The organism is Spirillospora sp. NPDC048911 (genome assembly GCF_043198015.1).
Classification (GTDB): domain Bacteria; phylum Actinomycetota; class Actinomycetes; order Streptosporangiales; family Streptosporangiaceae; genus Spirillospora.
Genome location: NZ_JBICUD010000016.1, coordinates 57,672 through 115,342 on the forward strand (window position 1 = coordinate 57,672; position 57,671 = coordinate 115,342).

Genomic DNA, 57,671 nt, shown 5'->3' on the forward strand with positions numbered 1-57,671 from the left:
CAGAGCCCCGAGCAGAAGGTGAACGTCGTACGCACCGAGACGGCACGGGCGGCGACCGTGATGGTCGGCGATGGGGTCAACGACGCACCCGCCCTGGCCGCCGCCGGAGTCGGCGTCGCGCTCGGCGCCCGGGGGGCGACCGCCTCGTCCGAGACCGCCGACGTGGTCATCACCGTCGACCGGCTGGAGCGCCTCGCCGAGACCCTGACGATCTCCCGGCGGACCCGTTCCATCGCCCGCCAGAGCGTCCTGGCCGGCATGGGGCTGTCGATCGCCGCAATGATCATCGCTGCATTCGGATATCTCACCCCCGCCGCGGGCGCCGCCCTCCAGGAGGGCATCGACGTTCTGGCGATCCTCAGCGCCCTGCGCGCGCTGGGGCCAGGGCGGGAACGCTGGCCCCGATTGCGCGGTGACGACGCCGAACTCGTGCGCGACCTCGACGAAGAACACCGGCGGCTCCGGCCGCGCATCCAGCGGCTCCCGCAGCTCGCCGACGTCATGGCCGGTGCCCCCGGTGACGGGCGCCGCCGAGCCATCGGCGAGCTCACCTCCTTCCTCGACGACCTCGCCGCCCACGAACGCAAGGACGAGGCGCTGCTCTACCCCGCCGTCGCCCGCGCCCTCGGCGGCTCGGACCCCACCGGAGCCATGAGCCGGGGACACGCCGAGATCACCGAACTCTCCCGCCGCATCCGCCTGCTCACCGGCGAGCTCGACGAAGGCGACCGCGACACCGCACACGAACTCCGCCGGGCGATCGAGGAACTCCACGCCGTCCTGCGCCTGCATTTCGCGCAAGAAGAGGAGAACTACTTCGTCCTGGCCGACCTGCCCCAGGAACCCGCACGACGTCCCGGAGACTGAACCGGTCTCAGCGCTCGAAGAAAGAACCAACGTCCCGGCCACCAAGGCACACCGGCCTGTCCAGAAATGACCGGCCGCCGCACAGCGACGCATCACCAGGGCACCGGACCACACCGAGGGTCCGGTGCCCTCCATCGTCGAACATGCGTTCAGTCGGTGATGCGCAGGGCGACGGCCGGGCGGATGCGGGCGGCGCGGCGGGCGGGGCCGACGGTGGCGAGCAGGGACGCGATGAGCGTTCCGGCGATGATGATCGCGAGCTGGGTCCAGGCGATGGGGTACGGGGCGTCGAGCGAGCCGAAGCTGGGGCTGTTCTGGTAGAGCAGCCAGGTGGTCAGCACGCCGAGGACGGTGCCCATGGCGACGCCTTCGACGGCCACGAACGTGCTCTCGGCGTAGAAGGATCTGCGGACGGTAGCGGACTGGAATCCCAGTGCCCGGAGCACGGCGATCGTGCGGCGCCGTTCCCGTACGGCGCGGACCATGATGACGCCCAGGCCGGTGACGCCGACCAGCAGGCCGAGCGCGAGATAGCCGCGCATCAGCGTGAAGAACTGCCGGCTGGCAGTGAAGTTGTCGCGAACGCGCTGCGGGAGGTCAGTGGCGACAAGGCCCTGCGCCAGGAACTGTCCCTGCAACCGTGCCGCGACCTGGCCGGCATCGGTTCCCGGTGCCAGCCGCAGCAGCATGCTGGACTCGCGCACCTGCGTACCCAGCAGGCCTTTGGCCGCCGGTGTGCTCATCAGCACCGGATAGCGGCGAGGTTCGGCGCCGCCGGTTCCGTAGAAGACGATGCCGTCGGTGAGCACTCCGGCGACCTTGCGCGGGGTGCGCCGGCCGGTCTGCGGGTCGGTGATGGTCAGCGTGGCGCCGGCCTTGGGCGGCTTGCCCTGCGGGCCGCCGGTGGCGCCGTAGAACGCGTCGATCAGTACATAGGACGGGTCGCGGATGACCAGTTGCCAGGCGGTGGCGTCGTCGGGCAGGCCGGGCAGCCGGTCGTCCAGCGCGGGTGGCGCGGTCGCGATCTGCGGGGGCAGGCCGACCGCGACGACCGGCAGGTTCTTGGTGGTGCGTGCGAGCGGGTCGTCGGCGAGGGCGGACGCGGTGGTCAGTGGTACGGCCTGGGTCACCCGACCGGCGAACGACCCGCTGGTCACATCCTGGAGGGCACGTGGCCACGGTGTCGTGGGGTTGTGGTCGGCGCGCAGGCTCCACCCGGCGGCCGCCTTGGCGACCTCCGTCTCCACACCGGCGCTCATGATGGCGGAGATCTGGGTGAGCAGCACGACCACGAAGATCACGATGCAGTACATCGCCAGGGTCGCGCCGGTCTGGAACCGTTTGGCGGTCGGATAGGCGACGGCCAGACGGGTCGCCAGGCCGGTCTGCGAGGGCCGTCGCATCAGGCCGCGCAGCGGGAACAGCAGGGCGTTCTGGTGCTGGCTGATCAGCAGCACCGAGGCGAACGTGAGCATGCAGCCCTGGACGATGAACGTTCCGGTGGACGCGTCATCGAACAGGTGCGGCCGGACCAGGTGCGCGGTCAGGCCCCAGCCGAAGAGGGCCAGCCCGATGCCGGTATAGACCGCGCGCGGCTTCCAGACCCGGCGCATCAGCGGGATGGCGGTGACGACGGCGAGCGCGGGCAGCAGATACACCTGCATCCCGACGCCCCTCACCACAATGGGGACGGACAGCAGGGTCAGGATCACTGTTCCGGCGGCGGACACCACGGTGACGCGCCGGCGGGCACCTCGTCTAGGCGCGGACTCCAGGTCGCGGATCGCCGCGATGATGTTGGTACGGGCGATCCGCACACTGGTGAGCGTGACCGCCAGCAGCGCGATGAGGAAGCCGGCCGTCATGCCGTTCACCATGCTCGTGGGAGTGACGGCGAAGACCACTGACAGCCGGTTGCCGCCATCGCCGTAGCCGTTGAAGATGTTGACCGCGAACGTGACCACGATCCGCCCGATGGCCACGCCGGCCAATCCTCCGAGCAGGACGGCGACCACGGTGTAGACGGCACCCTCGATCATCAGCTCGTGCGACACCCGGCGGCGGCGCATGCCGATGGCACGTAGGACGCCCAGCTGGCCTTTGCGCTCCTCGATCAGCATCACGAAGATGTTCACGATCAGCAGGATCCCGGCGATGATGCTGAAGCTCGCCACGAACAGGAACAGCGATCCGAGCACGTCGCCGGTCACCCGTGCCTGGTCGAGGACCTCCTGCTTGGGCGTCTGCAGATCGGCCGCGCGCGCCGCGGCGAGGGGCCCGAGAAGGTCGCGGATCTGGTCGCTGACGGTGCCGGTCAGCCGGGCGCCGTCCTCGACACCGCCACGGTTGGACACGAACGTGATGGTCCCGACGTCCTGACCGGTCCCGGCGGCCAATTCGCGCAGGGTGCCCGGGGAGAAGAAGGCGTCCTTGTTGACCGTGGCGCCCGTGCCGACGCCGCCGAGTCCCTTCGCTGGGACGACGGTCGCGATCGTGCCGTTCAACCGGCGCCCGTAGGCGTAGAACGTCACGCGGTCGCCGGCCTCGGCGCTCAGGGCTTTGGCGAGGTGCTCGTTCACGACGACCCGTCCCGGGCCTGGGTCTGCCACGGCCAGCCCGGAGGGGTGCGGCGCTCCAAAGCGGGCGGCCGCGGCGAAGTCGAGCTCCCACACCAGCACGCGCGGCTCGGCCGTCTGCCGCCCGCCGTCGGTGAACGAGGCGGCGGCGCCGTTCCCCCGCACGGTCAGCACGCCGTCGACGTCGGCGTGCTGTTTGAGAGGTGCGAGCCGGAAGGCCGTCTCGTCGCCGAGCGCCGCCGTCGGCGACGAGACGTACTCGTCGACCGGACCGAGGGAGTCGTACGCGATCTGGTGCACCGAGCGGTTGAGCGAGTCACCGACGGCCAGGCTCGCCACGATGAGCGCGGTGCCGAGCAGCGATCCCGCGATGACGAGGATCAGCTCGGCGGGACGGCGGGACACCTGCCGCAGCGCCAGCCGTCGCAGCACCGGCCGGAACACCACAAGGAAGGTCACGAATCCGGCAAGGAGGGTGGTGGCGGCGATGAGAGGCAGGGTCAGTTCGGGATACATCGCGGGCTCCTAGGGCCGGTTCGCCGCGGCGGCGGTGTCCCGGGACACTGCGGTCTCGTCTCCGACCAGGCGGCCGTCGCGCATCCGGATCAGCCGTCCCGCCGCGGCGCCGATGGCCGGGTCGTGCGTGACGAGCACGATGGTCTGTCGCTCCTCGGCGTTCAGCTCGCGCAGCAGGTCCATGATCTGAGCCGCCATCGCACTGTCCAGGTTGCCCGTGGGCTCGTCGGCCCAGACGATGGCGGGACGCGCGACGAGCGCCCGCGCGACGGTGACCCGCTGCTGCTCACCGCCCGACATCTCGCTCGGCCGGTGCCGCTCGCGCTCGGCCAGGCCGACCCGCCGCAACATGTCCACCGACCGTTCGCGCGCCTCGTCCGCTGGCACGCCGACCAGGAGCAGCGGCAGCTCCACGTTCTCGACCGCCGTGAACACCGGAATCAGGTTGTAGGACTGGAAGACGAACCCCATCGACCGTGCGCGGTGCTCGGTACGGTCGTGATCGCTCATCTCGAAGAGGTCCCGGCCGTTCACCAGCACCCGCCCGCCGTCGATCTCATCGAGCCCGGACAGGCAGTTGAGCAGCGTCGTCTTTCCCGACCCCGACGGCCCCATCACCGCGACGAGTTCCCCGGCCCGCACGGTCAGATCGAGATCGTCCAGCGCGAGGACACTGAGATCACCGGTCCGGTAGACCTTGCGCACCCCGTCGGCGACCAGCAGCGCGTCCTCCTGAGAGGCCAATGCGTGATCCTCCATCACTGCTCCCCTGTTCAGTCCTTCTCGGTGAAGACCTCTTCCACGGGTCGGCGCACGCTGGTGAACGCGGTCCCGCCAGTTCCCAGGCGCATGAGCATCTGCGGATGGTCTCCAGCGCAGAAGTGCACGCGGACCAGCTCCCGCAACTCCGGGACCTCGAGTGCCTGGGTGTGGAAGGCGGCCGCCACATCGCCTTCTGAAGTCGCACGAAGCAACAGCCGCTGCAGAGCCTGGCCGGTCCGCAGCCAGTCCGCGGGATTGTCGTCCTTGGTGGCCAGGACGCAGGCCACGCCGACCGCGGGCTCCTCCAGCCATTCCAAGATCGAGGCATCGATGCCCCAGCCACGTCCCCGCCCGAAATCGCGGCCCGCGAAGTCCGGCTCCGTGCGCGCCGTCTCTCGCGGGTAGGCGGTCTCGTGCACGCCTTCCCTGCGGCGGCTGCCGGGAGCCGGTGCCCAACGTCCCAGCTCGCCCCGGTACGCGGGGATCAACCGGTGCATGTGCTCAGCGGCCACCGTGAGAGCGGCGAGCGCGGCTTGAGCATTCGAATCCTCGACCAGGTACAGGCTCGCGCCCTCCCGCTGCGCCTCCCGGCGCAACGCCCCCAGCAGCGACTCGGGCACCTCACCGGGCTTGAACCCGCCGCGGTGAGTACGCCGGCGCCGGATCTGGTCGTACACGCGCTCGTTCTCCGGCCAGGCCGGCAGCCCACCGCTCCGCAGGCGGACGTCGGCCAGCAGGTTCGGCCGGTCCGGATCGGGCAGCAGCACGACCTCGGGCTCATATCCCTGCCGGCGGACGGCGACGCGCAACGTGAACAGGGCGGCACCGCAGCTGATCAGCATCTCCCGGCCCGCCGGATCGGCGACCTCGAGCCGCCGGTCGGCATCGGCACGCAGCGTGATCCGGTCTCCCCGCCTGCTGAACAGCCACGGCTGAGTGTTGTGGACCGAAGGCGCCCACGTCGCGTCCTCCACCGCCGAACGGGCGGCGACCGCGAGCCGGGACATGTCCCTTCCCTGCGAAGATCCCTGGTTCGGCTTCATGGCAGAACTCCTTCACGCTGTGTCCCCCCAAGTCCAGCAGCGGGCCGATGTGTCCGGCAGGGTCGAACGTCCGGTAATGCGCAGGACCTACGGCCGCAGAAATCGGCTCTGTCCCCCACCGAAGCCGAGGCACCGGGATGGTCTTCTCGCCGCTATGAGAAGAGGCTGAAACCAGCGGAGACAGCGCCGCATGACGTGTCGCCGCGAAGATGGAGGGTGCTGATGGGCAAGGTCAACGGCTGCCCCCGAGAGGTGTACGAGAAGGAGCTGTTCCAGCTGCAGGCGAAACTCGTCGACCTGCAGGAATGGGGACGCGCCGAGGGAGTGCGGGTCGTGGTGGTGTTCGAAGGCCGTGACGCCGCGGGCAAGGGCAGCACGATCAGACGGGTCACCGAACACCTGAACCCGCGCATCGCCCGGATCGTCGCGTTGCCGGCCCGACCGAGCGCGAACGGACCGAATGGTACTTCCAGCGCTACATCGGGCACCTACCAGCAGCCGGCGAGATCGTCCTGTTCGACCGGTCCTGGTACAACCGCGCGGGCGTGGAACGTGTGATGGGGTTCTGCACCAAGCAGGAGTACATGCGCTTCCTCCACCAGTGCCCGATCTTCGAACGGCTGCTGGTCGGGGACGGCATCCTGCTGCGCGAGTACTGGTTCTCCGTCAGCGACGCCGAGCAGGAACGCCGCTTCCGCAACAGGCTCGACGACCCCATGCGCCGATGGAAGCTCTCACAGATCGACCTGGAGTCGATCACCCGCTGGGAGGACTACTCCCGCGCCAAGGACGAGATGATGCTCCACACCGACATCCCCGAGGCACCCTGGCACGTCGTCGAGAGCGAGGACAAACGCCGGGCACGGATCAACATGATCGCCCAGCTCGTGTCCACCATCCCCTACAAGCCCGTCGAACGCGAACCGATCAGCCTCTCCGACAGGCCCCTACCTCGAGGCTATGAACGCTCACCACGGGCCATGCAGACCTACGTCCCCGACCACTTCGCCACCCTGACCAGCTGACACCGCAACCGCGACGGCCCGCATCGGGCGGCGGACATGTCGCTGAGATCTTCTCTTTGCGGGTCAGGTCTGCTTACGGCCGCGGATCACGGCGACGGGGCAGTGGGCGTGGTGGAGGACGCCGTGGCTCACCGAGCCGAGCAGAGGCACCTCGAACCGCTTACGGTCATGCGCCCCGACCACGACCAGGGCGGCGCGGCGGGATGCCTCGCAAAGAGCCGTCACTGGATGCTCTTCCACGATGTCCTCGGCCACCTGGACGTCGGGGTAGCGCTCACGCCAAGACGCCTGGACGAGTCCCGACCTTTCCCGGACCTCGTTGGCCACCTTGTCGAAGGCGATCGAGTAGCCGGTGGCCACGAGGACGGGAGGCTGCTGCCAAGCGTGCACGATCCGCAGGGGCGTTCCGCGCAGGGACGCGGCCTCGAACGCATAACCGAGCACCTCCGCTGGATCCTCATCGAAACCGAGACCGACCACGACCTCGCCGGCATCTGGGACGGCGTCCTCCCGGACGACCACGATGGGTCCGTCCGCGTGACCGGCCATCCACAACCCCACCGAGCCGAGCAGCAGGCTCGTGAAGCCTCCCAGACCACGATGGCCGAGCACGACCTCGAACGCCCGCGCGGACTGGTCGACCAGTGCGGGACCCGTGGTGTTCATGACCAGCTCGGTGGTCATCTTGATGCCCGGCTGCCGAGCCGTGGCCGCCTTCACCGCGGCGCTGAGGATCTCCTGCCCGGCGTTGGCCAGGGATCGACCCATCTCGGGAGCGACGAGCAGCGGGTAGATGGAGGGCGCGGGCTCGACGGCGTGCACGATGTGCAGGGGCCTGTCGCGGAGCGCGGCCTCGTCGCAGGCCCATTCGACGGCACGGTCGGCGCAGGTCGAGCCGTCGGTGCCGACGACGATCGGGGCGTTCATGTGTTCTGCTTCCTCTCGGTTCAGTGATCGGTTGAACTGGGGGCGCGGGCGACCACGACGGGACAGTGGCTGTGATGCACGATGCCGTGGCTCACCGAACCGAGCCGGGGCAGATGAAAGCCGCCACCGTGATTGCCGACGACGAGCAGGCCCACCTGACGGGAGATCTCCGTCAGAGCCGCCACCGGATGGTCCCGGATGACATCCTCGACCACCTCAACGTCGGGAAAGCGCCTGCGCCACGGAGCGTGGGCCTCGATGACCTGCCACCGCACGCTCTCCTCCAGCCCTCGCAGATCGGTGACCTCACCGCCCGGTTGCGGCCGGTCGGGAACCTGGTAGGCACGGATGACCCGCAGCCGAGTGCCCCGAAGGGCGGCCGCTTCGAACGCGTACTCCAAGGCCGCTGAGTCGTCGGCGGAGCCGATGCCGACCGCAACGTCGGGACGGCCGGTCCCGCCGCGGACGATCACCACCGGCCCGGTCGCCTGCTCGGCCATCCGCAGCCCGACCGACCCCAGCAACAGGCTCGCGAAACCACCCAGGCCGCGATGCCCGACCACCGTCTCGAACGCCCGCGCGGACCGATCACACAGCACCGGCACGATCCCGGCGGAGATCACTTCGCTGGTCACCAGCACGCCGGGCTGCCTGGCGTCGGCAAGCTTCTCCGCGGCGACAATGACCTGCTGGCCCGCCCGAGCCTCAGCCTCCAGCTCACCCTGCGGCGGGTACAGCGGGATGTCGTACGGCCGACGCGCCACGGTGTGCACGATGTGCAAAGGGCGGCTACGGCGGGCGGCCTCGTCCGCCGCCCACTCGACCGCGCGATCGGCGTACCGCGAACCGTCGGCGCCGACAATGATCGGTTCAGTCACGTTCCATCCCTGCCTCGTCCGGCGCCCTGCGGCTCACCGGGGCTGTCATCTCCAGCCTCCATGCCGTCCGCTCATTGATCACCAGCCGAACGGCCCCGAAACGTAGGACCTTGGACCCTCACAACGCCCGGTCGCCCATCGCGCTACGCAGGCCGGTCTCACTGCCAATCCGGATGGCTGACCTGAACAAGAGGCCGAAACATGGCGGAACACCACGAGCCGCCGCCGAAGTGAGTCGCGCCGTGGCCGGCGTGCCCATCGAACGACGCGCCGATCCAAGACAGTGATCTTCTTCCCATCCGAGGAGGATCACGCCATCGCGGCGAGAGCCGACCGCTCTGACCTGCATCGCCGATCTTCACCCCTCCGCCGCCGTCACCGAAGGCAGTAGTTCAGCTGTGGGCAGTTCGAGCGCCCGGACTCGGAAGCAACCCGCTGACGGTTTGTTGACACCTGTCAACCGGCCTTTCCACTGCCTGATGGCCGGACCGCGCCGAGCAAGTGACCTCGCGGTCGGCCGGGCGGGCTCGGCCAGTTCCCGTCGAGGCACGTGCATGCTCTTCACCGGTCGGTGAGCCTTTCCTTGCCTTTTGACCACTTTCCACCCTAATGGTGGAAATGGATCTTTCTTCCGTGGATTCTGAAACGTTGGCCTGGCGGAGGAGAGGACTACGGAACATGGCGGCTCTGGATCAAATCGATGCAGGTCATCCTCACGTTGTGCGCGCCACTGCGGGGTTGATCTCTTATCTGCGGGATCTCGTACAGAAGAGCAGGACTCCCGTACGTGACTGCACCCAATATCTCGACATGTGGTGGCTCGCCAGGATGCCGAACGGCACCAAGGTCACAACATCCCCGCGCGACGGAACGATCCTGGCCCTCGACCACGAGCCGCAGCATCCCGCCCCTCGGCCACCCGAACTGCTGACGGGATGGGTGGATCTCGATCAGGTCGACGATATCGACGCCGAACCCGAGCTCGGGGCGCCAAGCCTTCTTCCGAGCCCGGACATGCAGGGTGAGCGCGAGCTTGCGTCGCCCGTCGGCACGCACACGACACATCACCCGGCAAGTTCGGAGGTGCTTCGCACCTATGGTGACTGGATCACTGCATGGAGGGCATGGGCGGAAGCCGAACGTGCGGCCCGCCCCCGCCGCGAGCTCTATAAGAGGCTGTCCCAGACAGCCCGCAAGCTCAGCCAGAACGACGACACCCTCGAAGCAGTCCTCGGACTGGGCCTCCTCACATTCGAGAGTCCGGAGGGTGAGCTGACGCGTCGCCATCTCGTCACCACGACGGTGCAGATCAGCATCGACCGCGCCACCGCACGGGTCTCCATCACACTTGCCGATGAGCCCGATCTCAGGGTTGAGGACCGCCTCTTCCTTGACGCGGCGGACCGCTTCGAGCTGGACCGGGTCCAAGAGATCCGAAGGATGATCGCTGACAGCGGCCCCCAGCCTCCGGATGAACAGACCATGGAGCTCCTGCAGGCGTGGCTGCATCGAGCTTTTGATCGTCCCGTCCGGTTCTCTGAGTCATGGGATCCGCCTGAGACGTTCGGGGAGCCGGCCGTCATGACCACCGCACCGGCGATCATCGTCCGGCGACGGGACCGAACCGGTTTGGTGGAGTACTACGAGAGCATCCTGGAATCACTCGAGACACCGGGCGCCATGAGTCCGCTCGGGCTGTCCCAGTTGCTCTTCGAACTGGAGCCTGAGCAGCGGATGGCCTGGCGCGCACAGGCCGGCACTTCGGCGGATCGTCTCCTGGGGGATGACCCGCTGTTCCCTCTCCCGACCAACGAGGCCCAACGAGCGGTCTTCGAACGTCTGGCTCGCGACACCGCGGTCGTGGTACAGGGCCCGCCAGGCACCGGCAAGACCCATACCATCGCCAATCTGATGGCGGCGTTGCTCGCCGAAGGCAAGCGCATACTCGTGACCAGCGCCAAAGATCAAGCGTTGCGCGTCCTGCGAGACGCGCTCCCGGCCCAGTTGCAAGATCTGTGTGTACGCCAAACCCATGGCTACGCCGATGGTTCGGACGAGCTGGAACGAACGCTGACGACGCTGTCCGACCAGGCGGTCACCCGAGATCCGGATGGCATTCGCCAGAGAATCACGCATCTGGAGGCCGAACGACGAAATGCCCGCCGCCGCCAGGCCAAGCTGCGAGAAGACGCCTACGCGCTTCGTGAGTCCGAAACCGTCACCCACAGGATCGCACCCGGTTACGTGGGAACTCGGGCCGACCTGATCGAGTCCGTCCGGGCAGGTGAACCACGGTACGGCTGGATGCCCGCACTGCCACCGGAGTTTCCGCTGCGACCTCCGCTCAGTCCAGCCGAAGCCCTCGAGCTACGTACATGGCTGGCCGACGACCAGCTCCGGGCGAACGTGGACGGCGAGTATCTGCCCGACCTCACGAGGCTCCCGACACCCGAGACCTTTGCGGGAATTGCTAAGGCCGCCGGTCCCCCGGCAGATGACAGGTGTCGCCCCAGCCCACTCGAAGCCGCACTTGCTCGCCTGGGCGAGCTCCGGCTGAACGAAGTGGCCTCGCTCCTGGACGCCGCCGCAGACGTGATCCACCGGCTTGGCCTACCCCAGGACGCGGGTTCCTGGGATCCAGCAGACTGGAGAACGAGGGCGATTCTCGATCAACTCTCCGGCACCGACGTGTCGTTGTGGCGGCATGCCGCTGCCGGCTCGGCCATGGCAGCGGAGTTTCTGCAGGAGATCCTCGACCACCGCATGCTCGCCGTCGACACCTCCGACCTCAGTGATGCCGATGCAGCTCGGATGATCACAGCAGGCGAGGAGCTCGTCTCCTTCCTCCGGAGCGGTGGCGAGCTTCGCAGCCGCTTCGCCAAGCCTGTGCAGCGCGACGCGGCCCCTTTGCTCGACAGATGCAAGGTGGACGGGCACAATCCGCGCAGTGCCTCGGATCTTGAGTACGTCATCCGTCAGCTCCGAGCGAGAACAGCAGCCGCGAAAGCTGTTCACTCATGGCGCGGGCTCGGCATTCCCATCCCAGCCGGCGACCTCCACGCGACACTGTCGCGCCTGCAGGACAAGGCCGAGAAGTGGAAAGAGATCGGTAGTCTCAAGCAGATCTTCGAAAGGATCGACGCCCTTCTCCTCCGCAGCAAGATCAGGTATCCCATACGCACGCCCACAGAATTGGGCACGCTCGTTGACTGCGTCTGCGCCGCGGATGCCGGAGCCCGCGCGCGCCATGCAACTCAACGGCTGAATGCACTCACATCGGTTCTCACCCACCCGGTCGCGCGCCCGGCACCTGAGACCCAGGCCTTGTGCAGCGCCGTCGAACAGCGTCGCGCCGACTTGTACGCCCAAGCGCTCGGCTCTGTGCAACATGCCTATCAAAGGCGCGCCCAGCACCAGCAGTGCAGGAGGCTCCTCGCTCGGCTTCATTCCGTCCATGGTGCTCTAGCGGAACAGCTCGTCGGTTCGGCAAGAGATCAGGCATGGGAGGAGCGGCTCGCTGATCTCGACGGCGCTTGGGGCTGGGCCGTCGCCCAGGCGTTCTGCGAGCGCCTCGATCATGCTGACGCAGATCAGTCGCTGCAGGTTCAGCTCGCCGAGGCCGAGCAGCAGGTCATGAAGACCACCGCGGAGTTGTGCGCGGAACGCGCGTGGCTCCACTGCCTCACTCGGATGTCAGAGCCGCAGCGCCAGGCACTCCAGACCTACAAGCACCGAATGAGCGACTTGGGTAAAGGAACAAGTCGCCGGTACGGAGCCACCTACAGATCAGCGGTCCGTCAGGCCATGTCCAGGGCGCGGAACGCGGTACCAGCCTGGATCATGCCTCTCTCCCTGGTCGTGGAGACGCTGCCGCCTGAGCCGGACAGCTTCGATGTGGTGATCGTCGATGAGGCGAGCCAGGTAAGTGTCGATGCCGCCTTCCTGCTCTGGCTCGCACCGCATGTGATCGTCGTCGGCGACGACCAGCAGTGTTCGCCTCCCGACATCTCCCACGGCGCATTGCAGCCCATCTTCGACCGGCTCGAGACCTACCTTCCAGACGTCCCACTCGACAAGAGGCTCGAACTGTCCCCCAAATCGAACCTCTACAAGCTGCTCTCAGCGCGATTCCCCCAAGTCGTCCGCCTCGTCGACCACTTCCGCTGTATGCCGGAAATCATCGGCTGGTCATCCCGGCAGTTCTACGACAACCGCCTGGTTCCGCTTCGCCAATACGGCGATGACCGGCTCTCTCCGCTGAAAGTCGTCCACGTTGAGGGCGCCTACACCGAGGGCGCCCAAGAGCGGATCCGCAACGAGATCGAAGCCAAGGCCATCATCGAAAGGCTCAAAGAACTGCTGGCCGCACCCGAATATGTGGACAAAACATTCGGAATCATCGTGCTCCACGGCGGATTCGGGCAACTTCGCCTGCTCGAGCAGATGCTCGATGATGAGATCAACGATCCCGGGACCATCGAAGCCCGTGACATACGTGTCGGCACGCCGGCCGACTTCCAAGGCGACGCCAGAGACGTGATCTTCCTGTCGATGGTGGTCTGCGACACCCCCAGGCGGGTCGGCGGATCACGGTCAGAACGTCAGAGGTTCAACGTGGCCGCGAGCCGTGCCCGCGATCAGATGTGGCTCTTCACCTCCGTTCCCTCCCAGCGGCTCCATCCCGAGGACCTGAGGTACTCGCTGCTCACCTACATGTCCTCGCCGCCGGCGCTGGTCCCCGTCCCCGCCGAGCTCGGGAACGTCCGGCCAGATGTTCCCCATCAGGCGTTCCAGTCGCTGTTCGAACAACGCGTGTTCCTTCACATCAGAAACCGCGGCTATCACGTCATCCCGCAGATGCCCGCCGGCAACGGCAAGGTCATTGATCTCGTCGTCGTCGGCACCCGCGGCCGTCTCGGCGTCGAGTGCGACGGACGCCGATGGCACCGCGCACCTGACCAGGTACGCCAGGACATCGCGCGCGAACTCGAGCTCCGCCGCGCCGGGTGGGAGCTCTGGCGGATCCGGGAGGGCGACTTCGTGCTCGACGCAGAACGAGCCTTGGAGCCGCTCTGGACCGAGCTGCACACCAGAGGGATCCATCCCGGCAGCCCCGACCCCGAAACCAGCCGGCCGCCCAGCACCTGGCTGCCCATCGACCTCCCCGAAACTCAAAGCGACACGCAGGACGAGGAATAGCCATGCAGCGTCTCGACGACAACACGCTCCACCAGATCGCCCAGCTGATCTGCGGCAACGACACCGACTACTATCGCCGCGGCCACGACATCGAGAAGTTCTTCGCCGATGCCGGGTGGAATGCCCCTCCCCAGTGGGACGGCGAAACGCGTTTTACATGGACACTGAACCAGCTGCGGGAACGAAGCAGTGACTCCGAGGCCATCGAGTCAGTGATTCGACGCCTCTGCGATCCCCGCGAATACCTCGGCGAGCCGCACACGACGGCGGCCGGGATAACCCAAGCGCTCAACGCCGTCCTTGTACATGAAGGCTACAAGGTAGAACGACCAGGCGGCCGTCCTCGGATCGTCGAATGCGACCCCACCCTGGGAGCGCCAGGCTCGCTGGCCCCCGTCACGCTCAAGGTCACCATGGACCAGGTCGTCTCCAACCCCGGACTGGCTCGCGTTCTCCAAGGAAGACTGAACGAGGCCCAGACGTGCAGCGACAATGGTTGCTCGATCGCCGCCATCATCATGCTCGGAAGCATCCTCGAAGGCGTCCTGCTCGAAGCCGCGATGACAAGACCCACTCAGCGCAGGCAGCCCCTCAAGCAATTGTCACTGCATCAACTGATCGAACTTGCCCACAGACACGGCTGGGTGGGAGTCGACGTGGTGAAGTATTGCCATACCCTCCGCGAGTATCGCAACCTCGTCCATCCACACGCCCAGATCAGAATGGGAGACGCCCCTGACCGAGACACCCTGAACATCAGCTGGCCCGTCGTTTACGCAACCCTCAACGATCTCGCCGCCAGCAAACCCGCCCAAGGCGGCCTGGCGCGCACGAGTCGCCAGGATTGATCACGCTTCGACAATGAACCCTGGATTCGAGGTGGCCTTGGGACGGTAGGCAGCCGGCCACGGGTGGTTGAGTTGACTGCAGCAGTACCTGCATCTCGGATCGTGGTATTCCCTGCAGGTTCGCCTGAGGAGGGCGGCCGAACCCGGTGGCTGTCCCGGGCGCTGCTTCCACCTCCACGCCAGCGGCCTCTGAACCTCGCTGAGAACGCTGGCGGCCATGCCGCTGCGGATCGAGGTTCCGTCGTCCGGCTGCAAAGGTTCAGCGTGTGTCGCTGTCCCCGGTCGGGCCGGCGGCGTCGTGGAGGGCGGCCCGGCCCGCCTCCAGCCGGGCGATCGGCACGCGGAACGGTGAGCAGGAGACGTAGTCCAGGCCCGCCTGGTGGAAGTACCGCACCGACGCCGGGTCGCCGGCGTGCTCGCCGCAGACGCCGAGGCCCAGGTCGGGCCGCTGGGCACGGCCCGCCGCCACGGCTATCTCGATCAGCCGGCCGACGCCGTCGCGGTCGATGGTCTCGAACGGCGACACGGCGAAGACGCCCTTGTCCAGGTAGGGGGCGAAGAACGCGCCCTCCACGTCGTCGCGGGAGAAGCCCCAGGTCGTCTGCGTCAGGTCGTTGGTGCCGAAGGAGAAGAACTGCGCCGCCTCGGCGATCCGGCCGGCGGTCAGGGCCGCTCGCGGCAGCTCGATCATGGTGCCGATCGGCATGTCGAGCGCGACGCCGGTCTCCGCGGCCACCTCGGCGAGCACCCGCTCGGCGTCCGCGCGAACGATCTCCAGCTCCTGGACCGCGCCGACCAGCGGAACCATGATCTCCCCGCGTGGGTCGAGGCCCGCCGCGGCGCACGCGGCGGCGGCCTCGGCGAACGCCCGCACCTGCAGGGCGAACAGCCCGGGGATGACCAGGCCCAGCCGCACGCCGCGCAGGCCCAGCATCGGGTTCTGCTCGTGCAGGCGGCGCACGGCGGCCAGCAGCCGCCGGTCATGCTCGGCGGGCTCGCCCCTGACCTCGGCCAGCGCCACCCGCACCGACAGCTCGGTGAAATCGGGCAGGAACTCGTGCAACGGCGGGTCGAGCAGCCGCACCGTGACCGGCAGACCGTCCATCGCCTCCAGAATCGCGGTGAAGTCCGCGCGCTGGAGCGGCAGCAGCGCCGCCAGCGCCTCCTCCCGCTCGGCGTCGGTGCCGGCCAGGACCAGCCGCTCGATGTGCGTGCGCCGCTCGCCCAGGAACATGTGCTCGGTACGGCACAGCCCGATGCCCCCGGCCCCGAAGCGGCGCGCCCGTGCCGCGTCCTGCGGTGTGTCGGCGTTGGCGCGGACGTCCAGCCGCCGGGCCGCGTCGGCGTGGGCCATGATCCGGTGCACGGCCGTCACCAGCTCTCCCGCCTCCGGGCTCCGCGGGTCGAGCTCGCCCTCGAAGTACCAGACGACGGGGGACGGCACGACCGGGAGCTCCCCGATGTACACGCTGCCGCTGGACCCGTCCACGGAGATCACGTCGCCCTCGGCCACGACTACTCCCCCGGGCCCGGTGAACCGGCCGTGCGCCGTGTCGACGGAGATCTCCTCCGCCCCGCACACGCAGGGGGTGCCCATGCCGCGGGCGACGACGGCCGCGTGCGAGGTCTTGCCGCCGCGGCCGGTCAGGATGCCGGCGGCGGCGATCATGCCACCGAGGTCGTCGGGGTTGGTCTCGCGGCGGACCAGGATGACCCGCTCGCCGTTCCGCGCCCAGCGCATGGCCGTCCACGGGTCGAAGACCGCCCTGCCGACGGCGGCGCCCGGCGAGGCCGCGATCCCGGCGGCGATCGGCCGTGCTCCCGGACCTGCGTCGAAGCGGGGGAACATCAGCCGGCCGAGTTCGTCGCCGCCCACCCTGGCCACGGCCTCGTCCATGTCGATCAGCCCTTGGTCGGCGAGCTGGACGGCGATGCGGAACGCCGCCTCGGCCGTGCGCTTGCCGACGCGGGTCTGCAGCATCCACAGCTTCCCGCGCTCGATGGTGAACTCGATGTCGCACAGATCGCGGTAGTGGTCCTCCAGCGTCTTCATGATGTTGAGAAGCTCGTCGTAGGACCGCTTGTCGATGCGCTCCAGTTCGTCCAGCGGCACCGTGTTACGTATCCCCGCGACCACGTCCTCACCCTGCGCGTCCCGCAGGTAGTCGCCGTAGACGCCGGGGCGCCCCGTACCCGGGTCACGGGTGAACGCCACGCCGGTGCCCGAGTCCATGCCGAGGTTGCCGAACACCATCGCCATGACGTTGACCGCCGTGCCGAGATCGTCCGGAATGCGCTCCCGTCGACGGTACAGCCGGGCGCGCTCACCGTTCCAGGACTCGAAGACCGCGCGGACGCCCATGTCGAGCTGCGTACGCGGATCCTGAGGGAACGGCACTCCGGTGGCGCCGCGCACGATCTCCTTGAAGTCCTCCACGAGAGCCTTCAGGTCGTCGACGCCCAGATCCAGGTCGCCGGTGAGGCCCTTGTCCCGCTTGGCCTTGTCCAGCGCCTCCTCGAAGCGCTCTGCTTCGACGCCGAGGACGGTCTTGCCGAACATCTGGACGAGACGCCGGTAGGAGTCCCAGGCGAACCTCTCGTCGCCCGCCTGCTCGGCCAGGCCCACGACCGATCGGTCGTTGAGCCCGATGTTGAGGACGGTGTCCATCATCCCGGGCATGGAGAACTTCGCGCCCGAGCGCACCGACACCAGCAGCGGGTCGCCGGGCTGACCCAGCGCCCGCCCCGCCGCCGCCTCCAGCGCGGCCAGATGCGTGCTCACCGCTCCCCGCAACTCCGGGGGCTCCCTGCCCTCGGCGAGGTACGCGCGGCAGGCCTCGGTCGTGATCGTGAATCCGGGAGGAACCGGCAGCCCCAGATTGGCCATCTCGGCGAGGTTGGCCCCCTTCCCGCCGAGCAGATCCTTCAATTCCTTGTTGCCTTCGGCGAAGTCGTAGACGAGTTTCGACACGAACGCTCCTCCGGGTCATCGCCGATCGGCGGATCGGCCTTCTCCTTCGACTGTGCCGACGCCGCCGCAGGAGATCAGGAGCCGAAGGTCCCTGATACGGGTTCCTTCGGCCCCTTTCCAGAGATCCCCAGGAGTCCGTGCGTCCGGCGGCAGTACGGCGCAGAGCGACATCCGTACGCGCGTGGCAAAGGCCGCAGGTCCCGTCAGAACGGTTCTTTCGTCCCTGCCGCCGGTCGGTGGCCGTGCCTAGCCTTCGAGGTACGAATCCGGGAGGAACCGATGAGGCGACCAGATGTGCGCGGCTCGGGAACGCGCCTGGACCGCATGCGAAGGCGGTTCGGCCTCGACCGCAACGACCTGCGCCGCCCGATCGACCTGCGGCAGCGGCGTGCGGGACTGCTGCTCATCGTGTTGTTCCTCCTGACGGCGGCTCCGGTCTCGGCGTGGGTTGCGCGGCACGTGTACGAGACGGGCGAGCGGTCGCAACGGCATGAGTTCACCACCCGTCACCAGGTGACGGGCACAGTACTTGGCGGCGGTTCCTCCAAGACGGTGAGTCGCGTGAATCTCGTCCGCGTGGGGTGGACCGAACGCGACGGCTCGCGACATGAGGCGAAGACCACCGTTCTGGGCAACACCAGGACCGGCGCGAGGCATCGGATCTGGGTCAACGCGTCTGGGCAGCCCAGTTCGGCACCGCGCAGCGACACCAGGGTGATCGGCGACACGCTGTCGGCGGGTGCCGGAGCCACCACAGGAATCGGCGCGATCTTCCTGCTGGTCCACCGGCTGCTGCGACGACGCTTCGACCGCCGGTGCTACCGGCTGTGGGACACCGCATGGGCGGAACTGAACACCCGGCGCATCACCTGACCGGGTCACCTGGATCGACTGTCCGTAGCGCGGACTAGCGCAGATCCTGCGAACGCAGACCGCTGCGGTGGGTTCCGGCCGACCATGCGGTCTCGCCGGCGCTGTCGTCGAGCGCGAGACGTCGTCTGTCGGTGGTCGGTGCCGAGCCCCCTCCAGCCCCGCCCGCCGCAGTTCCCCGGTTCCGTCATCTGTCACGGCTTCATCGCACGTCGCCGAGCAGGTCCCGGCCCCAAGGCCGACAGACCCGAGATGGAGGGAATTTCACAGACCGCCAGTTGCACCTTCCACATGGCCTCGGCCAGGGCACGAAATTGCACGGCGCCACGACGGAGCGCGGCCATGTCGTTCGCCGCGGCCGCAGTCGCGATCTCATCGGCCGCGATCGCCAGCCGGTCGAGACGGCACGACAGAAACCGTGCCACGGGGGTCCTGCCGTTGCAGGCACGGGATGCGAGCACGACGTCGGCGGCCTCGCGAAGACCGGCCAGCGTATCCCTGGCCGCCTCACCGACGGCGTGTGCCGTCCGCGCCTCCTCCAAGCCCTCTCCCGCAGCCACGCTTAGGCGAGCCAATCCCGACGCACACCTTCGGTACTGACGCCCTAGCGGAACCGGGACCTCCATCTCGATCACTGTTCGCACGCCCCGTCATCCCCTTCAGCGATCTCGCCTGCGCCGTTCCCGGAACGGCTCACCGGGCCGTCGCCTTCAGCCTCCATGCCGCCCGACGACTGCTCACCAGGCGAACGTCCCGGAACGGTAGGGACCTTGGGCCTCACAAGCACTGATCATCCGACGCGTCGCGCAACAGCCTGGCTCGACGCCTAGCAGGATGGCAGAATAGAGCGCAAGAATCGCCAAACATGCTCAGCAACCCTAAGGCGATCTCTGGCCGGCCCGCGTCGAGCAAGAAATAGAAATCCTAAGGATTTCGCCATGGACCGGGCGCGGTCCATGGCTTGGCTGGATCGAGCGCGATCCAGAGAAGAGGCTGAACGTGACGGAGGGGAAGGAACCGACACCGAAACGAGTCGTGCGACGAAACCGGCGGGCACATCAAGCCCAGCGTCGCTGCCGGACGGTGATCTTCTCGTTGTCGGAAGAGGAGTACGCCATCGTCGCGGCGGCGGCGGAGCGCCAGCACCTGGCCAATGGCGCGTTCGCGGCGATCGCCACGCTGGCTGTCGCCCGTGGGACCACGCAGCCCGAGTACGCCATGCTGCGCGAATCGCTGGCCGCTGTGATGCACACCGCTGGGCAGGTCCGCCGCATCGGTATCAATCTGACTCAGGCAGTCGCGGCCCTGCACGCGGGTGAACTGCCCGAGCAGCTTCGCTGGTACGCACGGGCGGCCGCTCAGACCGTGGACAAACTCGACGATCTCGCCGATGAGATCAAGACCCGGCTCCCGTGACCGGTCTGCCGGCCCTCGTCCGACAGCACCGTCGTTGGCTCCGCCAGGGCGGTGACCGTTGATCGGCAAGGTCCAACGGGGACAGGGCGTACAGGGGCTGATCCGGTATCTGTACGGACCGGGCAAGAACGAAGAACATCGCCACCCTCACATCGTCGCCGGCTTTCGAAGTCCGGCCGAGCTCGAACCGGCATACCGCGACGGCAGACTCGATCTGCGGCGGCTGGACGGCCTGTTAACCCAGCCGCTCGCTCTGCTGGGCGATCGCAACGATCTCAAGCCGGTCTGGCACGTGCCGGTCCGGGCCGCCCCCGAAGACCCGGTCCTCACCGACCAGCAGTGGGCCGCGATCGCCCACGACATCATGGCCCGCACCGGACTTGCACCTCCTGGCGACGACGACGCCGTCCGCTGGATAGCCATCCGGCATGCCGACGATCACATCCACATCGTCGCCACCCTCGCCCGTGCCGACGGCATCCGACCCGATGTGTGGAACGACGGTTACCGCATCCGCAGCGCCTGTCGCGCTGCCGAGAACCGGTATGGGCTACGGCGGACCGCGCCAGCGGACCGGACCGCCGCCCGGCGGCCCAGCCGCGGCGAGGCCGAGAAGGCCGTCCGTCACGGCCGCACCGAGCCGCCACGCACCATCCTGCGCCGCAACATTCAGACAGCCGCCGCTGGCGCCCGGACCGAACGCGAGTTCTTCACGCTCGTGCAAGCCGAAGGCGTGCTGGTCCGGCGCAGGTTCAGCAAGCAACGGCCCGACCAGCTGACCGGCTATGCGGTCGCGCTTCCCGACGACCGGACCGCGACCGGACAACCGGTTTGGTACGGGGGAGGAAAACTCGCCGCCGACCTCACCTTGCCCAAGCTCCGGCAGCGCTGGTCCGCGTCCGGTTCGCGCTCTGGTCCGCAGGCCGCGGACTACCAGCCGGTATCCGGACGCCAGCTGTCCGAGCGGTCCGCGCGAGCCGTTCTGCGGACCACGGTCCGCCAGGCGGCGGACCAGGCGCGGACCGCCGAGGAGTTCTTCCAGCGGCTGCACCAGGCCGGGCTCGTCATACGCCAACGGTTCAGCGAGACGGCTCCGGGGCAAGTCACCGGCTACGCCGTGACCTTGCCCGACCACACCGGCAACGACGGCCAGCCAGTCTGGTACAGCGGTGGGCGCCTTGCCGACGACCTCACCTGGCCCCGCCTCCAACAACGATGGAACAACAACACCCGAAAGACGAGTCACCGCAGCAGCGAGCTCGACCTCAGCCCCCAAGAACGCCAAGCCATTTACGACGACGCCGCTCGTGCCGCTGCCTACGCCACTGCCCAGATCCGCCGATGCATCGCCATCGATCCACACGCCGCCCGCGACGCATGCTGGGCCGCCGCCGACGTCTTACACGCCGCCGCCCACGCCACCGGCAACCCACACCTGCGACGAGCAGCCGACTCCTACGACCGCGCAGCCCGCACACCGTTCGGCCACATACCCAAGCCGACCCCCAGCGGCAGTGGTCTACGAACCGCCGCACGTCTCCTCTCCCTCGTCAGCCGCGCCGGAACCGGCGCAGCCAGCGGGATCAACTCCCTGGTCAACGCCTTGGTCACTCTCGTGGAGACATTCGGCCAGCTCCACACCGGGCAACGCCGCGACGCTCAAGCATCTGCATGCTCGACAGCCAGCCAGCACCTACGCCGAACCACCCACATTCCAGCAGTCCCCTGGGCGGCCGAACGCTCACACGCCTCCGGAATCACCAGCCTCGCAACAAAGGACTTCCCCACCCCATGGGCGCCATCGGAACCCAACAACACCCCAGATCTTCAACGAACACCGCGATCCGGCCCAGCGCTACCACAACGCCCAACCCGAAGGACATGAGCCAGAGTCGACCACACCCATCAGCCTTCGCCGCGAGGTACTCAGCACGTCGCGTTCACGGAGCGCATCAGTTCCGGCATTGCCAATCATCGAGAACCCGAACCACCATGGCCCACCGCGCTCGTTGCCGTGTCATCACCGTGCGGGGATGGTCCAGACATCAAGGAGTACCCGACGCCGAGCATGGAGTCGGCCCCGCATGCGCGGGGACGCACCAGGAGATCCGTCCCCTGTCCGAACTCGGATCCGAAGTTGCAAGAAGCAGGAGCCATCGATGAGTCGCTGAGGGACATCGCCCTGGCACTTGACTCAGGTGGGGGCTGTGCTTGGTCATCCGTGCCTCCTGGTCAGGCGCCGTTCGCTGTCTCCCTATGAAACCCCTGGTCAGCGATCGTTCGCGCTGCCAGAAATCGCCATTCAAGCGTTCAGCCAGCTGGCCCACGGAGCGACACCTGGTCTGTTCTCGCTGGCAGGACGAGGGAGGCGCGTCCAGGCGCGATGGTAATGACTTTTCGTCATCACCCCACAAGCCGACGTGATCCCACACTCTCTTGTTACACTCCCGGCTGGATCAATTACTCTCTGTTGCAGGAGTGTTGTGTCTGGGATGACTACCGAGCAGACGGCGCGACGGCTCCTGGAGGGCATCGTCCCTGATGAGCTACTGAGCTCCTACACCCGGCTGCTCGCCGAAGATGGATGTGGCGCGGGCGAGGCTGCGCAGTTCCTTGAAGCACCGGAAGCTGTTGAAGAGCTTCTTTCCCGAGGGATGGCCCACGTTCGGCCAGACATTCCGGGTCTGCCGCCACGGCTGGTTCCCGCGCCACCGGACTTGGCGCTACAAGGCGTTCTGGCCGAGATGGCACGTCGCCTGGTGACCGACCAAGAACGATTGCTGACCGGCCATCACCGGCTGGCCGAAGCGCAACGCGCACCTGCGACGACCGGGGCCGGGTCCATGCAACGGCTGGTGCAGATCGTCACCGACCGGGACGAGATCAGCCGACTGTCGTACGCCCTGATCAACGCAGCCCGTCACGACTGGCTGACCCTGGACAACTACGTCCTGGAGATGCCTCTAGAAGAATCGACTGGTTTCACCCCGCTTCCGACCTTCGACGGCCAGGTCCAGTGCCGCGCCATCTACGAGACCAAGTGCGCCGAGCATCCGGTCGGAGCCAGAACCATCGAGGCCGCCGTGGCGCAGGGCGAGCAAGCACGACTGCTCCCCCGCGTCGGAATGAAGATGAAGCTCGCAGACGAGGCGGTGGCGATGATCCCGCTGACGCCGACCGGCATGTCCGGTGCCCTGCTCCTGCGCTCGCCGGTGATCGTCGCAGCGCTGCGCGAATACTTCGAGCTGCTCTGGGAGCGCGCAATCCCGTTCGGCGCCGCACAAGCCCAGGCACCACTCAGCGCGCCGCAGAAGACCATCCTGCGGATGCTGGTGCAGGGCCTGGACGACGAGGGCATCGCCCGCCGGATGGACCTGAGTGTCACGACCGTGCGACGCAACATCACCGCGATCCGCGAGGAACTCGGCGTGGAGACCCGATTCGCGGCCGGCGCGGCCGCTGTACGCCGTGGCTGGACCGAGTAGACATCGAGAGGCGCCACTTCATGCCTGATTACCTGGACTTCGTCCCCCAGCAGCGTTTCCAGCCCGCTCTCGCCCTTGCACCGGACGCGAGCATGGTTGCCTATTCCAGCAACGCCGACGGCCACTACGACCTCTGGGTGGCTCCACTCACCGGCGGCGATCCACGCAAGGTCACCGCGCTTCCTGGGCGTTCCGTTCGACAGATCGCCTGGTCTCCCGACAGCAAAGAGCTGGTGTTCACCGCCGACCACGAGGGCGACGAACAGTATCGGCTCTACCGCATCGGACTCGGTGACGTCGATGCAGTCGACATCAGCATCGGCCCGGAATGTCAGCGTGTGCTCGCCGCGTCCCCCTTCGACGCCACCGGCCGCTATCTGGCCTATGCCGCCAACGACCGTGATCCGGCAGTCCAAGACCTTCTGATCCGCGACCTGCTTGACGGTGGTGAACGGCGAATCACCCCACCTCTCGATGTGGTGTTCGAGCCCTCGGGCATCTCCCCGGACGGCCGATGGCTGCTGGCGGCCGGCTTCCGTTCCAACACCGACATCTCGGCCTACCTGATCGACCTCACCGAACCCGACTCCGAACCGGTCTGCGTCACCGCCCGCTATGGCGAAGGCGTCTTCGACCCCTCTGTCTGGGCGGCGGATTCTGCCGGCTTCTACCTCCTGACCGACCTGTGGGGCGAGTTCACCGCAGCCGCCTACCTCCCCCTCCCCCCGGGCGAGATGCAGCTCGTCGCCCAGCACGACTGGGACGTAGAGCTCTTGGACGCCTCAGACGGCACTCTCGCCTGGTCAGTCAACGAAGCAGGACGCTCCGTCCTCTATCTCGGCCACCAAGGCACGACCAAGATCCACCCAGATGTACCACCCGGCGTGATCACCGCAGTCGCACTTTCCACCGACGCCCAGACGGCAGTGATGCTCATCGACTCCGCAACCCGCCCCAACGAGATTGCTGCCGTCGACGTGAGCGGCGGATTCCGCTATCTCACCGACGCCCGTCCGCCCGCCTTGCGCGTCGTAGACCCGGTCACGCCCCAGATGGTGACCTATCCGGCAGCCAGCGGCCGAGACGTCCACGCCCTGCTCTACCGCCCGAACGTCCCCGGCCCACATCCGGTACTGCTGTCGATCCATGGCGGCCCAGAGGCCCAGGAACGTCCCGGCTACACACGTTCAGGTCTCTACCAGTACCTGCTCAGCCAAGGCGTCGCGGTCCTCGCCCCCAACATCGCCGGATCCACCGGCTACGGCAGCGCCCACCAGAAGCTCATCTACCGCGACTGGGGTGGCATCGACCTGGACGACCTTGACCACGCCGTCCGCTACCTGCAGGCCACACCCGACCTCGACGCCAACCGGATCGCCACGATGGGCGCTTCCTACGGAGGATTCGCCGCCCTGTCCTGCCTGGCGCGCCTGCCCTACCCATGGGCAGCCGGCGTCTCCATCTGCGGCCCCACCAACCTGGTCACCCTCGCAAAAGCCTCCCCACCCACCTGGAAGGCCTTCGTCGCCACCGTCCTCGGCGACCCCGACAACGACGCCGACCAGCTCATGCAGCGCTCCCCTGTCACCTACGCCGACGCCATCACAGCACCACTGTTCGTGCTCCAGGGCGCCCGTGACCCGCGCGTGCCCAGAGCCGAGTCCGACCAGCTCGTCACCCGGCTCCGGAACCGCGGCGTCGAGGTCCGCTACGACGTCTTCCCCGACGAAGGCCACGGCTTCGCCAACCGCGACAACGAGCTGCGGGCTTACAGCCAGATCGCAGAGTTCCTGATCGACCACCTCCAGGCGCCGGCCCGGTGAAGACAAGCTCGTCAGCTCTCCACCTCATCAAGGATCCGGCTGTCGCCCCGCTGTTCATCGCGCGCTTGATCTCCTCCACCGGAGTGGGCTTCGGGCAATTAGCCCTGGTGTGGGGCGTCAAAGAACTGGGCTACAGCCCGGGAGCAATTTCACTCGTGCTCGCCTGCAAGGCCGCACCGGCCCTGCTCATTCTCGCAGGCGGCATCATCGGCGACCGTTTCAAACGCCACCACGTCCTGGCAGGCGCCGAAATACTGGCCAGCATCACCTGGCTAGCGCTAGGAGCCTGCTTCCTGACCGGCAACGCGCCACTTCCCCTGTTGTGCGCGCTGGCAGTCCTATCGGGCATCGCCACAGCGATGTTCCTGCCGACCATCCGCGGGATCATCGCCGACCTCGTCGACGACCGGCACCGCCAGACCGGCAACGCGCTCATCAGCCAGACCGACGCGACGGGCCTACTCGTGGGGCTCGCCACCTCGGGCCTGGTGGTGACCCTCGTCGGGCCTGCCTGGGCAGCGGCAGCCAAGGCCTTGCTCTGCGCGATGAGCGCAATCCTCCTGACCAGGCTGACCACGTCCCGCCCCCTGCCCGGCCCGACCAGGCCCCTCGCCGACCTTCGATCCGGCTGGCACCACTTCACTCACCACCGCTGGGTCTGGATGATGACCCTGCAATTCACAACCGTGATCATCGCCGCCGCCACCTTCACCGAAATCATCGGCCCACTCCATCTGAGCCAACACCGCCAAGGCGCTCGAGCATGGGGCACCATCGCAGCATGCGAAGCCCTCGGCGCCCTAGCAGGCGCCGTGATCGCGACCCGGTGGAAACCTCGACGACCCATTGCAGTCGCGGCTACCCTCCCCGCCTCGGCAGCCGTCCCGATGACATTGATCGGCTGCGACGCTCCATGGCTTGTCGTCGCCGCCGGGATGTTGATCCCAGGAGTGTGCCAGTCCGTCTATTACGTTCTCTGGACGACACAGCTGCAGCAGGCGTTCCCGTTGGACACACTCGCCCGAGTCAACAGCTGGGGAATCGTGGGAAGTTTCTCCCTAACGCCGATAGCTCTACTCATGGTCGGACCAACCATCGAGGCCACGGGCACCGGCTCCACCGCCCTCGGCATCGGCGCCCTTGTCGTGGCAACCACCACAGTGACACTGCTGGTACTGGCAAAACGCTCACACCTTCGAGTCGTCGACCGCGTTGGGGCTGCCGACCCGGCCCGCAGCGACGACCCAGCCGTCCTTGACGCCGATGTTCGTCTGCACGACGCCGGCCAGGGAGTCCAGCAGGAGCACGTTGCTCGCCAGGAGGTTCAGCTCGGAGTCGCCCGTCATGGGGCCGTAGCGCGCGACATAGGTCGCGCGGATCACGGTGCTCATGCGGGGTCCTCGAGTGACGACGCCCCCGTCCTGCCAGACCCGTAGCGTCTCGTTCGTCATGTCATGCCACCACCAAGGTGACCATCTCGGCCGCACAGGCGGGCCGATCGCTGACCTCGATCTCAACGCTCACCCGGGAGACGACGTGCGTGCCTCTTGGTTCCGCAGGTCACCAAGGCGACTTCGACTCCGCAGCGGAGCCGAGAGTCAGCAGAAACCGGGGCGGGATAGCGGACCTTGTTGCTGCTGTAATTCACCACTATGGCCACTCCTTAGCAATGTAGATCCCGTAGTGGAACTTGGGAATCGGAGAAAGGCTGAGGTAGCCGTGGGCGACGGCGGCACCGAACGGACCTGACCGGCCTTGGCGCCGTCGGCGCTGATCTAGAGTTGGCCGTGACCCAGGACGCCAGGGCGACGCAGGCCACTGCGACGCCGATCCAGAAAGCCGTTTTGTAGCCGATCTCGCACGGCTCGGCGCGGTTTCTGTGCTCTGCCGCTCAGGAGAACTCCTTGATGCGTGCCCGGACCTTGGCCAGGCCAGTTCCGGTGTCTGCGGTCGGCAGTTGCCACGACACAATCGACTCATCCGCGTTGATGTACAGCAGCCGGCCACCCTTCGCCGGGATGTCGAACGTCTCGACACCGTCCTCGGGAGAGCCGGGTTCGATCGGGTCGCCGAACTCCGGCACCGCACCCACCCACACATTCGTGGAGGTGCCGCCCTCGCCACCCCAGATGGTTTGGCCGTCGCCACGCCACCGGAACCCGCCGCCACCCGCAGGCGCCACGAAGTCGTCCTGCTTCGTCACCGCCTCCGCCCTCAGCGCGATGGCGACGAACCAGCCATTCTCAGGCGGGTCCGAGCCCTTGTACGGGCCGCGGTGGTACAGCACCCCGACCGGAGTCACTTTGATCTGGCCGCCGCTCTCGCCCGTCACGATGCCGGGCTGGCCCCACGGAAGGTTCTTCGGCGCAGCCGGGGTGACGACGCCCTGGGTGAAGTCGTTGTTCTTCGGCGCCGCTCCGGGCTCGTCGTTGGTGCCGCCGCAGGCGGTTGATGTGAGGAGAGTGGCGACAAGGAGAACGGAACCGACAACGCGACTGCCCATACGGTGCCTCCAATCGGCGCAGGTGTGTGCACGCAGTGTGCACCCGTGGACTGATCGTTAATCGGTGCGTGGCCGAAGCAGGACGCTCCGTCAACCGGGCCGCCGATGGCTGCGTCTGACCGTTCACGGCCCCGGCCCACACCCGGCGAGGCTCCACTCCAGCGAAGAACAGCTCATCTAGGACGGCGAATTCCGCAACAGGGCAGCGCGCGCCGGCGGCTGAGCTTCCCCCGTAGCTACGGGGGAAGCTCACATGGAGCGAATCCCAGACGCACAACGACTCCTCCGAGAGTCAGGGCTGCTCTCAGCTTGATGCCCCCAGAACACGCACCTGTGTGAGTCCACGGATCGCGAGTGGCCCCATCTTCGTGCTTAGGAGCTGCGGGATAATGCCGAGATGCCCGACCCTTCACTTCCGGTCCGCAGCACGAACCACAAGACCGGTACGAAGGGCGTCTCGGCCGCGCGCATCGGTGTCCAGGACAGCCTCGGGTGGATCTTCCGGGAGCAACTGGAGGACGACTACGGCATCGACGCGCATCTCGAGGTCGTCACCGCGGACGATGACCTCGATGTGGTGACGGGGCAGCTGATCGGTGCCCAGATCAAGGGCGGTAAGACTCAGAAGCGCAGGGCCAAAGGCCGGGACGGCTGGTACTACTACAGCACCAAGCGGAGCAGCCTGAACTACTGGCTTGGCCATACCCTCCCGGTAATCATCGTCGTGTACGACGAGGACTCTGACACCAGCTACTGGCAGGTGGTCCGCAGCGACCTGGTCGAGTACACCGACAAGGGGTTCAAGGTCTTCGTGCCACGATCCCAGCCGCTGAATGACAGTTGCCGGCACGAGTTGGAGGAAGTCGCCAAGCGGACAGGTCAGCGTGCGCTGGAGGTATTCGACCGGTCTTTGGACCGTCTTCCGGAGTCCGTCGTGATCGAGCTGCGCCGCGCCGCCGGCCAGGACGTCGAGGGCGCAGCCCGGGTCGCTCAGATCCTTGCCGACGGTTCAGCGCAACCAGGCATGACTGCCTCCCATCTGCTGGGGGCTCAGCCCACGTGGCTAATCGGCAGCTCGATGGCCGAAGCGTTGTGGGCTGCGGTGGCTGGCTTCGCTGGCGGGCACCTGGAGCACGACCTCACGGCTCGGGCTTTCCTAGTTTCGGCCGCTTGCGGTGGGCCGTACGCCGACCGGCGCCGTGCGCTTGCTGCTCTGTCCTACGTCCTGGCCGGTGACCGAGACGAGGCCCGCAAGGTGCTGGAGTTGGTGGCCGCGGATAACGCCCGGCTCCTCGCCGCAGTGGGGTGGGCGGCGTTGTCGGTGCCGGAGAACGACGCCCGGCCGATCCCAACACCTGAGGCGATCACCACAGCGACGGACGACGAACTGAACCGCGAACCGACAGTATTGAACTTCCTCGCCGAGAACGCCTCCCGGCGCGGCGACGTCGACGACGCCGTCGCCCTGGCCGAACGAGCGGTCAGCAGTCCGCGTGGGACCGATCCGCAGATGAAGGTTCGGATCGCTGAGCTTCTGCGCCGGCGGATGCAAAGCCGCGGTGGCTTCGGCGGCCAGGACAGCAGGGCAGCACGGGACTACGCCCGGCGGGCACTGGAGGACATGCGCCGCTGGAGCGGGCCGAGCCATCTGGCGTTGTCAGAGCTCCTGGACATGGAGATCCTCGACGGAATGCTGCGCCGTGCCGTCCGCATGGCCCTGCCCGCGACCGCTGGCGGTACCGCGACCGACCGAGAGGCCGCCGAACCTGCGATCGCTCGGAAGGGCGCCGTCGCCGCACTGATGTCCCGTGCCGACTCCGCCGAGGCGGTGTTCCGGCAGATGCTGGTCGGCAATCCGTGGCTGGACGTGCTGGACGCCCAGCGTCTGGAACTCCACGGCGGCCAGGACACCAAGAACGTGTGGCTGAAGGCGCTGCGGTCTGCTGATGACGAGGCGTCTCGTTCCATCTGCGCTTCCCGGCTGGCGGAGATGGGGGTATGGCCGCTGGACGAGGTCGAGGACATGGCAGCGCGGTCGGTCATGCCGTCATGGACCTACAGGATCTTGCAGGCGAAGGCCAACGCTGCCCAGGGCCGCACCGATGAGGCCGTCCGGCAGTTGCGGATCCTCGCCGAGGACAACGCCACCGGCGCGATGGAACTCATCCGCCTGCTGGATCAGAACGGGGATCCCTCTGTCTCTGAAGAATGCGAACTCCAGTACCAGCGATGGCACGACGGCATGCTCATCGATCTCATGCTGCACCTGTCCGTGCCTGATCCGGACGCTGAAGGGTTGTGGACGCGTTTCATGGACGACCCACGCCTGTCCCCGGACACTGCCTCGGGGCTGCGTCGCCGCCTCATCAGCACCGCAGGGCAACGCGGCGACTGGCGACATGTCGCCGACCTTTGCGAACGCGGCCTCGCCACTCAACCTTCCACCTGCGGCAACGATGCCGAGGAGTTCGACACCGAGCTGGCCTGGCAGGCCGCCGGGGCCTACCTGAACCTGCATGACATGCCCCGGGCCCGCGATACGGTGACCCGGCACCGGCTGGTCCCCATCGACGAGGACACTGCCCGCTTGTGGGTCCGGCTGCGGGTTAGCACCGACTTCACTCAGACCGACATCCAACTCGCGGTAGAGCTGGCCGAGCAGTACGGCCGCTCGGTCGCCGAACCGGTCAGCAGCCTCCTGGTGCGCGAATCCAACCGGAGCAACCCCGAGAGGGATAGGGGCGGACCGCAACCATGGCCACAGCCGCTTCGCGACCGGGCACAGGCGATCATCACGGCGGCCCAGGCTGCGGGGTACGGGCCCGAAAGCATCAGCAAGGACGAGCTAATCCGTCGCCTGGAGCAGACCGACACTCAGGACGTCGACCGCCTCCGCCGTGACGCCCAGGCCGGGCGGATGCCACTGGGCCGCTTCGCCTCGCGTGCTCGCCGGCCCTACGGCCAACTCCTCCTGCAGCGCGCCCTCGGCATCACCGTGGCCGCCGACATCCAACCCGGACTCAACACCACCGGCCAACGGGCCGCGGCTGCCGTTCTCGCCCGCGCCAAGCAACCTGCAGGGCTGCTGGTGGCCGACCTGTCCGCCCTGTCCATCCTCGAACTCCTCGCTGAACACGGCCGGGACCTACGTGCCCGCCTCCCGCAGATGGTCGTCACAGAGAGCACGAAAATCGACGCCATCGCCACACGGGATGCGGTGTGGGCGATCACCGGTGCCAGCTTCACTGCCGGTCTCGACTCCGGCCGGTTGGTCAAGGAGACCCTGGACGGCGCCGAACGGGCCCGCCTGCGTGAACTCGCTACCGGTCTGGAGGACGCTGCTGCCAGACTCGCCCACCAGGCCGTCGAATGCGGCACAGATCCCGCTTTCGACTCTCTCGCCCTGGCAGCCGATCTCCGTGCAACCTTGTACGCCGACGACGTCGCCCTCCGTCAGCGCGCCCGTGCCCAAAGCGTCGCCACCTTCGGCACCGCCGACCTCATCGCGGCCACCGCCCATCCCGAAGCCGGTCACCTCATGTCTTGCCTGGCCGAACACGGCGTCGTGGACCTGCCTCTGGACGCCCAGCAGATCATCGCCCTGGAATGCCGGGCGGGCTGGGCCTTCCGCGCCGGAGCGCTCGCTCTCAGTCGCAGCCACTGGTGGCACGACAGGATGGACTGGGTCACGCCGTGGAAGACCATCGCCGCTGCCGCTGCCGACCACGCACCCGCCTCCCTCACCGCCATCACCCAGGCCGCGCTCACCGGATCGATCGCTGATGTATCTACAGGTGAGGCACCCCGTCGCTACTTGCTGGTCGTCGTCGCGGCCCTCGAAGCAGCCCACAGCACCGGCTCGGCACCCACCCCGGATTACCTCACCCAGCTCGCCTCCCGAGCCGCAGATGGCCTCGCGCCGTCCCTGAAGACTGTCTTTCACACCCTCCGGGAAAGTCTGACTCGGCACGGCGACACCGACGCCGCCTCCACGGCCGCAGCGCTGCTCACCATCGACGTCACTGAGCCTTCACTGTGGACTTGATCATGCCTCCTCTGACACGAAGCACCGGGATGCGCTCGGCCGCCACGGCCACCTGATCTTGCGGATGGCGCAGGCTCAACATCGAACGCATCCGTGCGGAACTCAAGCGGCTCGTCGGCGGAGAGATATTGGCCCCCAGCACCTCAACCCGAGCAACCGCAACAAAGTCGGCGATAAGCCGAGGCCGCTTAAGTTGACCGCACCTGCACCCAGACGGCGCGCCGCACACCTCGTCCCAGCCAGATCCGAACACGCCTGTGGCTCGCGCTTCAAATCGATGCCGGAAGACTTGGGCGCGAACAGGGGCAGGCACCTACGCCGCGTTGCGGCTAGGTGCTGACGGTGTGGATCTGAGTGTACGTCTCCACAAGCCACCTTTACATCGTAGATCAAGATGACGTCGCATGGACATGCTCCCGCGAGAGCCCTGTCCCAACTGGCACGAACACCTCAGCACGCACCCCGCGACGCGGAGCTGCACACCATCAGCATCGCGCCAGAATCTCCCGGCTGGGCCCTGCAGTGACTGGAAAGAACACAGGGCCGTCTTTACGTCACTGGGCCGTAACGGGTTCTGATGACACCTGATAGCAGACGATCAGGAATCGGCCATAATGACCTCTGTTGAGGCTATGAGCTGGTTGCATGAAAGCTCTCGGCCGGGCTTGGACCGGCGACCTTCCCGTTACGAGGGTGAATCGAGCCGAATCCTGCGGCTGCCTTCGAATCGTGCGTGACTCAGATGTCGATTCGGCGGCGGCTGCGGATCTTGTCGAAGGCCGCTAGGGCTGTGTCGTCGGCGTCGTCGAGGGTGTGAAGGTAGCGCTCGGTGGTCGCGATCGAGCCGTGGCCGAGGCGTTCCTTGACGACCTGGAGGTCTGCTCCGCCCGCTAGGAGCCATGACGCATGAGCGTGGCGCAGGTCGTGGATGCGGATCTTGCTGTCGAGGTCGGCGTTATGAAGCGCGGGTTTCCAGACCTGGTTGCGGAACCAGTTGGCGGGGATGTGGCCGTCGGTCTCGCGACGGCGTGGCTGACGAGGATTGTCCTTACCTGCGGCGCGGCGGCGGGCGCGGTATTCAGCGAAGGCGCGTTTGCAGTGATCACAGCGGCACTTTGCTGCGTTGTAGGCGCTGAGCGTGCCGTGACGGTATCGGTGCCCTTTGGTGTTCTCTTCAGTCCAGCCAAGTGAGTCGGGGTCCAGGGCCGAAGGCGGTGTGCGATCGGTCATGGTGTCGGGCTGGTAGACGAAGAGGAGATCGTCGCGACCGAGCTTCTCGACTTCGATGTGGTCTTCCAGCTTGTCGACGATCTGCTCGCTGAGTTTGAGACGCCGCCACTCCTTGTCCTTGGGGTACTCCTTGACCAGGAAGCGTTTGCCGTCGGGGTGGAACTTCGGGTTAACCTCGACGACGGCGCGGCTGACAGTCAGGATGCGTGAGCGGGTCTTGAGGTCGCAAACGCGGAGTTCGGTGAGTTCTCCCCAGCGCAAGCCGGCCTCGATCGCGGTCTCGACCAGCAGTTGGGAGTCAGCGTCGGGCAGGGACCGGTACAGGTCGTCGAACTGCTCGGGACTGATGATCTCGAGGGGCTTCTGCGGGACGGTGGGGGCACGGACACCCTTGCAGGGATGGATGTAGGCGACCTGGTCGTTGAGGGCTGTTGTGAAGATCGCGCTGAGGACGACCTTGTTGTAACGAATGGTCGCGGCTGAGACACCGTTCTTCTTCAGCTTCTTGATCCACGCACGGACGTGCTCGGGCAGGATGTCCATCATCCGCATGCCGCCGAACTCCGGCATGACGTGCTTGTAGATCGAGTAGTGGTAGCTCTGCATAGTGGTGGGCTCGACCTCGTGGTTGGGGAGCCAGGTCTCCTCGACGTACTTCTTGAAGGTCTGCCGTCCGCGCTTGAGGTTCACGTCGCGACCCCGCCCGACCTCACCCTCGGCTCGCTGCCAAGCTTTGTCGGCCTCCTTCTTGGAGGAGTAGGTGCCCGCCGATGCGACCTTCCCCTTCAGGTCTTCGTAGCAGGCGGTATAGCGCGGCTTGCCGTGGCGGTCCAGGCGCTTGAACGAGTATCCCAACGTCGCTCCCTGGAGTGATCGTTTGTTAGTGGCTCGTTAGTGGACTCCACCGTATGTAGTGGGATCCGGAATGACCCTGCACCACACAGGCTAGGCTTCTGACCTGCATTTTCTCACAGAACCACGAAGTTAGTCCAGGGCAATGTGAACGTTCGTAATCCACTGGGGGTCAAGGGGTCGTGGGTTCAAATCCCGCCGTCCCGACCAGGCGAACAGCCGGGTCAGAAGGGGTTTCGGAGATTCTCCGAGGCCCCTTTTTCGATCTTCAAATGGTCCCGGTAGCCAAAACGGTAGACACCGCCCGCAGACTCAGGTCGATCCAGAATCGCCGAACACGGCATTCATGACTCCGGCGCCCTTGGTTGTCACCGGCTTGAGCTGATGCCGGTAGATCCGCCCGGTGACGGCTGGAGATGGGTGCCCGCACAGATCAGCGCTGTTCTCGATCGGTACGTCCCGGTCGCTCATGATCGACACGAACGAGTGACGCAGCTCCCGGGGAGTCCAGTGCTCCCCAAGACCCGCCCGTTTGGTGATCAACCGGAGAGCCCGGCGCACGTTGGCGGCGTCAAGCTCGCCTCCAGTGGACGTGCGGAAGACGAAATCGCTGTACTTCCAGGCCTCAGGCGGTTTGGCGCTGGTGGTGTTGGCGAAGGGCGTCCACAGCTCGATTGGGGAGTACCGAACGCCAGACGTAGACGGCGAAACGGTCATGGTCGAAGCCCACCTCGGTGACCGGTCGCCAACCAGTCTCGTCGTTCACGAACGCCACCACGTGATCCCAACGAAGCTCGCGCGCTTCCTCTGTGCGGATGCCGGTCAGGAGACTGACGACGACGTAGGCATGAAGCTGGGACGATTCGGCCTGCGCAAGGACAGCCATCGCTTGATCGAACGTCAGGGCTTTGCTGGGCCGGCCCGGCTTCTCCCCTGGGGCGTGTCAACCAGTTCAGCGACGTTGCGCAGAACGCGGTTGCGCGCTTGTGCGTGCCGGATGGTCCGCTTGAGGACGCCGTGCACGAGCCGGACAGACCGGCTGGACAGACCTTCGGCGACAACCTCAAGCCAGTCGTCCACATCGTCTGCCACCAGCTCCCTGCGGTTCGCCGTCCCAACGAGCGCGATGACATGGTTGGTGGCCAGGCTCCGATAGTTGGCGATGGCGTCGGAGCCAACCGTCTTGAGACCTCGAGAAAGCCTTGTGACCGGCACCACGAGATCATCACATCGGCCACACAGGTTCTTCACTTTTCTCGGCGAGCATCTCGCGGCATGCGCCAGATCAAGGTTCACACCGGCGCCGTGCTCGCCGCCGGCCTGATCGCCGGGCTGGCCGGCTGCGGCTCGTCGAACGACGGCGAATCCGGGAACGGCCCGCCCAAGACCGACCGCCTGACGGCCGCCGCAGCCCGGCAGCGGCAGGGCGATGCGGAGATAGCGACCGTACGCGGCAGCCGGATCGCCGTGCACAAGCGGAAGGGCGACGGCGCGGTCTGGAAGGCGCTGTCCAGCCCTAACGAGATGGGCGCCACCCGGGTCCTCCTCGTCGATGCCGAAGAGGGCGACTGGCTGAAGGTGCTGCTGCCGATCCGGCCCAACGGCAGCACCGGCTGGGTCAAGGCCTCCGACGTCACCCTGTCGTCGACGACGCGCCGGTTGGAGATCGACCCGAAGGCGTTCGCATTCACCGTCTTCGACGGTGCCAAGGTGCTGCGCACCGGGAAGGTCGCCACCGGCGAGGGCGGCACCCCCACCCCGGCCGGTCGCTTCTATTTCACCGAGCTGGTCGAACCGCCGAACCCCGATGGCGCCTACGGCACGTACGCCTTCGGACTGAGCGGCTTCTCGCCGACGCTGAAGACCTTCGCCGGCGGCCCCGGGCAGCTCGCCGTGCACGGCACGAACAAGGCGTCGGCGCTGGGCGGCATGGCCAGCCACGGCTGCGTGCGGGTCAGCAACGACGACATCACCTGGATGGCCAAGAACCTGGCGATCGGCACGCCTGTCGTCGTCAAGAAATGAAACACCACCGAAAGGAACATCAATGCGCTTGACGTCCCTCGTCCCGGCCGCCGCGCTGGGCATCGGCCTGGCCGGCACCGGTCTGGCCGCCGCCGAGGCCGCCACCGAGTCCGCCGCCACCTCCGCGTCGGCCAACCCGCCCGCCGCGCCCGGCCAGTTGCCCCCGGGCCACCCCGGCGGCAAGCCGTCCAACCCCGGCAACTCGTCGAACCCCGGCCGGCCGCCGGCCGCCGCGCCGCCCGGCAAGGCCATCCCGGGGACCCCGACCTACACCGGCTGACCCCGTCACGAGAAGGAGGAGCCTATGCCTGATCACGGAGAATGGAACCGGCGTTCCCTGTTGAAGGGAGCGGCCGTGGTGGCCGGTGCCGCCGCGGCCGCACCACTGCTGGGCAAGGCGGGCAAGGCGTACGCCGACGGCAGTGACGCGGACGCGTTGTACAGGGCCGGGAAGTTCGAGCAGGCCGGCCGAGCGTACGAGGAGATCCTGAAGAAGGATCCCACAAACCTGCACGCGGCGCGCCGGCGCGGCTATGTCGGGCTACTGGCCAACAAGTTCCCCGACGCCGAGAAGTACCTCAACATGGCCCTCAAACTGGCACCCGACGACAAGGAAACCAACTGCTACCTGGGCGACTGCTACATCCGGCAGGACAAGTACGCTCTCGCCGCACCCCGCTGGCGAGCGGGCGGCGAGGAAGGCTACGCCCGATGGTTCGAGGCGATCCGTGGCGAGGCATACCAGATCCACGGGAACATCGGCCGAGTGGAATGGCAGCCGATGGATCCGGAACCGCTGGTGGAGGCCTCGGTCAACGGCGGACCGCCGAAGCGGTTCGCGTTCTACACCGGTGCCCCGAATCTGCAGGTGCGCGCGTCGGTGGCCAAGGAAGCCGGGCTGACCCCGGTATATAAGGAAAGGACCGACTTCGAAGGCCTCGACATCTGGGTGTACTACGGAGTACTGGACTCCTTCAAACTGGGCGACCTCGAACTGCGCAACGTCCCCGTGGGCTGGTCGTCGACGGAGTCGGGCGCAGATGTCAGCACTGACAACGACGGCCTGATCGGCACGTGGGTCTTCTACCACCTGCTGACCACCTTCGATTACGCGGGCCAGTCGCTGATCCTGCGCCGCCCGACCCCCGCGGCGGCCAGGAAGGTACACGCCGACGCCGCACGGGCGGGCACCACGCCCCTGCCGATCTGGTTGTCCCTCGACCACAACATCGGCAGCATCGGCAGCATCGCCGACTCAGGCCCACGGGCGATGGGCGTGAACTTCGGCGGAGCCGGTGGCGAGAGCGCCGTGGGCACGTCCCTGGAGGTGGCCAAACGGTTGGGCATCCGCACCGACACCGACCGCCCGATCGATACCTTCGGCCACAGCCACGAAGCCGTCGTCTACCCCTGCTACCCCAAGGAGATCCGCATCGGCGACGCCGTCGCCAACGACATCTACTGCACGGCGGACAAGAACGGGCAGATCAACACGCCCTGGCCCTACGGGGACGGGGTCGACGCGACCGGCTACTTCGGCCACTGCTTCTGGAAGCCCTACAACATCACCCTCGACTTCACCAACATGAACCTCTACATCACCCGCGGCAAAGCCACCTGACCACAGTCGGCACGGGCGTCTGAGACCCACCTGGAGCCGCCGGCTCAAACGGGTCGCGGGGGAAGGGCGAACCAGGCGCCCTCCCCCGCCCCAGCGCCGCACAAGATAGTGAGCCAACCGCACAACAACCCTCCATACGCGGCCGGAGCCGGCAAGTTGCTCGAGGCGGATCTGGCCCTCCAGTGTCGACAGCTGAGAGCGCAGGAGAGCCATGGGCAGCGCGCCGGCGGCGACGGTATGGACACGGATCTCGCTGATGCCAGGGAACTGGACCACGAGGTGCTGCTGGTCCGCAGTGTCCAGAGACAGACGTTCTTGACGGATGGCCTCGAGCAGACGTGAGGCTTCGCGCACAACCGTGGCGATCGGATGGTAGGACTCGGCCGCATTCGCTGTCCGCAAGGGTGGTCTACAGAGGTCCGCTCATGCCGCCGACAGCGACCGGACGACGCCAGCGACCTGAACGACCAAGCCGCAATGTTGGTCGATAGGGAGAACCTGCTTAGAGGGGCTTCCGGGTTGGCCGATCGTGGCAACTCGTCCGGGACGCTGTGATCGCCTGGCCGACCGTTATCGGTCAGACATGGAGCGTCGGGATATGGAGGCGCTCTTCAGCGTCGCGTCCCGTACAGGACGCTCACCGTTTCCGCGCCGGGTTGTTCGAGCCGCCAGAGCATGCGGCGGGCACGACCGCGGCGGCGTTCAAGGACTTCACCAAGATCTTCTCGAATGGTGACGCTCTCGATCGCGTCGTTGATGATGAAGGCGGACAGCCGGGCGATGAACGGATCGACGGTGGCCACGATTCCCGGGACGGTTCGTATCCCGTGGACGACCGCGTTGCGTTGGCGCAGCGCGCGCTGGAGCAGGACGTCGAACCTTTGCTCCAGTTCCTGGAGATGCGCCCGGGCTTTGAGCGGATCGTTCGTCCGCTTGGCAAGGGCGCGTGCTTGCGCTCGCCAAACTGGCTGAGTGCTCGGTATGGCTGTGGAGATGGCGTCGAGGAAGGCGACTCGGTTCACCTTCAAGCTGCCGTCGTCTTTATGGGTCAGGTAGGAGCCAACGGTCTCCTGTACTGACGCACTTGAGCCGGCCAGGAATGTCCCGTAGATGACCGCCAGATCGTTTACCGACCGCGCGAAGCGATCGAGAGCCCACCGTTGACGGAGGTAGTACCTCACTGCATGGGACCACGATTCGCGTTCGCCTGGCGGGAGAGACTGCTCGAAGGCTCGTACGTGCAGGACGACGCGCTGACCAATGCGCCAATAACAGTTACTCGGAAGCAATTCGACCTAACCCTAATCCGGTCCCGCCAATAGCGAATTAGGGTCTCCATTAGCGCCATTTGGCCCGCGGGCGCGTGGCGTGTCCTGCGCAGGTCGTCTTCGCTGACGGCCAACCGGCGCCGTGGTCATTCTGTGGCGAGTCCAGCGTTTCGAACAGGGCGTGCTCGAAGCTGCGGTACGAGTCGCTCCAGGATCTGCCGTCGCTGGTCCCACTCGTCCAAGAGTTGGCGGGGATCGGTGGCTCGCAGGATGGTGCGGCTGCGACTCTTCGGCCCCCGGTCCTCCTCGACCAGAGAGATGAGGCCGCGGCGGGCCAGCCGCTTAGCGATGTCATAAGCGTTCGTCCGGCCAACCCCGGCCGTCTCGGCAGCCCATATCCATAGGTACTGGGCACTCCAGCGAAGTCTCCCAACCTCAGGGTGCAAGTGACATCCGGTTTGCACATCAGGTCCGGCCTCGTCGACCACTCCCGCAAAGGGGAGTCGACACACTCGGCAGTTGCTGATGTGAGCCCTGCGGAACCCTTGTGCGTGCGAGGGGTATGAGCGATTCGAGCGATTCGCAGGCGGTGTCAGCGGTGTGCAGGCCAACTCAGATCGAGCTGGAGGCCCTGCCCGTCGACCGGCGGTTGGAACGATCGAGCAGGTGAGGCGAGCTCGGTGTGATCTTCATGCCGCGCTAGCCGGAGCGTACGCCCAGCGTTCACGAGTCATTCTCCTATCTCATCCAGAGTTCGATCCGATCGATGTTCGGCGCGACGGAACGGGCTCCTCTCATGACCGACGACCATCTGACGGGACGGCGCGGCTTCCTGCGCGGCGCTGGACTGGCGGGGGCGGGCGCCGCCGCCTCGGCCGCGCTCGCCGCCCCGGAGGCGGCGGCCGCCTCTGCTTCCGCCCCCGGTCGGCGGCGGGGCGGCTACCTGTGGCTCGCCGGTGACCATCACCTGCACAGCCAGTACAGCAATGACGCCATGTTCCGCGTCGCCGACCAGGTGCGGCGCGGCCTCGCGCACGGCCTGGCCTGGCTGGCCATCACCGATCACGGCAACGTCCCGTTCGTCACCCACAGCGTGGAGCGCGTCAACGCCGACATCCGCGCCGCCCGCGAGGAGTACGGCGACCGGATGCTCGCCTTCCAGGGGCTGGAGTGGAACATCCCGGGCGCCGAGCACACCACGCTGATGCTCGCCCCGGGCCGGTCGGAGGCCGCCTTTCTGCGCGAGTTCATCGCCAACTACGACGCCCGGGTGAAGGACGCGCGTCCTGGCACGCCGCAGAACGAAGCTCTGGCCGTCGAGGCCCTGAGGTTCTTGCGCGATGCGGTGCGGCGGCGGCGGATCGGCGACGCCCTCGTCCTGCCCAACCATCCCTCCCGCCAGGGCATCGACTCACCGCATGAGATCCGCGCCTGGCGGGACGCCGCGCCCGAGATCGTCATCGGCATGGAGGGCGCGCCGGGGCACCAGGCCGCCGGGCTGCCGGCCCCCGCGATGGGCCGGGCCCGCGGCCTGTACGACGGTGGACCGGGCACCTACTCCTTCCCCGGATATCCGGCCGAGAGCTACCGCACTCACGGCGGTTTCGACTGGATGACCGCGACCGTCGGCGGCCTGTGGGACTCCCTGCTCGCCGAGGGCAGGCCGTGGTGGATCACCGCCACGTCCGACGGGCACCAGGCGTGCGGCGACTGGGTGAAGAACCCCGTCGACGCGCTGGACCAGAAGGGCTATGACGACAAGCCCTACGACGCCGAGGGGCACACGTTCAACAACACCGGACGCTTCCCCGACCCGGTCAACGCCGGGATGCCGATCACCGCCTACAGTTCCTTGCCGCCGGGCGCGTACAGCAAGACCTGGGTCGGCGCCACCGGGTACGGGTACCGGCAGGTCATGGACGCGATGCGGGCCGGGCGGATGTGGGTCTGTCACGGCGACCTCATCAGCGGTCTCGACGTGCGTGTGCGTGCCAAAGGCGGGCGTGGTGTCCCCATGGGCGGCAAGCTCACCGCCCGGCGCGGATCCAGGGTGGAGGTCGTCATCGAGATCGCCCTCACCAAGACCCCCAACCACGCGGGCCTGCTGCCAGAACTGGCGCGCGTGGACCTCATCATGGGAACGGTGACCGGCCCCGCCGCCGACCGGGACACGCTGCGCGCGCCCGGGACCAGAGTCGTCAAGAGCTGGGATCTGGACCAGCGGGCCGGCACGCTGACGCTCCGCCACACCGTCGACGTGGACGGCCCCTGCTACTTCCGCGTCCGGGGCGGCGACGGCAGGCGCACCGCACCAGGCCCCTTCGGACCGGACGTGGACCCGGCCGGCCCGGTGATGGACGTCCTCGGCAAGGCAGACCCCTGGGAGGACCTGTGGTTCTACGCCAACCCCATCTTCGTGGACGTCCACTGAAACAGCGATCACTTCCGAGACGCCCAAACCGGCAATAGAGATCTTGGAACCGGCGCCGACCGGCCGGTAGCCGAGGTCGGCCGCCGGTGCCGCCGCATTGAGCCCGGCGGTGACCCCGGACCGCCTCAACCTTGCCGATCACCGCCCGGTCTACGCATCTTCTAGGCCTCACCGCCGCGGACGGCTGGTCGACGTCCGGCAGGCCTCATGACCGGCGGTCCGGCCCGGCGGCCGGAACAGTGCCGCTTGGGCCGCGCGCTAGATTCGTGCCGAGCGCCGGTAAACCCACCGGTCCGCGAGTGGACTCGGCAGCCAGTCAAGAGCTTCACGGGGCTCATGCCCGGAACGGCCGGATCAACGGCGAACTGCAAGGCGCCGACCTCGTGGACAGGAACCGCCCCGCGCCAGAGCCTGGTCGGCGCGTTCTCGCGGGCGGCGATCGCGACGCTGGCCAAGGAGAGGACGAGCGAGAAGTCGTTGTCACAGTCCACCCGGATCCGCGCCCATTCCTCGCGTGACAACACCGCCGTGAGGCGCGGTGAAGGGGTGGCGATGAGCTGGCCCGAGTCGTCCAAAGCCGCGCCGAGCCGGGTGACGGCCGCCTCTCCCAGGCACACCTCGGCCTCATGTTCGCCCAGCAGGTGCATGATCTGGCAACCCGCGAAAGCTATGGCCACACCTGGGCCGCAGACGGGGCGCACCAGCGACAGTCCCGGCCAGCCAGCGAGTTCGGCGGCGACGCGCTCGACGGGAGACGAACCCGCAGACTTGGGCCGGCGATCCGATTGGCGAAAGCCTTGGCGAACATGCGCTCATCGTTCACCCGTGGCTCAGGTGCGCGGTGCCGCTACGACTCTTTCCGTTCTCGGTGGCCGGACGTGGACAGCGATATGACCCGGGTGCCGCGCCGCGGAAGGCGGTTGCATTCAACCGGGGTTCATTTCGGTGGCCTAGAGTCGGCGGCGCAGTCCATCGAATGGGTGCCCGCCATGGACAACGTCACCTTTCTCGTGGTCGTCGTCATCATCACCGCTCTGGCTTTCGACTTCACCAACGGCTTTCACGACACCGCCAACGCGATGGCCACGTCCATTGCCACCGGCGCTCTGCAACCCAAGGTCGCGGTCGCCATCTCCGGCGCGTTGAATCTGGTGGGCGCGATCCTGTGGAATCTGGTCACCTGGCTGCTGGGGCTGCCGTCCAGCTCCTCGCACGCGCTGTTCGGCGGCCTGATCGGCGCCGTCTGGGTCGGCGCCGGCATCGACGGCGTGCACTTCGACACCGTGCTCGAGAAGGTGCTGATCCCGGCGATCGTGTCCCCGCTGATCGCGGGTTTGGTCGCCATGACGGCGACCTACCTGGCGTACCAGATCACACGGCGTGGACGGGACGAGCCGGTGACCCGCGGCTTCCGGCTGGGGCAGATCGCCTCCGCCTCGGCGGTGTCGCTGGCCCACGGCACCAATGACGCGCAGAGACGATGGGCGTCATCACCCTCACGCTGATCTCCGCGGGCGTCCTGTCGGCGGGGTCGGGCCCGCCGTTCTGGGTCGTCGCCTCGGCGGGCCTGGCCATCGCCGCGGGCACCTACCTGGGCGGCTGGCGGATCATCCGCACCCTCGGCAAGGGGCTGATGGAGATCCAGTGCCCGCAGGGATTCGCCGCCGAGACCAGCGCGACCACGGTCATCCTCACCTCGTCCCATCTCGGCTTTGCGTTGTCGACCACCCAGGTCGCGTCCGGCGCCATCATGGGCGCGGGCATCGGCCGCCGACTCTCGCAGGTCAGCTGGAGTGTGGCGGGCCGGATGGCGCTGGCCTGGCTGTTCACGCTGCCCGCCGCGGCCGCCGTCGGGGGCGTCGCCGCCGCCGTCACCACCACCGGCACCGCAGGCGTCGTCCTGGCTGGAGGAGCCGGCCTGGCCTGCGCGGCCGGGATCTACGCCGCGTCCCGCCGCGAACCCGTGCACGCCGGAAACGTCAACGCCGAACCGGCCGCCGCCGGAGTGTGAACATGGACGTCAACTGGGGTTCCATGGCCAAGGTGCTCGTCATGAGCCTGGGCGTCACCGTGGCCGTGGTGTCGGTCTTCGCCATCGGCATCCTCGCCGGCTCCGCACGCCTGGCCGCTCAGGAACGCGGCGAATCCGGCGCCGTCGGGCTCACCGGCGCCGTGTTGTGCCTCACCGCCTGCGCCGCCATGGTGCTGTACGGCATCTACCTCATCGTCCCGCAGTTCCACTAGCCGACCCGCAGGCCGCCGGTCAGATGTCCGAGCCCTGCAGCCGTTCGCGAGCATCCCGCTCCACGAAGATCGGAACGAAGTCGCGGATGGGCCGGTCATCGAAACGGCGATGCGCCGCAATGCAGAGACACCTCACCTGCAGGTGAGGTCAGCAACAGGCGAACTTGGTTCCCCCAACGGGTCCAAGGTCGTCAGCGCCGTTGCGGGCGTGAATTGCACCACCCGTCACGGTCTATTTATGGATATTCGGATCTATCGAAACGGAAAGCTGGTGAAGCGGAGTAACAATAACGGCGGCGGGATGCACCTCTCGGTGACCGTCCAGAAAAAGGGTCCCAACGTGAAGCTCGAATCCTTCATGAACGGTCCGATCACCGGCACCAGGCCGAGGTACGCCTCAGCTACGGAAGGTTCCAGCTGATGAGGCTGATGGGCCAGGGTGAAGGTGTGCTGTCGGGTGGTCTTCGCTGACGGCGGCGGAGTGGTCGAACAGTGTGGCGTCCGGTATGTCGAGTGGTGTGCTGATGCCTTGGAGGTGGCTGGTGCGCAGCATCGGGAGGCTGGCCTCGCCGATGGCTCCGCTGGTGTGTCCGGTGCCGCCGTCGATGGGCAGCGTCGGGATCGGGCCGATGTGGCTGTCGTTGATCTTCAACGTGCCGGCGTTGCGGACTTCGGTCCTGAACGTGGAAATGATGTCGGGGTCGGTCGCCCACAGTGAGTTGCGCAGGCCGTGCCGGTTGTCGTTGAGGAAAGCGATCACGTCGTCGATACGGCCGCTGGAGGCCACCACGGTGGTCAGCAGCGGGAAGAACGTTTCGTCGTGCACGGCTCGCAGTGATCGGGCGGCGCTCAGCCCGTCGACGCGCAGCAGCGCGGGCCGGATGAAGGGGCCGCGTGCGCGGCTCTCACCCCGGACGTCGACGAATTGGCCGCCGGTCACCAGGGTGGCCCCTGCGTTGAGGGCTTGGGCGACCACGTCGGTGAACTCGCCGCGGCGCACCACCGGGCTGAGGATGACGTCGTCGCGTTCGGGACGTCCTACAGGGAGCCGGTCGATCTGCTGTCGCAGCCGGTCGATGACCTGGTCGGCGATCTGTGGGTGCAGGACCGCCCGGTTGGGCGTCAGGCATATCTGTCCCGAGGCGTAGAAGGCTTCGAGCAACGCCTGGACCGCCAGGTCCAGCGGCGCGTCCTGCCAGATGACGACGGTGTCGTTGGCCGACAGCTCCAGGATCGGCTTCTTGCCCCGCCGGATACAGTCCGCTGCCAGGTCGAGACCGCGGCTGGTGGGGCCGAAGTAGTAGATGTCGTCGATGTGCGGGCTGGCCAGCCATTCCGGCAGCACGTCGCGGACCGGGGAGCACACGGCGCTGAGGACGCCGTCGTGGCCGCCCAGCAGCGGAGCGAGCAGTTCGTGGCAGATGAACGCCGCGCTCAGTGGGCCGCTCGGTGGCAGGTCGACCACGACGGCGTTGCCCGCGGCCAAGGCCATCACCGCGGAGAACACCAGGGTCGCCGCGGCGGCGTTGCGGGCGGGCACCAGGCCGACCACGCCGTCGGGTTTGCGGACGAGGTCGACCCGGCGGCCGTTGACCGTCGTGCGGCGGGCCAACTGCGCGGCCGCATCGGCGACGGTGCATGGATGTACCGCCGCCAGCATCGTCGCCACCTCGAAGCGCGCGACCCGCACCGGATGCCCTTCGGCGACGAGCAACTCCACCAGCTCGGCTTGCCGTGCGTGAAGGGCCCGATCGAAGGCGGTCACCAAGCCGAGCCGTTCGGTGGCCGGGGCGGCCGCCCACCCAGGCTGCGCGGCCCGGGCCGCGGCGACTGCCCGGTGCCGCTGGTCGGCGGTGCCCAGCGCGACCCTGCCGACCACGGCCGGGTGCGCGGCCGCCCCAGGGCCGGCCTCACCGGTGTCCAGGGCGGCCTTCAGCACGGCCATGTCGTACGGTGCCTCGAGCGCGTCACCGACACGCACCCAGTGCACCCAGCCGGCTCCGTCCTCATGGGCACCGCCGACGAGCACGCGATAGCTGTGCCGCACGCTCACGCCCTGCCGAACAGCCAGTTCCCCAGAGCCTCGCTGCCTTCGTCGGGATTGGTGTAGTAGTCGCGCATCGCGGCCAGCACCTCGGTGACGCTGAGGTCTCCGCTGCCGTCGGTGTCGAGCTTGTCGAAGGCCAGATCGGCGTTCTCGACGGAGGTGCGCATCACCCGGTGGAACTCTGAGAACTCCTGTCGGCTGACCGTTCCGTCGCCGTCGGTGTCCATCAGCGCGCACACTGCCTGGGCCATCGGCAGGAAGGCCCGGTCGAAGCCCGACGCGTCGTCGACGAACGCGCCGATCATGCCCCTGCGGTACTCCTCCGGCGTGATGCGCCCGTCCCCGTCCGCATCGGCCGCCCTGCTCAGCGCCTCCCAGAAACGGGCCATCCCGGCGGCCATCGCGGTCGCCTTCGGCGAGGTCGGCGATTCACCGAACTGAGCGACCAGCCGTGAGCCGAGACCCAGCAGGTCGTCGCGTTCGACCGCGCCGTTCCCGTCGACATCGAGGTGTCCGAAGCAGACGTCGATCTTGCGGATCATCAGATCGGTGCTCGGCATGTGACCCTCCCGTGAACCGGCGTACCAGAAACAACAACAGTATGCATTCGCGCAAGCACATAGAGTAGGGAAGGAAAGGCTGTCCAAGCGCCCGAGCCATCAAGGACCGGACAGCAGCGCGGTCCTCCCGCGAGCACGGAAACCGCCATCGCCGGCCCGCCGGTAGCCCTCGCTCAGGTTCCTGCAACCGCGCAGCTTGCCACAACGCGGTGACTACCTCACCAACCGCGACGGCGCCCGCCGCCGACCCCCGGCGCAGGCGCCGCCGGGCCACCGCCACATGGCACTGACCCAGCCACCGGGTCTGATGAAGGGGCCGCGCGGCGCGGGCCAACTCGTCATGAGGATCGCCACCGTCGACGCCGCCCTTGGTCTCTACCGGTGGAAGGCCCCGGCCACGCTCGCGGCGGGAGACGACTACGCCTTCCATCTGGGCCATGCCCCCGCCGGCATGTACTCCATGACGTTCAGCATTACCCCATCGAGGAGGAAGGTCTGCCCGATGGTCGTGGGGCGTTCCTCAGCCTGGTCTGGTCCAGATGTTCGCTGGCGAGACCGGCCTCGGTATTCAGTAGCAGGACTGGGTCGGGGACCTGCGTAGGAAGGAAGTTGTCTCGTGCGCATCGTTCCTCGGTCGCGTCCAGGATGCGCCTGGCTCCGGTCAGCAGGTCTTCCGGTACGGGACGTCGGGGATGTTGGCCTTCCACTCCGTCTCCGTCAGCGCCCCGGTGGTTTCGCAGAGTTCGGCCCGCAGCCGCCGCGGCCCGACCGAGTGGGTGCGAAAGCCGCCGGTGGAGTCCACGCTGACCAGCGACTGGCCGTCCGGCGTGAACGCCATCGCCAGCACTGTGCGGCGGTGGCCGGTGAACGGGATGCCGAGCGGGGTGCGGGTGCGCAGGTTCCACAGCTTGATCTCGCCGTCGGAGCCGGACTCGCCGTAGGCGACGGCCAGCATCCGGTCCCCCGCGTCGTGCACGGGCCGGGAGTAGCCGCCGGTCGGGGTGAGGTCCCCGGTGCGCAGGACGTTCCCCGTGCGGGCGAGCGTGGCCGGATCGTAGAAGGAGATGCTGGCCCGGAGCTCGGATGGGCCGTCGAAGACCACCTTCCCGTCCGCGCTGTACCGGCCCGCCTCCAGGCCCGTCGAGCCGCGCCGCAGCACCTTCCCGGACGGGAACTCCACGAGCGTGTGGCCCGAGAGCACCGCCCCGCCGTCCGGACGGAACGCCACCGCCCCCCACGGCTCCCCGCGCATCTCCCGGATCTGCCGCATCGGGGAGAGATCCCAGAAGGACAGGGACCTGCCCGCGTCGTCGGGACGGTGCCGGACGAGCGACCGTCCGTCCGGCGCGAAGGCCACGTTCTCGACGACCGGGTCCGAGTACTGGGTGACGGCGCCGGGGAGGGAGCCGGCCCGGGTCCGCTTCGACAGGTCCCAGATGTCGATCTTTCCGTCGCCCATGCCGGTCTTGACCGCCAGCATCCGGCCGTTCGGGCTGAGTTTGAGACCCGATCCCGTGCCGAACCGCTCCTCCGGCAGCTCGAACCGCTTGGCGAGCGGGCTGGTCGACCAGATCTCGACGGCCTCATTGTCCCTGAGCACCGCCATCGTGGAACCGTCGCGGCTGGAGGTCGCCAGGTTGTACTCGACGGGCTCGCTCGCGGGCCGCTGGGTGTAGCGCGCGACGTCGAGGGAGAACAGCACACCGTCGCCGCTCGTGCACCGCAGTTCGGTGTCGCCCGCGGTGAACCGGAAGGTCCCCTGCGCGCACTCGTCCATCGTGGTCGGGTAGCGCATGATCACGCCATCGTCCGGCGACACCCGCCACAGGTTCAGCTGGGTCGCCAGGAACTCGCCCGAGTGGCTGAAGGTCTGGTCCGCCCGCGTGACGCCCTTGTCGCCCTCCACCTCCTGGGAGGTGTTGGTGTCGAGCGACACCAGGCGCACACCGTTCTTGCCCGGCAGCGCCGCGGTCCGGCCGTCCGGGCTGAAACGGACCGCCTGGAAGCTGGGCTCGTCGCCGATGTGGAAGTCGGGCGTGGGGAGCTTCTTGCCGGTCCGCAGGTCGGTCCACGTGACCGTCTTGTGGGACTTGATCGACAGCACCGTCTCCCGCGGGGAGAACGACACGTAACCGATGATGCGCGGGTCGTGGAACGCCTGCCGGCCGGTGCGCGTGTCCCAGACGGTGATCCCGCCGCGGTTGGGGCCCGTCTCGGTCGCCGCCAGGTAGGTGCCCGCCGGGCTGAGCTGGATTTCGGCCGCGTTGACCAGGCCCTGGGCCTTGTAGCGGATCACGTTGCGGACGCGGAGGCCGGGCGCGGACAGGATGACGACCGTCCCGTCCAGGACGTCGACGGCGACGGTCTTGCCGTTGTCGGACACATCGACGCCGCCGACCCCGGCGGCGGCGCGGAAGGAACCGACCTTGTGCCCGCCGTCGGCATCCCACAGCCCGGCCTGGTTCCCGCCTGCGGCCGCCAGCAGCCGTCCGGAGCCGTCCAGGTCGGACCAGATCGCGTCGAAGTCGGGCAGCCGGACGGACCGCAACTCCACCTGGTGCCGGAGCGCGGCCAGCGCCGACCACGACTCGGGGGTGTCGGCGATCGACCCGGCCGCGACGGCGAGCCTGCGCGCCAGGTCCGGACGGCTGCGGCGCAGCGACTGCGCCAGCCCCGCGACCTGCGCGGACGCGGCGCGGTCGCGCTGCCCGACGACGGTCCGCCGCTGGTCGACCGCGACGACGGCCGCACCGATCGCGATGACCAGCAGGACCGACAGCCCGACGCTGATCAGCGCGCGCAACCGGCCCCGGCGCAGCGACAGGCCGGCGGCCGCGTCCAGGAAGCCGCGCTCGACCAGGTTGAGGGTCAGGTGGCGGCGGCCGGTCGCGGCCCACGACTGGGCGCGTTCCAGGGCCGTCCCCTGGTAGAGGTCGCTGCGCTTGCGGCCGTGGCCGTGCCAGAGCCGGGAGGCGTCCACGAGGTCCTGGTGGACGCCCAGTCCCGCGCGCTCGCCGTCGGACCACTCGCGCAGCCTCGGCCATGCACGGATGAGCGCGGCGCTGGACAGCGTGACGGTCCCGTCCGTCCAGACGAGGACGCCCGCGGCGGTGAAGTCGCGCAGGACACGGTCGACGACCCGGTCGTCGACCTGGCCGTCGGAGAACTCGTCCCGGCGCGCCGAGCGCAGCGTGTCCTCGGCGCGCTCGCCAGGCGCGACCAGCCGCAGCAGCAGTTGCGGCACGGCCTCCTGCTCGCGGACGCCCAGGCCGGTGAACACGACCTCCGCGAGTTCGGCGCGGGAGGGCTCGGGCGGCTCGGGCCGGTCGTCGGGGGCGGCCCTGCGGGTGGCCTCCTTCAGGTCGATCGCTCCGACCAGGCCGAGGAGCAGGTCCTCGGCGCCCGGACGGTCGGCCGGATCCTTCGCCAGCGACGCCGTCACCAGCGAGCGCAGCGGCTCCTCCAGCACGGAGGTGTCGGGATGGTGGGTCTCGACCTGGCGCGCGATCACGGGCGTGGTGTCGCCGGTGAAGGCGTGCCGTCCGGTCGCGGCGAACAGGACGACCGCGCCCCAGCCCCACACGTCCACCTTGGCGTCGCCGTGCTCGCCCCGGTACCGCTCCGGCGGCATGTACCGCAGGGTGCCCTTGAGCAGGCCGGTCGTGGTGGGCTGCTCCTCGATCCGGGCGATCCCGAAGTCGATGAGGCGCGGCCCGTCCGGGGCCAGCAGGATGTTCTCGGGCTTGAGGTCGCGGTGCACGATCCGCGCGCGGTGCACGCCCACCAGCGCGGTGGCCAGCCCGATCGCCAGGCGGCGCAGCTCGTCCGGTCCGTACGGCCCGGCGCGCTCGACGGCCTGCCGGAGGTTCGGCCCGGCGACGTGCTCGCTGACGACGAACGGGATCGGGCCGTCGAAGTCGGCGTGCAGGACCTTCGCGGTGCAGTAGGCGGCGACCTTCCGCCAGGCCCAGGTCTCCTTGCGGAGCATCTCGCGGTCGCGGTCGCGGACTCCGTGCAGGGCCTTGACGGCGACCCGCTCGCCGCCGGGCCCGTAGCCCTCGTAGACGACGCCCTGGCCACCCGCACCGAGCCGTCCATCGAGATAGAAGGAGCCGAGCTGGCGGGGGTCGCCGGGGTGGAGCGGTTCGGCCATGAGTCTCCTCGCGCTGCCGGTGCAACCCGATGATCATCTCATACAGACACTCATGTATGACTGTCCGTTCGACACCGCGCACGGTCGCTCGCACGCATATATGGCGTCGGAGTCAACGTCTTCTACCTCGAAAACGTTGACTCTGCCTTTGAGGCCATCACAGACAGTGATGACTCTCGGTAGTGTCCTAACTGCATGCCGTTGCCCTGACGGCCATGCGGTCCCGCACTCCCCTGAAAGGACTCGCCCGTGCGCGTGCTCGTACGTTCAGCCGTCCTCGCCCTGGCCCCCGTCGCAGTCATGATGGGGACGGCCGCTCCGTCCTCCGCCATCATCGACCCCGTGGGAGCGGTCACCTGCCTCTCCGAGACCCCCGCCGCCATCACGAATCTCGCCGATCCCGCAGCGGTCCTCGACCCTGCGGGTCTCCACCTTCCGGCCGAGGTGCCGGGCGTGTCCTGCCTCGCGCCCTGATCCTTCGTCGCCCATGGAAAGCCCAGGTCGGCTCTTCGGCGACCTGGGCCAACGCCGAGGGATGCTCGGCAGCAGGCCGGCCACGTCATGAGCAGTTACGCGCCATATCCAACCGGACGCCACCGACACCCGGCCTCACGGCCGGCAGCATGGCGGGCGTCCATTCAGGGTGGGTCGTGACCTGTGGGGTTGAGCTGGCTTGATCTTCGTTCCCCGCCGCCAGGTCACGACCGGTCCTGTGCCCCTGCGGATGATCCGCAGCAGCCGCCGCCCCTCGTCATCATCGATCTCCCGCACCCGTACCCGTTCGGCCATGCCGAACATTCTGGACTGGACCGAACGCGCTGGCCGGGAACGAGGTCCGGCCAGCGCGCCGAGCACTGCGATCTCGTGTCAGCCCAGATGCCGGGCGAAAAACCTCAGCGAGCTGTCCGCTTCGAACGACGGCACATCCCCGTGCTTGCCGGGGTTGGCGTGCAGCGTCTTCTCAGTCGAGGCCAAGGCGTCGAACAACGCCAGGCTCCGGTCCCGCGGCACCATCTGATCGTTCCACTGGACCAGGAACTGCACCGGCACGGTGATCCGCGCGGCGTCCTCGGCCAGCCCGTGCACACCGAGCAGGCCAAGCACCGCCGCGCGGATCCGGGGCTCTGCGGCGATGAGCGGGATACCGAGCCCGCAGCCCATCGACATGCCGCAGTAGCCCACCGGGCCGACGCCGACCTGGTCGAGGCGTTGGACCGCGCTCAGGATCGCTTGCCAGTCCGCGACGGCCTGACCAGCCAGATGGCTGTGCATGCCGGCGACCAGCGCGCCCGGATCCTCACCGGCGGCCATGCCGGCCCGCATCTCGGCCGCGATCCGGCCGAACTCCTCGTCCTTGGGCCGGTCGCCGTGGTTGGGCGCGTCGATCGCGACGACCGCGAACCCCTCGGCGGCGTAGCGGCGCGCGTGGGACACGATGCCGGTGGCCGTCTTGTGCTGCCCGCCGCCGTGGCCCAGCAGAATCAGGGGACGAGTACCGCAGGCGTCTTCCGGCGTCCACAGCACACCGGGGATCTCGCCGAGGGTGAAGAACTGTTCGGTGACGCCGTCCGACGACGTCCGGGCGGTGAAGCGCATCAGCGTTTCAAGCCTTTCGGGATGCCTTGTGCGGGCGCTCCCTAGGCCATGCAAAGGAGGGAGCCCCGACCTGTCACAGCGTTGATCGGTCTCACCTCCTTGAACTCGCAGTGGTACACGGCGACGCCGAAAATACCACAAAGATCATCACTCGCGCCTCGACGGAGCGAACGTTACGTGACGCGGCACCAGCTCCGTGGTGCGTGCCCCGCGCGTCCACCGGACTGTCGACGTGGCTCCTGCGAGACCAGCCGCCAAAGCAGCGGCTAGGCAGCTACCGGTTCGGGGGCAATACCCCGTAGGACGTGGGCTTGGATTCCAAGCGGGTCACCTGCTCAGGAATAGATGCCCTTTCGGCCTTACTTTGCCGCGAGTAGTTTCCACATCAGCATTGGCTGTTCCGCATGGACAGTTGCGGGCTCGGGCCGTCCCCGACCCAAAGCCGCATGATCAAACCCGGCGAAGGTTCGTGGACACCGCACTAGCCGCACCAACGCGGCGAAGTCGAGGGCGTCGGTCTCGGAGTCGCAGGTCTCGCTGTCCGTGCTGAGTCCGCACTCACGCCAGCGAACCCGCCTCTCCGCGCGAGCGGAGGTGGTCCTCGTGAAACGCGCCGCAGCGCGGCCTCGTCCGCGTTCTCTCCGCGCGGGCGGGGATGGTCCCGGCCGGCCGCCCGGCGCTTCGCGCGGTAGAGGGCGAAAGAGTCCCGACAGTGCGTGCAGCGACACTTTCCCGAGTTGTAGGCGCTGAGCGTGCCGTGTCGGTAGCGCCGCCCTTGATTATTCTCCTCGGTCCAACCGAGGGTGTCGGCCTTGGGGACCAAACGGCGTCGGGCTTCAGTCCAGTGGTCGTGCGGAAGACGAGAGCGCCACTACGTGATCCCAACAAAGCTCGCACGCAGTGAAGGCGCCACCGTCAGGCACCGCACCATGGCGTTCAAGCTCATCAAGTCGCTGGCGCGCCGTCAACGCACCTTGGTCGCGCTCGTCCAAGCCGGCGCGACGATCGCGGGCGGCAAGTTCGTCGAACGACCCGGCGATCAGGCCCCATCGCAGCCTAAGGATCAGCGAGCGCTTACCGATCGTTGAGGTCGAGGAGCACCGCAGTGCCGTCGTTACGCACCCGGAAGTCGACCGCGTTCTCCAGCCCCAGGACGAAGTCGGTGCGGCCATGGTGATCGGAGGTCATGACGTAAGCCCGTAGCAGGTGGAGGTCTACGGGCACCGGTCGATTGGGGTTTGGCTTGAGCAGCGTCACCAACCCCTGTTTGGATGAAAGGGAACGGGCGTAGCTGAATGAGATCTCCAGGTATGCATGGCCCGGCATTTTCACCTTCTTCTCCGACGGATCCTTGATCACTTCGGGGACGTACCGCACCACGTATCCGGGGAGCGGCTGGGAGGCGTCGAAGGTGAAGGTGACCCGGTCGTAGCCGTTGTGCTTGGCCGCTTGAACCTTGGTGAGGACACCATGGCCTGCGCTGATCCGAGGATGCTGACACAGGCTTGATGACCAGGAGCGTCGATCGCAGCGCGGCTTGTTCCGCAGGTGCCGGGGAGGTGATGACTGAGAATGCGACACCGAAGGGGTCGGGCTCGCGGGCGAAGAGGCAGTCGACCCGGTCCTGACCGCCTTGGCTGCATTTCCCCCGTCAGACCCGCATGCCGTGGCGCCAAGGAGAAAGACTGCAACTATGAGCCAGATCGAACGCATCGGTTGTGCCTCCGGGGCAGCGGGAAGACGCAATGCCGTTCAGGCTAGCCTCGCCCGCGCGGGGTGGCATGGTGGTCTGGCTCCTGTCGGTGGATGCGCTCAAGCGCGACGAGAACCGCTGCCATCCCGACGGCGAGGTGGAGCGGTTGATCAAGCTGTGCGCTGTTCGTTGTGCTGGTCGGTTCGGAAGGGAACGAGTTCTGCCCTTGGTCGGGGGGGGGGGGGGGGGGGGGGGGGGGGGCCGGGGGGGGGGGGGGGGTGGGGGGGGGGGGGGGGGGGGGGGGGGGGGGGGGGGGGGGGGGGCCCCCCCCCCCGACCAGGTATGGGCTACTTCTTTCGGCCGGTGGCGGTGATCAGTTCGAACGCCCACACGTTGAAGTCGGGGTGCACCAGCGCTTCGCGCAGGGTGTCCAGGTCTTCGGCGGTCATGCCGACCGCGGTGAGCGGGCCCTCGAGCTGACGCGTGTTCGACAGGTGCAGGAGGCAACCGGGGCTGCCGCCTGACCACGAGCTGATCTCGCCCGAGGTGGTGACGTCGGCCAGGCCGGCCTTGTGGAACGCGGTGGGCAGGCGTCGCGCCCAGGCCGAGTCCGCTCCGACGTGCTCCGCGAGCCCGACGATCGCCTTCTGGAACTTACGGAACGCGGCCGCCGACTCTTCGGTCGGGGCGGCGATCAGGTAGTCGGGGTTGGTGAAATCCCAGTCGGAGACGACGAGCACTCCGCCGGGTTCGAGCGCGGACACCAGCTTCTCCAGGACGGCCTCCCGCTCCGGCAGGTGCATCAGGACGAGCCGCGCGTGGATGAGGTTGAACTTCCCCGGAGGCTCTTCGCTGCGCACGTCGTGCTGGCGCGCTTCGAGGTTGTCCCTGTTGGGGACGTGCAGCGGCTTGATGTCGGTGGCCAGCACGGATCCCGTCGGGCCCACGGCGTCGGCGAGCCATGCCGCCACGGTGCCGCCGCCGGCACCGACGTCCCAGCAACGCCAGCCAGGCGCGGGGGCGATGTCGGACAGCGCGCGCACGCTCTGGTAGTCGCAGAGGTCGGAAAGAAGACGCAGCTGCTTGGCAGCCTCGTCGGTCTCGTTGTCGAAGAGATATTCGTTATCCTTCGGCTTCGCTTGTGTGGTCACCGTGCTCCTCCTCGCATGGATTTCCTGGCCTTTCCTGTGTGTTTGATTTGTCCTCCATCTATGCGGCTCGCAGGACGGCCGGGGCGTTGGTCTCGGCGGTCGCCTTGACGCGCTCCAGGGTCTTGCGCATGCCGTCCAGCAGTTCCTCGTTGTGGGCGTCGTAGCCGTCGAGCAGCATGTTGGCGAAGGACGCGCTGCGTTTACGCTGGGCGGGGCTCTGCCCGGAGACGTCCCAGCGCTCGGTGACCCGGGTGCCTCCGCCGTCCGGCTCCAGCACGTAGCTCCAGCTCACGCCGTTCGTGGTCGTCTGGAACGCGAAGGAACGGCCGGGCTCGGCCCGCTCCACCTTGTTGCTGGTGACCCAGAGCATCCGGCCGCGCCGGTTGATCCCGATGAAACGCGCACCGACACCGCGCTTCCGGCCGCGCCAGAAGCACCGGCGGCATTCGGGGCTCCAGTTCCCCATGCGGGTCACGTCGCTGATCAGGTTCCACACCGTGGCGGGAGCGGCGTCGATCCAGGTGGACACTTCCGCGGGCCGGTAATTGGCGGGCAGCGGGGGAACGTTCTTGCGAGCCCGTTTCGCGCCCTGGCGCCGCTCGGCCTTCAGCTCGGCCAGATACGGGTAGTGGTCGACCTGCATCGTGTGCCGGCCGGACCGTACGTAACGCTTGGCCAGTGCCTTCTTGTAATCGTTGATCTCGCGCCACATCTTCGCCGTCGAGGGCAGGGCGGCGGAGCCGTCCAGCAGGTCGGCCACCCAGTGGGCCTGCGCCTCCGAAAGGACCATGGTGGCGCCCAGCGGCTGGAACAGGCCGATGAAGTACAGGCCGGGGTGGTTCGGATCGACCACCCGGTGGAACAGCGAGACGTCGTTGTCGGCGGGCGCGATCACGTTCTCGTCGAGGAACGGGAAGGTGATCTTGTAGCCGGTGCAGTAGATGACCGCGTCCATGGCCTCGCTGCTCCCGTCCACGAAATGGACGGTGTCGCCGTCGAAGCGGGCGATGTTCGGCTTGGCGATGATGTCGCCGTGGCCGAGCCGGCCGAGGAGCGTGTCGGAGACGGTCGGGTGGGAGTTGAACAGCTTGTGGTCCGGCTTGGGCAGGCCGTAGTCGGTGACGCTGCCGATCGTCACGCGGAGCAGGGCGGCCATGATCCAGCGCTGCATCTCGCGCGGCACCACCCGGGTCAGGAACGGGCTGATCATGTCGTCGCCGGGCGTGCCGAACATGAACTTGGGGAAGACGTAGCCACCGCGGCGCACGGACAGGACCGTGCGGGCCGAGATCGCTGAGGTCTCGACCGCGATGTCCGACGCGGAGTTGCCGAAGCCGACCACGAGCACCCGCTTGTTCGCGTACTCGTCGGGGACCTTGTAGTCGTGGGAATGCGTCTGGACGCCGGTGAAGGTGTCCGCGCCCGGAAAGGCGGGCTCGGGGTAACGCGGCACGGAGTGATGCCCGTTGGCCACCAGGACGGCCCGGTACCGCCGGGTCGTCTCGGCGCCGGTGTCACGCTGCCGGACGGTCACGTCCCAGCTGCCGTCCACGGGCTCCACCCGGACGACCTCGGTACGGAACGAGATCTTGTCGCGGAAGCCGAAGTGGTCGACGAAGTCGTCGAAGTACTCCGCCACCTGCGAGTGGTGGGGGTAGTGCGGATACGTCTCGGGCATCGGATAGCTGCGGTACTCCGAGAGGTGCCGCGAGGTGTTGATGTGCAGCGACCTGTAGCCGGACGACAGGCCGTTGTCGTTGGGGTAACGCCAGTTGCCGCCGACCGCGGAGCCGGCCTCGTAACAGTCGAAGTCGATGCCGCGCTCTCGCAGGACCTGGCACGAGGCGATCCCCGATCCGCCGGCCCCGATGATGCAGACCTTTTCCATGATTGGTTCACTCCTCTGCTCGAAGGTCCCGCAGGTGGTGACCGCCGGCCGTGACGCGGGCCGGACCCGCGATCGCGGCGATGACCTGGTGGGCGCTGCGGACCAGGACGCGGCCGATGGCCGAGTCGATCGCGCCGGCGAGATGCGGCACGCTGGTGCGGTAGCTCACCTCGAAGACCACCTCGGCGCCGCCCGGGACGTCGGTGCTCGTCCACGCTCCGCTGAGCTGCTGGAACTGGCCGGAGACCTGCTCGAACTCGATGCGGTGCGGCTGCACCGCCCGGCTGCGCTGTACCCAGGTCGCCGTGCCGCCGCGGAACGCGAGCACCCACTGGCTGCTCCCGTCGCCGGTCGCGGAGATGGAGACGATGTCGTCGGCGTGGGCCGGATGGCTCGACTCCTCGCCGAGGCGCGCGGTCACCTCGGCCGCGGTGGCCGGGACCGTGACTTTCAGTACTCGGGAGGTCATCGGAGGGCTCCTCGGTGGTCCGCCGGACGCAGGATGCTGACGCCCTGCAGGTGCGTGGTGCGCAGCATCGGGTGGCTCGCCTCGCCGAAGGCGCCGCCGGTGAGGCCGGTCCCGCCCTGGTTGGGCAGGAAGGGCAGGAACCCGTCGTGCGAGTCGTTGATCTTCAGGTTGCCGCCGTTGGTGACACCGTCCAGGACGCGCTGGATGAACTCCGGCCCGGTGGACCAGAAGGAGTTGCGCAGCCCGTAGGTGTTGGCGTTCACGAAGGCGAGCACCTGGTCCAGCAGTGCGCTGTCCGGAGTCCCCGCGTCGGGGACGATGACGGGCAGCAGCGGGAAGAACGTCTCGTCGCGGACGACCGACAGCGATCTGGCGTCGTCGAGACCGTCGACCCGGACGACGGTCGGCTCCACGAAGAATCCGGTGTCGGACGGCGACCCGTCCACCTCGAGGCGGCGGCCGCCGTGGACCAGCCGTGCACCCTTGCCCAGTGCCTCGCCGAGGCAGCCGTAGAACCAGTCGACGCCCAGCACGGGGGTGAGGACCACCTCCGGCTCCTCCGGGTATCCCGGCTGGATCTCCTTGATGGCGACGGTCAGCCGGTCGAGGAGCTCGTCGGCGATGGCGGGATGGGCGATCACCTGGTTGGGGACATTGCAGATCTGCCCGGAATTCAGGAAGAAATGGGT

40 protein-coding genes and 3 pseudogenes (2 of these 43 cut by a window edge) are annotated in these 57,671 nt (G+C 67.8%); 19 read left to right on the forward strand and 24 right to left on the reverse strand.

Annotation, left to right across the window (positions count from 1 at the left end; all coding sequences use genetic code 11):
• On the forward strand, positions 1-867 hold the final stretch of the coding sequence (locus tag ACGFNU_RS47530) for a heavy metal translocating P-type ATPase (protein ID WP_392603360.1). Its footprint begins 1,512 nt before the window's first position; only the last 867 of its 2,379 coding nucleotides appear in the window; its start codon lies off the left edge, out of view; the stop codon is at positions 865-867.
• Positions 868-1,016: 149 nt separating this feature from the next.
• On the opposite strand, the gene ACGFNU_RS47535 is transcribed toward ACGFNU_RS47530, so the two are convergent.
• Genes ACGFNU_RS47535 through ACGFNU_RS47545 form a run of 3 tightly spaced genes read right to left on the reverse strand, consistent with a single transcriptional unit; the run spans position 1,017 to position 5,764 of the window.
• Positions 1,017-3,959, reverse strand: a complete 2,943-nt coding sequence (locus ACGFNU_RS47535) for an ABC transporter permease (protein ID WP_392603361.1) — start codon at positions 3,957-3,959, stop codon at positions 1,017-1,019.
• 9 nt (positions 3,960-3,968) lie between these two features.
• Positions 3,969-4,703, reverse strand: a complete 735-nt coding sequence (locus ACGFNU_RS47540) for an ABC transporter ATP-binding protein (protein ID WP_392603362.1) — start codon at positions 4,701-4,703, stop codon at positions 3,969-3,971.
• Between the two features lie 29 nt (positions 4,704-4,732).
• Complete coding sequence (locus ACGFNU_RS47545; protein WP_392603363.1) at positions 4,733-5,764, reverse strand: Acg family FMN-binding oxidoreductase; 1,032 nt, start codon at positions 5,762-5,764, stop codon at positions 4,733-4,735.
• 222 nt (positions 5,765-5,986) lie between these two features.
• On the opposite strand from ACGFNU_RS47545, the pseudogene ppk2 reads away from it, so the two are divergent.
• Positions 5,987-6,789, forward strand: a pseudogene (gene ppk2 / locus ACGFNU_RS47550) (polyphosphate kinase 2).
• A 63-nt stretch (positions 6,790-6,852) separates the two neighbouring features.
• On the opposite strand, the gene ACGFNU_RS47555 reads toward ppk2, so the two are convergent.
• Positions 6,853-7,716: a universal stress protein gene (locus tag ACGFNU_RS47555; protein ID WP_392603364.1), complete on the reverse strand. Its 864-nt coding sequence runs from the start codon at positions 7,714-7,716 to the stop codon at positions 6,853-6,855.
• Between the two features lie 20 nt (positions 7,717-7,736).
• Entirely contained in the window at positions 7,737-8,594 is an 858-nt protein-coding gene (locus tag ACGFNU_RS47560; protein WP_392603365.1) for a universal stress protein, read from the reverse strand.
• Between the two features lie 678 nt (positions 8,595-9,272).
• Here ACGFNU_RS47560 and ACGFNU_RS47565 point away from each other — a divergent pair.
• Both ACGFNU_RS47565 and ACGFNU_RS47570 read left to right on the forward strand, forming a co-directional pair.
• Positions 9,273-13,793, forward strand: coding sequence for an AAA domain-containing protein (locus ACGFNU_RS47565; protein ID WP_392603366.1), 4,521 nt, complete (start codon positions 9,273-9,275; stop codon positions 13,791-13,793).
• Positions 13,794-13,795: 2 nt separating this feature from the next.
• Entirely contained in the window at positions 13,796-14,641 is an 846-nt protein-coding gene (locus tag ACGFNU_RS47570; protein WP_392603367.1) for a hypothetical protein, read from the forward strand.
• Positions 14,642-14,900: 259 nt separating this feature from the next.
• Here the strand turns inward: ACGFNU_RS47570 and ppdK are convergent, their stop codons facing one another.
• Entirely contained in the window at positions 14,901-17,612 is a 2,712-nt protein-coding gene (ppdK, locus tag ACGFNU_RS47575; RefSeq protein ID WP_392603368.1) for a pyruvate, phosphate dikinase, read from the reverse strand.
• Between the two features lie 279 nt (positions 17,613-17,891).
• Between ppdK and ACGFNU_RS47580 the strand changes: the two genes are divergently transcribed.
• Entirely contained in the window at positions 17,892-18,485 is a 594-nt protein-coding gene (locus ACGFNU_RS47580; protein WP_392603369.1) for a hypothetical protein, read from the forward strand.
• 191 nt (positions 18,486-18,676) lie between these two features.
• On the opposite strand, the gene ACGFNU_RS47585 is transcribed toward ACGFNU_RS47580, so the two are convergent.
• Positions 18,677-19,024: a hypothetical protein gene (locus ACGFNU_RS47585; protein ID WP_392603370.1), complete on the reverse strand. Its 348-nt coding sequence runs from the start codon at positions 19,022-19,024 to the stop codon at positions 18,677-18,679.
• 541 nt (positions 19,025-19,565) lie between these two features.
• On the opposite strand from ACGFNU_RS47585, the gene ACGFNU_RS47590 reads away from it, so the two are divergent.
• The 5 genes and pseudogenes from ACGFNU_RS47590 to ACGFNU_RS47610 form a co-directional block, all read left to right on the forward strand.
• Positions 19,566-19,898, forward strand: coding sequence for a hypothetical protein (locus ACGFNU_RS47590; protein ID WP_392603371.1), 333 nt, complete (start codon positions 19,566-19,568; stop codon positions 19,896-19,898).
• A gap of 58 nt (positions 19,899-19,956) precedes the next feature.
• Positions 19,957-21,783: a relaxase/mobilization nuclease domain-containing protein gene (locus tag ACGFNU_RS47595; protein WP_392603372.1), complete on the forward strand. Its 1,827-nt coding sequence runs from the start codon at positions 19,957-19,959 to the stop codon at positions 21,781-21,783.
• A gap of 607 nt (positions 21,784-22,390) precedes the next feature.
• Entirely contained in the window at positions 22,391-23,383 is a 993-nt protein-coding gene (locus ACGFNU_RS47600; protein ID WP_392603373.1) for a LuxR C-terminal-related transcriptional regulator, read from the forward strand.
• Between the two features lie 20 nt (positions 23,384-23,403).
• Entirely contained in the window at positions 23,404-25,206 is a 1,803-nt protein-coding gene (locus ACGFNU_RS47605; RefSeq protein WP_392603374.1) for a S9 family peptidase, read from the forward strand.
• Positions 25,203-26,240 (forward strand): annotated as a pseudogene (locus tag ACGFNU_RS47610) (MFS transporter); the annotation flags it as partial. The gene ACGFNU_RS47605 and the pseudogene ACGFNU_RS47610, both read left to right, overlap by 4 nt.
• A 153-nt stretch (positions 26,241-26,393) precedes the next feature.
• Here the strand turns inward: ACGFNU_RS47610 and ACGFNU_RS47615 are convergent.
• On the reverse strand, positions 26,394-26,657 hold the full coding sequence (locus ACGFNU_RS47615) for a hypothetical protein (protein ID WP_392603464.1): 264 nt from the start codon (positions 26,655-26,657) through the stop codon (positions 26,394-26,396).
• A gap of 440 nt (positions 26,658-27,097) precedes the next feature.
• Positions 27,098-27,709: a hypothetical protein gene (locus ACGFNU_RS47620; protein WP_392603375.1), complete on the reverse strand. Its 612-nt coding sequence runs from the start codon at positions 27,707-27,709 to the stop codon at positions 27,098-27,100.
• A 397-nt stretch (positions 27,710-28,106) separates the two neighbouring features.
• Between ACGFNU_RS47620 and ACGFNU_RS47625 the strand changes: the two genes are divergently transcribed.
• Positions 28,107-31,754 carry a DUF4365 domain-containing protein gene (locus tag ACGFNU_RS47625; RefSeq protein ID WP_392603376.1) on the forward strand — a complete coding sequence of 1,216 codons (3,648 nt, stop codon included), beginning with the start codon at positions 28,107-28,109 and terminating at the stop codon, positions 31,752-31,754.
• Positions 31,755-32,492: 738 nt separating this feature from the next.
• Here the strand turns inward: ACGFNU_RS47625 and ACGFNU_RS47630 are convergent.
• The 3 genes from ACGFNU_RS47630 to ACGFNU_RS47640 all read right to left on the reverse strand — a co-directional run bounded on the left by ACGFNU_RS47630 (position 32,493) and on the right by ACGFNU_RS47640 (position 35,132).
• Positions 32,493-33,839 (reverse strand): tyrosine-type recombinase/integrase, encoded by a 1,347-nt coding sequence (locus ACGFNU_RS47630; RefSeq protein WP_392603377.1) that lies wholly within the window; start codon positions 33,837-33,839, stop codon positions 32,493-32,495.
• Positions 33,840-34,148: 309 nt separating this feature from the next.
• A complete protein-coding gene (locus ACGFNU_RS47635; protein ID WP_392603378.1) occupies positions 34,149-34,553 on the reverse strand; it encodes a tyrosine-type recombinase/integrase in 405 nt (134 codons plus the stop codon).
• A gap of 183 nt (positions 34,554-34,736) precedes the next feature.
• The gene (locus ACGFNU_RS47640; protein WP_392603379.1) at positions 34,737-35,132 is read right to left on the reverse strand and encodes a hypothetical protein; all 396 of its coding nucleotides are present in this window, start codon (positions 35,130-35,132) and stop codon (positions 34,737-34,739) included.
• On the opposite strand from ACGFNU_RS47640, the gene ACGFNU_RS47645 reads away from it, so the two are divergent.
• Genes ACGFNU_RS47645 through ACGFNU_RS47655 form a run of 3 tightly spaced genes read left to right on the forward strand, consistent with a single transcriptional unit; the run spans position 35,112 to position 37,482 of the window.
• Positions 35,112-35,861 carry a L,D-transpeptidase gene (locus tag ACGFNU_RS47645; RefSeq protein ID WP_392603380.1) on the forward strand — a complete coding sequence of 250 codons (750 nt, stop codon included), beginning with the start codon at positions 35,112-35,114 and terminating at the stop codon, positions 35,859-35,861. The two genes, ACGFNU_RS47640 and ACGFNU_RS47645, sit on opposite strands and share 21 nt — an antisense overlap.
• Before the next feature lie 22 nt (positions 35,862-35,883).
• The gene (locus tag ACGFNU_RS47650; protein WP_392603381.1) at positions 35,884-36,141 is read left to right on the forward strand and encodes a hypothetical protein; all 258 of its coding nucleotides are present in this window, start codon (positions 35,884-35,886) and stop codon (positions 36,139-36,141) included.
• A 24-nt stretch (positions 36,142-36,165) separates the two neighbouring features.
• Positions 36,166-37,482 (forward strand): tetratricopeptide repeat protein, encoded by a 1,317-nt coding sequence (locus ACGFNU_RS47655; protein ID WP_392603382.1) that lies wholly within the window; start codon positions 36,166-36,168, stop codon positions 37,480-37,482.
• 611 nt (positions 37,483-38,093) lie between these two features.
• On the opposite strand, the gene ACGFNU_RS47660 is transcribed toward ACGFNU_RS47655, so the two are convergent.
• Positions 38,094-38,663: a hypothetical protein gene (locus tag ACGFNU_RS47660; protein WP_392603383.1), complete on the reverse strand. Its 570-nt coding sequence runs from the start codon at positions 38,661-38,663 to the stop codon at positions 38,094-38,096.
• 883 nt (positions 38,664-39,546) lie between these two features.
• Between ACGFNU_RS47660 and ACGFNU_RS47665 the strand changes: the two genes are divergently transcribed.
• Complete coding sequence (locus ACGFNU_RS47665) at positions 39,547-41,181, forward strand: PHP domain-containing protein (protein ID WP_392603384.1); 1,635 nt, start codon at positions 39,547-39,549, stop codon at positions 41,179-41,181.
• A 161-nt stretch (positions 41,182-41,342) separates the two neighbouring features.
• Here ACGFNU_RS47665 and ACGFNU_RS47670 read toward each other — a convergent pair whose 3' ends face one another.
• The gene (locus tag ACGFNU_RS47670) at positions 41,343-41,882 is read right to left on the reverse strand and encodes a hypothetical protein (RefSeq protein ID WP_392603385.1); all 540 of its coding nucleotides are present in this window, start codon (positions 41,880-41,882) and stop codon (positions 41,343-41,345) included.
• 378 nt (positions 41,883-42,260) lie between these two features.
• On the opposite strand from ACGFNU_RS47670, the pseudogene ACGFNU_RS47675 reads away from it, so the two are divergent.
• Together ACGFNU_RS47675 and ACGFNU_RS47680 are read left to right on the forward strand one after the other, a co-directional pair.
• A pseudogene (locus ACGFNU_RS47675) lies at positions 42,261-43,192 on the forward strand (anion permease).
• A 2-nt stretch (positions 43,193-43,194) separates the two neighbouring features.
• The gene (locus tag ACGFNU_RS47680; RefSeq protein WP_392603386.1) at positions 43,195-43,425 is read left to right on the forward strand and encodes a hypothetical protein; all 231 of its coding nucleotides are present in this window, start codon (positions 43,195-43,197) and stop codon (positions 43,423-43,425) included.
• 19 nt (positions 43,426-43,444) lie between these two features.
• Here ACGFNU_RS47680 and ACGFNU_RS47685 read toward each other — a convergent pair whose 3' ends face one another.
• From ACGFNU_RS47685 to ACGFNU_RS47700, 4 genes are all read right to left on the reverse strand, one after another.
• Positions 43,445-43,561, reverse strand: a complete 117-nt coding sequence (locus tag ACGFNU_RS47685; protein WP_392603387.1) for a three-helix bundle dimerization domain-containing protein — start codon at positions 43,559-43,561, stop codon at positions 43,445-43,447.
• A 261-nt stretch (positions 43,562-43,822) separates the two neighbouring features.
• Positions 43,823-45,472: an aldehyde dehydrogenase family protein gene (locus ACGFNU_RS47690; protein ID WP_392603388.1), complete on the reverse strand. Its 1,650-nt coding sequence runs from the start codon at positions 45,470-45,472 to the stop codon at positions 43,823-43,825.
• A 2-nt stretch (positions 45,473-45,474) separates the two neighbouring features.
• Positions 45,475-46,032 (reverse strand): EF-hand domain-containing protein, encoded by a 558-nt coding sequence (locus ACGFNU_RS47695; RefSeq protein WP_392603389.1) that lies wholly within the window; start codon positions 46,030-46,032, stop codon positions 45,475-45,477.
• A 661-nt stretch (positions 46,033-46,693) separates the two neighbouring features.
• Entirely contained in the window at positions 46,694-50,185 is a 3,492-nt protein-coding gene (locus ACGFNU_RS47700; protein ID WP_392603390.1) for a protein kinase, read from the reverse strand.
• Between the two features lie 249 nt (positions 50,186-50,434).
• On the opposite strand from ACGFNU_RS47700, the gene ACGFNU_RS47705 reads away from it, so the two are divergent.
• A complete protein-coding gene (locus tag ACGFNU_RS47705) occupies positions 50,435-50,659 on the forward strand; it encodes a hypothetical protein (RefSeq protein ID WP_392603391.1) in 225 nt (74 codons plus the stop codon).
• Positions 50,660-51,052: 393 nt separating this feature from the next.
• Here ACGFNU_RS47705 and ACGFNU_RS47710 read toward each other — a convergent pair whose 3' ends face one another.
• On the reverse strand, positions 51,053-51,781 hold the full coding sequence (locus ACGFNU_RS47710) for a dienelactone hydrolase family protein (RefSeq protein ID WP_392603392.1): 729 nt from the start codon (positions 51,779-51,781) through the stop codon (positions 51,053-51,055).
• Between the two features lie 929 nt (positions 51,782-52,710).
• Between ACGFNU_RS47710 and ACGFNU_RS47715 the strand changes: the two genes are divergently transcribed.
• On the forward strand, positions 52,711-52,869 hold the full coding sequence (locus tag ACGFNU_RS47715) for a hypothetical protein (protein ID WP_392603393.1): 159 nt from the start codon (positions 52,711-52,713) through the stop codon (positions 52,867-52,869).
• On the opposite strand, the gene ACGFNU_RS47720 is transcribed toward ACGFNU_RS47715, so the two are convergent.
• The 5 genes from ACGFNU_RS47720 to ACGFNU_RS47740 form a co-directional block, all read right to left on the reverse strand.
• Entirely contained in the window at positions 52,856-53,494 is a 639-nt protein-coding gene (locus ACGFNU_RS47720; RefSeq protein WP_392603394.1) for a hypothetical protein, read from the reverse strand. The two genes, ACGFNU_RS47715 and ACGFNU_RS47720, sit on opposite strands and share 14 nt — an antisense overlap.
• Before the next feature lie 327 nt (positions 53,495-53,821).
• A complete protein-coding gene (locus ACGFNU_RS47725) occupies positions 53,822-54,625 on the reverse strand; it encodes a class I SAM-dependent methyltransferase (protein WP_392603395.1) in 804 nt (267 codons plus the stop codon).
• Between the two features lie 58 nt (positions 54,626-54,683).
• Positions 54,684-56,513: an NAD(P)-binding domain-containing protein gene (locus ACGFNU_RS47730; protein WP_392603396.1), complete on the reverse strand. Its 1,830-nt coding sequence runs from the start codon at positions 56,511-56,513 to the stop codon at positions 54,684-54,686.
• A 7-nt stretch (positions 56,514-56,520) separates the two neighbouring features.
• Complete coding sequence (locus tag ACGFNU_RS47735; RefSeq protein WP_392603397.1) at positions 56,521-56,982, reverse strand: type II toxin-antitoxin system RatA family toxin; 462 nt, start codon at positions 56,980-56,982, stop codon at positions 56,521-56,523.
• Positions 56,979-57,671, reverse strand: partial view of an aldehyde dehydrogenase family protein gene (locus ACGFNU_RS47740; protein ID WP_392603398.1) — the 3' end only. The gene runs 897 nt beyond the window's last position; only the last 693 of its 1,590 coding nucleotides appear in the window; the start codon falls outside the window, past its right edge — the gene reads right to left on this strand; its stop codon occupies positions 56,979-56,981. The genes ACGFNU_RS47735 and ACGFNU_RS47740 overlap by 4 nt, the downstream gene beginning before the upstream one ends.

Coding starts and splice junctions, on each gene's coding strand:
- ACGFNU_RS47715 (WP_392603393.1), top strand. CDS start 52,711: ATGGCGTTCAAGCTCATCAAGTCGCTGGCGCGCCGTCAACGCACCTTG.
- ACGFNU_RS47650 (WP_392603381.1), top strand. CDS start 35,884: ATGCGCTTGACGTCCCTCGTCCCGGCCGCCGCGCTGGGCATCGGCCTG.
- ACGFNU_RS47635 (WP_392603378.1), bottom strand. CDS start 34,553: ATGACCGTTTCGCCGTCTACGTCTGGCGTTCGGTACTCCCCAATCGAG.
- ACGFNU_RS47605 (WP_392603374.1), top strand. CDS start 23,404: ATGCCTGATTACCTGGACTTCGTCCCCCAGCAGCGTTTCCAGCCCGCT.
- ACGFNU_RS47695 (WP_392603389.1), bottom strand. CDS start 46,032: ATGCCGAGCACCGATCTGATGATCCGCAAGATCGACGTCTGCTTCGGA.
- ACGFNU_RS47720 (WP_392603394.1), bottom strand. CDS start 53,494: ATGCGTTCGATCTGGCTCATAGTTGCAGTCTTTCTCCTTGGCGCCACG.
- ACGFNU_RS47580 (WP_392603369.1), top strand. CDS start 17,892: ATGAGGCGACCAGATGTGCGCGGCTCGGGAACGCGCCTGGACCGCATG.
- ACGFNU_RS47680 (WP_392603386.1), top strand. CDS start 43,195: ATGGACGTCAACTGGGGTTCCATGGCCAAGGTGCTCGTCATGAGCCTG.
- ACGFNU_RS47645 (WP_392603380.1), top strand. CDS start 35,112: ATGCGCCAGATCAAGGTTCACACCGGCGCCGTGCTCGCCGCCGGCCTG.
- ACGFNU_RS47535 (WP_392603361.1), bottom strand. CDS start 3,959: ATGTATCCCGAACTGACCCTGCCTCTCATCGCCGCCACCACCCTCCTT.
- ACGFNU_RS47620 (WP_392603375.1), bottom strand. CDS start 27,709: ATGGGCAGTCGCGTTGTCGGTTCCGTTCTCCTTGTCGCCACTCTCCTC.
- ACGFNU_RS47665 (WP_392603384.1), top strand. CDS start 39,547: ATGACCGACGACCATCTGACGGGACGGCGCGGCTTCCTGCGCGGCGCT.
- ACGFNU_RS47655 (WP_392603382.1), top strand. CDS start 36,166: ATGCCTGATCACGGAGAATGGAACCGGCGTTCCCTGTTGAAGGGAGCG.
- ACGFNU_RS47700 (WP_392603390.1), bottom strand. CDS start 50,185: ATGGCCGAACCGCTCCACCCCGGCGACCCCCGCCAGCTCGGCTCCTTC.
- ACGFNU_RS47565 (WP_392603366.1), top strand. CDS start 9,273: ATGGCGGCTCTGGATCAAATCGATGCAGGTCATCCTCACGTTGTGCGC.
- ACGFNU_RS47730 (WP_392603396.1), bottom strand. CDS start 56,513: ATGGAAAAGGTCTGCATCATCGGGGCCGGCGGATCGGGGATCGCCTCG.
- ACGFNU_RS47735 (WP_392603397.1), bottom strand. CDS start 56,982: ATGACCTCCCGAGTACTGAAAGTCACGGTCCCGGCCACCGCGGCCGAG.
- ACGFNU_RS47555 (WP_392603364.1), bottom strand. CDS start 7,716: ATGAACGCCCCGATCGTCGTCGGCACCGACGGCTCGACCTGCGCCGAC.
- ACGFNU_RS47570 (WP_392603367.1), top strand. CDS start 13,796: ATGCAGCGTCTCGACGACAACACGCTCCACCAGATCGCCCAGCTGATC.
- ACGFNU_RS47710 (WP_392603392.1), bottom strand. CDS start 51,781: ATGCGCTTCACCGCCCGGACGTCGTCGGACGGCGTCACCGAACAGTTC.
- ACGFNU_RS47625 (WP_392603376.1), top strand. CDS start 28,107: ATGCCCGACCCTTCACTTCCGGTCCGCAGCACGAACCACAAGACCGGT.
- ACGFNU_RS47545 (WP_392603363.1), bottom strand. CDS start 5,764: ATGAAGCCGAACCAGGGATCTTCGCAGGGAAGGGACATGTCCCGGCTC.
- ACGFNU_RS47600 (WP_392603373.1), top strand. CDS start 22,391: ATGACTACCGAGCAGACGGCGCGACGGCTCCTGGAGGGCATCGTCCCT.
- ACGFNU_RS47615 (WP_392603464.1), bottom strand. CDS start 26,657: ATGACGAACGAGACGCTACGGGTCTGGCAGGACGGGGGCGTCGTCACT.